The sequence below is a fragment of the Nocardiopsis sp. NPDC049922 genome (assembly GCF_040660275.1).
GTDB lineage: Bacteria > Actinomycetota > Actinomycetes > Streptosporangiales > Streptosporangiaceae > Nocardiopsis.
In genome coordinates this window covers 109,424-165,603 of record NZ_JBFAME010000007.1, presented here as the reverse complement: position 1 = coordinate 165,603, position 56,180 = coordinate 109,424, and the positions used below count along the sequence as shown (strand labels likewise).

Here is a 56,180-nt window from a genome sequence, read left to right as displayed (position 1 = left end):
GCGCCGTCCACCGTGACGACGTGGGCGCCCTCGATGACGATCGTGCGACTCATGCGTTGCTCCCGGAGGCCGCCCGACGCTCGGCGGCCAGGTGCACCGCGTCGATGATCTTCTCGTACCCCGTGCAGCGGCACAGGTTGCCCGCGAGCGCCTCGCGGATCTCGGCGTCGTTCGGGGCGGGCCCGCCCGCGCCCACCGTGCGCTCCAGCAGGTCGTCGGTCTGCACCAGCAGACCCGGCGTGCAGAAACCGCACTGGACGGCGCCCGCCTCGACGAACGCGTCCTGGACCGTGCCGAGCTTCTTGTCCGAACCCTTGCCCGACTCCTCGGCCAGGCCCTCGACGGTCCGGATCTCGCGGCCCTCGGCCTGCCCGGCGGCGATCATGCACGAACACGCCGTGACACCGTCGAAGTAGACCGTGCAGGAACCGCACTCGCCCTGCTCGCAGGCGTTCTTGCTGCCGGGGAGGCCCAGCCGCTCGCGAAGCACGTACAGCAGGCTCTCGCCCGGCCAGACGTTCTCGGCGGTCATGTCCTCGCCGTTGACGTTGAGGTTCACGCGCATCGCGTGGCTCCCTTCCGGTATTCGGTGACCGACCAGCTCAGCGCGCGGCGCGCCATCACCGACATCGCGTGCTTGCGGTAGTCGGCGCTGCCCCGCTGGTCGTCGATGGGGCGGGCGGCCGCGGCGACGAGCTCGCCGAAGCGGCGCACGGTGGCCTCCGACGGCACCGACGCGTTCTCCCAGTCGAACTCGGCGGCCAGGAACTCCTCCGCCGCCTCGGAGCGCATCGGGGTCGGGCCGACCGAGCCCAGGCCCGTGCCCACCGTCCGGTTCTCCGCGTCCAGGGACAGGGAGAAGCCCGCGACCGAGATCACCATCGCGTTGCGGGTGCCGATCTTGAGGAACTGCTGCGGCCCCTTGGGCTCGGGCAGCAGGATCGCGGTGATCAGCTCGTCGGACCGCAGAGCGGTCGTACGGAACGACAGGTAGAAGTCGCGGGCGGCGACCCTGCGCCGACCGCGCACCGACGCGAGTTCGATCACGGCGTCGGTGGCGAGCAGCGGCGGGTGCGCGTCACCGGCGGGGGAGGCGCCCCCGAGGTTGCCGCCGACCGTGCCCCGGTTGCGGATCTGCGGGGAGGCGACCGTCCGGGAGGCCTTGGCCAGGCCCGGGGCCCGCTTCTGCAGGTCCTCGATGATCCGGGTGTAGGGCACGCCCGCCCCGAGGCGGGTGAACTCGCCGTCGGGACCCCACTCGGCCAGCTCGGGGATCCGGGCCAGGTCGATCAGGGCCTCGGGGCGGTGCTTGTCGAAGTTGAGTTCCACCATGACGTCGGTGCCGCCCATGATGGGCACCCCGTCAGGATGGGCGCTCTTGGCCTCGAGCGCCTCCTCCAGTGTGGAGGGACTCAGGAATTCCATACTTGTCCTCGTTGCTCGCCACGGAGTTGGTTGGACGTCGGAAGGTGTGCACAACTCCTGGGTAATCCGGTAGTGATGTGAAGTACACCACCGACGCGAGGCGCCCTACTAGCACGTAAAGACATGAACCGTCAGTGAAACGGGCCACTATCGTTGGGATCTTCCTACAAGTAACGTCTGCGCGAACACCGCGCATCCCTCCAGTGGCCGCCAGACGGCGCCACTGAGCAGGAAGATCACGTACCGTCCACTGGGACCAGCCGCCCCACAAGCAACAGAGGATCGTTCATGCAGATCAGTGAGCTGCTCGCCGTCAAGAGACTGCACCTGCGGTTCCTGACCGGAGCCGAGCACGCCCACCGCACCGTGCGGTGGTTCTACACCACCGATCTGCTCGAACCCGCCCGGTACCTGCGCGGTGGAGAGTTCATACTCACCGGCATGATGTGGCGTACCCGCCCAGAGGACTCCGAGACCTTCGTGTCCTCGATCGCCAGCGCCGGGGCGGTCGCCCTCGGCGCGGGCACGGCCCTGGGCGACATCCCGCCCGACCTGGTCGAGGCCTGCCGCGCCCACGACATCCCCCTCGTCGAGGTGCCCTCCGAGACGTCCTTCGGCGCGGTCACCGAGGAGGTCCTGCGGGCCCTGACCCAGCACCGGTTCACCACCATCTCCGAGACCCGCGACCGGCACCGCCGCGTCATGGCCGAGGTCGCCGCGGGAGCCGACTTCGCCGAGGCCTTCGCTGGGGCCGCCACCCAGGCCGGGATCACCGCCTGGGTGATCTCCTCCACCGGGCGCCGCGTCGCCTCCTCCGGCACACCGCTGTCGCCGGACGCCGGCGAGTGGCTCGCCGCCAAGGCGCTCACCTGGCCGACCTTCCCCCGCACCGTGCGCCTGCCGGGCGGCGACGGCACCGTGGTCACCGTCCTGCCGGTGCAGACCAAGGAGTCCCACCCGCTGGCCACCTGGCTGCTCGTGTGCGCGGGCGACCAGGCCGCCTGGACCGAGGAGGAGCACGAGTCGGTCGCCGAACTGGTCTCCGTCGCCGTCCTGGCGCGCAGCCGCATCGAGGAGCGCGCCCTGACCGACGCCCGCCACCTGGAGGGCCTGCCCCGGCTCCTGGCCGCCCAGCGCTTCGACGAGGCCGCCGCCCTCATGAGCGGACTCGGCCACGAGGAGGACTTCGCCGTACGCGGCCGCGTCGTGGTCAGGGCGGTCATGATGCCCGAACCCCGCGTCCCCGACCTCACCAGGCGCGTGCTGACCGAACTCGTCGCCGACTGGCCCGGCGCCGTCGTCACCGGCGACACCGACTCCCTGGCCGTCGTCCCGGCGCCCGACGGGGTCGACGCCCGCCGCGGCGGCGAGGAGATCCGCGCCCGCCTCGTGCGCAGGGCCCGCGTCCTGGAGGGCGGTCTGCTCGACTACCGGATCGCGATCGGCCTCAGCTCGGCCGCCCACGGCGTGTCCGAACTGCGCGGCGCGGCCGTGGAGGCCCGCCACGCCCGCCGCCTGGCCGAGCTGCGCGGCGGACGGTCCAGGGTGATCGCGGGCGCGGAGATCGACTCCCACGAGCTCCTGCTCGCCTCGGTCCCCGAGGAGGTGCAGTCCTCCTACCGCGAACGCCTGCTGGGCCCGCTCCTGGCCTACGACCGCGACCACCGCTCCGAACTCGTCTCCACCCTGGAACAGTTCCTGGAGCACTCCGGCTCCTGGCAGCGCTGCGCCGCGGCCATGCACGTGCACGTCAACACCCTGCGCTACCGGATCGGCCGGGTCGAGGAGCTCACCGGACGCGATCTGAGCAGCCTGGAGCACCGCGTCGACCTGTTCCTGGCCCTGAAGCTGCGCGACTGAGCGCGTCGGGGCGGGTTCTGTCACCGCCGGCCGCTAGGGTCCGCGCGATGAGTACCGAACCCGCCCACTCCGCCATCGTCGACGCCGACCTGTCCGGGATCGACCGGCACGCCCTGCCCGACGCGCGGACGTTCGTCCGCTGCGACCTCACCGAAGCCGACCTGCGCGACGCCGACCTCGTCGACGCCGTCCTCACCGACTGCCGACTCGACGGCGCCCGCCTGGACCGCGCGCTCCTGGACGGGGCGCGCCTCACCGGCGGCAGCGCCGCCGGAGCCTCGTTCGCCCACGTGGACGGCCCCGACGCCCGCTTCGAGAAGATGGACCTGGCCAACACCCGCTGGCAGGGCGCCCTGCTCACCGACACGGTGTTCACCGGCTGTCGGATGACCGGCGCCGGGCTCGCCCCCCTGCGCGGCGTCGGCTACGCCTTCGCGCACTGCAATCTGATGCTCGCCCGCTGCAAGGGCCTCGACCTGCGCGGCCAGACCCTGGAGGGGCTGCGCCTGGACGAGGCCGACCTCGCCGGCGCCGACCTGCGCCAGACGGTGTGGGTCGAGTCCCGGCTGCGCGGGGCCAACCTCGTGGGCGTGCGGCTCGCCGGGGCCGACCTGCGCGGGGCGGACCTGGGGGAGCTCACCCTGGACCAGGCCGGATACCTGCGCGGGGCCACCATCGGCCCCGCGCAGGCCGGAGCGATCCTGGCCGCCCTGGACATCACCGTGGCCGAACCGGCCGGCTGACGCGGTGACCGCCGCGCGAGGGGGCGACCGCTACCGGCTCAGGGCGTCGGCGATCACGACCGGAACCTCCGGCAGCCCCTCCTCGTCGTCCTCCACCCACCAGACGCACTGCTGGAGCACCCGCACCAGGGTCCACATCCGGGCGCGGGCGCGGTCCAGGCCCGCCACGTCGGTCAGCAGGTCGAACCGGCGACGCGTCTCGCGGCGGACGTCACCGGTGGCCACCGCCTCCTCCCACCGGTCGTGCAGGGCGGGCATCAGCTCGAACCCCGGGTCGCCCGCCAGGGGCTTGGGGTCGATCGCCAACCACGCCCCCCGATCCGATCCGGGCCTCGGCGCCAGCACGTTCTCGTAGTGCAGGTCCCAGTGCAGGAGCCGGTCACCCGGCTCGGTCGCCGCCTCCCGGGCCCGAGCGGCCAGATCGGCCAGCAGCGTGCGACGGTCGCCCGAACGGGCGACCGTCAGCCGGTCCGCGCGTTCGGCCAGATCCAGGGTCACCGGACCCAGGCCGGGCAGACCCGCCGGGGCGGGGTGGGCGGTCAACCGCGCCAGCAGCGTCCCGATGACGGTCAGCGCCTCGGTGAGGCCCACCCCCAGCAGCGAGCGGGAGGGGTCCAGGGCCTCCAACAGCATCGCCCCGGTGACCGGGTCGTGGTCGAGCAGCCGGACGGCGCCGTCACCGGCCCAGGCGCGCAGCGCGACCGGCTCGCCCTCGGTCTCCTCGTCCACCGGCTGCACCTTGAGCACGGCCGGGGACCCGTCGGCGCACCGGACGGGCAGGGCGAGCCCCACCACGCCGTGCATGGCCGGGCCGTCGGGGCGCAGCCCCCACCGGTCGCACTGGCGCGCGGTCAACCCCGGCAGGGCGGCCGCCCACTCCGGCCCGAAGATCTGGGTGGTGCTCTCGGCGAGCGCCGCGGGCACGGGGACGGGCGGTGTGGTCTCGTTCATGTCGGTCGTCTCCTTCGTCGTGGAACGGGCTTCCTGGACGAAGGAGCGCGGCGGAGCACGCGCCTAGGGCATACCGAACACCTCGGGATCGTCGTCGCGGTCTCCCGCCGAGCCTACAGCGTGCCACCGCCGTTCGCCCGGGCCCGGGCGAACGGGGAATCGTGTTCGGTCACCACCGGTCGCTAGGGTGGCCCGACCCCCATCGGAGAACCCCCATCATCGAGGACCCCCATGCCACGAGCGACGTTTCGGGACCAGAGCCCCATGGGCGAGCGTCTGGCCGCCTTCGAACTGCCCGACCTGCCGGACCGGATCACCGTCCGGGAGCTGATCCGACTGCGGGTGCGTGAGGAGGTCGCCCGCCACAACGCCGACCCGACGCCGCCCTGGCGGGGGCTGGTCACACCGACCAGGCAGGAGCAGGAGCTGAACCGGCGGGCGGCCCGCGCAACGCGGCCCCGGATCGACTGGGAGAAGCAGGCCGACCGGGCACTGGAGGCCTTCTCCCGCCAGGGGTTCGTGGTGATCGTGGGCGACCACCAGGCGGAGTCGCTGGACGACACGGTCGACCTCACGGCCGACCCGGAGATCGTGTTCATCAAGCTCGTCCCGCTGGTGGGTGGGTGAGCATGGACACCGTCGACGGCGGCGCCCCGGCGCGGACCGGTGACTGGGCGGCCCGGATGATCCGCGAGCACGCGTTGCCCGAGAAGGCCGAGGAGATCCTCGTCCGACTGCACGCACCCGGGCTCGACGAGGCGGTGCGCGACCTCGACGAGACGGTGCGCCAGAACGCCGAAGCCCTCTACGGCGGCTACCACGACTCCCCCCTGCCCGAGGACCACGGCCCCCGGACGGTCGTCGACCGGCTGTTCCCGGACCTGGGCCGCCGCCTGATCGTGTGGAGTCTGCTGGTCTCCGAGAGGGACCTCCCGCGCGGCGCCGGGCACACGGACGCGTACCAGGCGCGCGCCCTGTACGCGCGCACCGCCCACCACCTGCTGCTGCGCACCCCCTGGAACGGCCCCGCGCTGGAGCTGCTCCTGGACACGGTCCTGCTCGGCCTGGTGGACCCGGACGTTCCGGTCGAGGCCTGCGAGAGGGCCGACGAGGCGGTGGCGGAGCAGTGCCTGGGCCGACTGCGCGAGCTGTGCGCCCAGCTGCGCGAGGAGAGGGCCCGGCAGCAGCGGGAGTGCGAGCATTCGGAGATGGCGGAGTGTCATGTGCGCACGCTGCGGCTCCTGCTGCGCCTGGGCGACACCCGGTCGCTGGAGGACCTGTTCGTCGAGGGCGACCGCTTCGGAGACCTGCTCCGGACCGGTCACCCGGACCTGTTCGCCGATCCGGGTCTGGCCGACCTGTTCGTCCACTGCCTGGTCCCGCCGGGCAGGCGCCCGACCAGGGTCTGGCGCCGCGCCGCCGAGGAACGTCTGGCCGCGATGCCGGACGCTGCGGAGGCGGTCCGCCGCGTCCTGGAGGCGGTCCCCACGGTCCCCCAGGCGACCGGCTGGGGCGGGGAATCCCACTTCCAGCGCAACGCCCACGACATCCTGACCGGCATGGTGTGGTGCGTCGAGATCCTGGGAGAGGAGTCGACCCCCTGGGCGGTACCCGTGCTGGAGCCCCTGGCCCTGTTCACCGGGACGGGGCCGGGCACCTCCAAACAGCTGCGATCGGAGCGGATGGCCTCGGCGGCCGTGCGGATCATGGCCGCGCGCGGCGACGACCAGGCCGTCGCCGCCCTGGGACGGGTCCGCACCAAGGTCAGGAAGAAGACCCTGAGCAGGACCATCGACACCGCGCTGTCGGAGATCGCCGACCGACTGGGCATCACCAACGAGGAACTGCTGGAGCGGACCGTCCCCGCCTTCGGCCTGGACCGGGACGGCACACGCACGGAACTCGTGGGCGAGCACCCCGTCACCCTGACGTTGGCGGCGGACGGCGCCGCCGCGCTCGGATTCGTGTCCGCCAAGGGCAGGCCCGTGGCCTCCCCGCCCAAACCCCTGCGGGAGTCCCACCCCGACAGGGTCAAGGAACTGCGGGCCGAGCTCAAGGAGCTGCGGCAGACCGTGACCACCGAGCGGGCCAGGCTGGAGGCGCACCTGGCCGAGGGGCGGCCCTGGGAGGCCGGACCGTGGACCCGGTACTACCTGGAGCACCCGGTCATCGGGACCCTGGCCAGACGGCTGATCTGGGAGGTCAGCACAGACGCCGGACGGACCTGGGACGCGGGTCTGCCCGAGGCCGACGGCGCTCACTGGCGGCTGACCGACCACGACGGGCGCACCGTCGCCCACACCCGGGACCTGCCCGACACCGCGCGGGTGCGGCTGTGGCACCCCGTCCGGCACGTACCGCGGACCGTGCGCCGGTGGCGCGACCACCTGACCGACCGGGAGATCGCCCAACCCGTCAAACAGGCCTACCGGGAGATCTACCTGCTCACCCCGGCGGAGGAGACCACGGGGGACCACTCCCTGCGGTTCGCCGCGCACGTCCTCAAGTACGCACAGGCCAGGGCACTGCTCACCACGCGGGGATGGTCACAGGACGCCCTGTCCGGGTGGGACGGCTGCGACGAGGGCGCCGCCGAGCGCACCCACACCGACCGGGAGACGGGCACCGCGTGGCACGTCACCTGGGACCTGCGGCTGCTCGAAACGGAGGAACCCGTCCGCGGGCGCACGTGCGGCACCGGCCGGGTCCGCTTCCACCGCGTCGGAGGACGGGGACCGGCCGCGCTGACCGAGGTTCCCGCGCTGGTGCTCTCGGAGGCGATGCGCGACCTGGACCTGGCGGTAGGGGTGACCTCGATCGCCGCCGACCCCGAATGGGACGGGGAGGCGCACCGGTCCTACTGGCGGCGCAACGCCTTCGGCGAACTCAGCGAGAACGCCGTGGTACGCCGTGAGGCCCTGCTCAGACTCCTGCCCAAACTGCGCGGCGCCGACCGCTGGGAGCTCGGCGACCGCTTCCTGCGGGTGCGCGGCGACCTGCGGACCTACCGCATCCACCTGGGCAGCGCGAACATCCTCATGGAACCCGACGACGCCTACCTGTGCGTGGTCGCCTCCGGCAGGGACCAGTCGGCGGTCTTCCTCCCCTTCGAGGACGGCGGCGGACGCCTCTCGGTGATCCTGTCCAAGGCGCTCCTGCTGACCGACGACGCCGCGATCACCGACCCCGGCATCGCCGCGCAGATCCGCAGGGGCCTGGAGGAGTAGCCCCGGCGCTTCGGCCGCCCACGGCCCCGGGACCTCTCACTCCCCGGAAGGGAGAGGTCCCGGGACCCCGTGCCCCGCGGGCCGCGCGATCCCGCCGCCCGCGGCCGGAGCCCGGTACCGCGACACCGGATCGTCCGCGCTCCCGGCCCAACCCGGCAGCGTGACCGGGTCGCCCCCGTAGACCAGCGACCACGGGCGCGCCCCCGCCGCCCCGCCGATCGGTCCCGGCCCACCGACCGGCCCGGCGGACTCGGCCATCACCCGCGCCGCCACCTCCGCGAACACCGACGCCGCCGGATGGGCGCCCCGCGCGGGCCGGACCGCCTCCGTGCGCTGGTGCAGCGGCGACCCCACCAGGGGACGCCAGGCCAGGCGCGGCTCCCGCGCCGCCGACTCCGCCGCCAACGCCACACCCCGGCCCGCCAACACCAGCCCCCACCGCAGCTCCGCGCCCTCGACCTCGTGCACCCTCGGCGGCACCCACCCGTGCTCCCGGCACACCGCCAACACCCGCTCGAACCACTCGGGGGCCTCGGCGCGCGGGGCCGTCACCAGCTCCGCCCCGGCCAGGTCCGCCACGTCCACCCGCGCCGCGCCCGCGAGCGCGGCCCCGCGCGGCACCACCACACCCACCTCCACCCGGTGCACCGGCTCGCTCACCAGACCCGACCCGTCGAAGGGGGCCGTCACCAGGCCCGTGTCCACCGATCCCTCACCCAGCGCCCGCACCAGCTCGGCACCGGTCATCGCCCCCACGTCCACGGTCAGATCCGGTGCCTGGGCGGCCATCCCGTCCAGCAGCCCGCGCAGCGCCACGGCCGACGTCCCCGGCGGCACGCCCACGCGCAGCGTCGCGACCCGCCCGTCGCGCACCCGCCGCATCGTCTCCCGCAGCCGCGCCTCACCGGCGACCACCTCACGCGCCTGGTCGACCAGCAGCCGCCCCGCCGGGGTCAACCGCACCCGGCGGTGCGACCGGTCGAACAGGGCCACCCCCAGCTCCGCCTCCAGCCGCCGCACCGACTGGCTGAGCGCGGGCTGCGCGATCCCCAGCTCCACGGCCGCGTCCCCGAAATGCCCCTCCCGCGCGACCACCAGGAAGTACCGCAGATGACGTCCAAGATCCACGCACGCGACCCTATCCGCACCGATGCCCCGCCCCACTACCGTGAGCCGGTGACCACCACCGACACACCCCGCCTGCACGCCCGGGAGATCGACGGCGCCGCCGAGGCGGAGCACCGGGCCGACGAGCCCGTCGTCCTCGCCTCGGTCGCCAAGATCCTCATCGTCCTGGAGTTCGCCCGCCAGGCCGCCACCGGCCGCCTCGACCCCGCCGAACGCGTCGTCGCCCGCCGCGAGCACCGCCTCGGCGGAACCGGCACCGCCGACTTCGCCGACGACGTCGAGCTCTCCCTGCGCGACTGCGCCGCCCTGGCCATGACCATCAGCGACAACACCGCCGCCGACCTCATCGTCGACCGCGTCGGCGTCGAACCCGTCCAGCTGCTGGCCGACGAACTCGGACTCACCCGCACCCGCTTCACCGGCGGTCCCCGCAGCCTCCTGCACACCCTCCTGGCCGACGACCCCGACTCCCTGCGCGCACCACGCGCCTACGACCCCGCCCGCGCCACCTCCGCCACCCTCCGCGACCTCACCCGCCTGCTGAGCCTGATCTGGACCGACCGCGCGGCCCCGCCCGACGCCTGCGCCTTCGTCCGCGCCCTCATGGCCCGCCAACTCGTCCGCGCCCGCATCGCCTCGGGCTTCCCGCCCTCCGTCCGCGTCAGCGCCAAGTCCGGCACCCTGCCCGGCCTGCGCCAGGAGGCGGGCGTGGTCGAGTACCCCGACGGACGGCGCTACGCGGTGGCCGTGTCCGCCACCGTCACCGACCCCGACCTCCCGCCCCTGGAGACCGACCTGGCGCTCGGCCGGGCCGCGCGCGAGGCGGTCGACCGCCTGCGCACCCGGACCGACTGACCTGGGCCGATAAGCGGACGCCTATCGCCGGGCGGCTCCCGGTTATTGGACGCCCGCTCCGGGCCCGTGCTCGAATGTGCGCCGTTCGACAGCCCCGGCCAGAGACGAGGACACTGACATGACGATCGGACGACGCGGATTCCTGCGCGGTACCGTCGCGGGCGGCACACTGGCGCCCCTGCTCGCCGCCCAGGGCTCCGCCCACGCGACCGCCACGGCGACCGCCCGCCCCGCGTCGGGCTCCGGCCGGGGCCCGACCCTGCGCTGGCTCGGCACCAGCGGATGGCGCGTCGACCTTCCCGAGCGCACGATCCTGGTCGACCCCTACCTCACCCGCTTCGAGACCGGCATCTTCCAGGAGGGCCGCGACTTCGACCCCGCCACCCCGCTCACGGTCGACGCCGCCACCGTGGACGAGCACACCGCCGACATCGGCGGGGACGGGCTCATCCTGGTCACCCACACCCACTGGGACCACTTCTCCGACGTCCCGCACATCGCCACCACCACCGGCGCCCGCGTCCTGGGCACCCTCACCACCCACCACGTCGCCCAGGCGATGGGCGTGCCCGCCGCACAGCTGTCCCCGGTGCGCGGCGGGGAGGTGCTCGACTTCGACGGCGACGTGGTGGAGGTGGTCCGCTCTCTGCACAGCCGCAACGGCCGCCACTCGATCCTCTTCCCCGGCATCCGCGTCGGCGTCCCGGACACCCCGGCCACCATCGCCGACCTGCCCGAGGGCGACACCCTCGCCTTCCAGCTCACCCCCGCCTCGGGCCCCTCGGTCTTCTTCATGGGCGCCAGCGACTTCGACGCCCGGGCGCTCCGCGGTCTGGCCCCGGACGTGGCCACGGTCGCGATGCCCTCCACCTCCAGCACCCACGAGTACGTGCCGCGCCTGCTGGAGGCCCTCGACCGCCCCCGCACGGTGGTCCCGGTCCACTGGGACCACTTCGAGCGTCCGCTGACCAACCCGCCCGTGGACGGCACGGGATCGGGCATGAGCGTCGCGGACTTCACCGCCCTGGTCCGCCGCGTCTCCCCCCGCTCGCGCGTGGTCGTCCCCGAGTACCTGGTCCCCCGCACGTTCGGCTAGGAGGGGACGGGCGCCGGACGGCGGGACAGCGCCTCGACGATCCCCTCCAGGGCGGGCTTGGGCCGGTAGTCCCCGTCGAACGGGGTCGCCGCCGTGTACCCGGGGAACCACTCGGGGATCCACGAATGGGCGTCGGTGACCCCCCACACCGTCACCCCCACGCATCCGGCCACGTCCAGGCAGGCCTCGACCACGCGGCGGTACTCCGCGGCCTGGTCGGCCAACTGGGCGTCGGTGGCCGGCTCGGGCACGCGCACGTCCAGCTCCGTGACGGCCACCTCCAGCCCCAGGTCCGTGAACCGCCGCATGGTCTCGGCCAGGTTCTCGGGCACCTGGCCGTGCACGAAGTGGCCCTGGAAACCGATCCCGTGCAGCGGCACCCCCCGCTCCACCAGGTCCTCGGCCAACGCGTACAGGGCGTCGGCCTTGGGGCCGCCGCCCTCGATCCCGAACTCGTTGACGTACAGCCGCGCCCCGGGGTCCGCCTCGTGCGCGGCCCACAGCGCCTCGGCGACGTAGTCCGGGCCCAGGACCCCGTACCAGAGGTTCTCCCGAAGCTCCGTGCCCTCGTCCACGAACGGCTCGTTGACCACGTCCCAGGCCGCGATCCGACCCTCGTACCGCCCCACCAGCTCCCCGACGTGCTCGCGCATGATCGCGCGCAGTTCCTGCGGGCCGAACGACCCCTGAGCCAGCCACGCGGGCTGCTGGTTGTGCCACAGCAGCGTGTGGCCCCGCACGTCGAGGCCGCCCCGCTCGGCGAAGTCCATCACCGCGTCCGGGCCGCTCCAGTCGAACTCGCCCCGTTCGGGCTGCACGGAGTCCCACTTCATCGTGTTCTCCGCGGTCACCGACGTGTAGTTGGCGGTGACCACGTCCCGGTAGTCGCCGTCCCACAGCAGCGGTTCGACCGCCACGGCCACACCCAGGCCCACACCGTGCTCCGCCGCCAGGCCCGGGACCTCGCCCCCCGGCCCCTCGTCCTCGGGCAGCGCCACGGCCAGGGCCGCCGCCACCACGAGCACCACCGAACAGCCCGCGACCGCCGCCAGCGCCACCGCGCCTCCTCGGGACGGGAACCGCCGGCCGGCGGCCCCGCCCCCCGTGCCCCCGCGCACGGCTACCGCGAACCGGTCGTGACGGGAAAGGCCGACAGCGCCCGCACCGACAGCGTCGGCCGCCGGGTGGGCACGGCGGTGGGTCTGAGACCGGGCGCCCGTGCGGCGAGCGCGCGCAGGGCGACCTGACCCTCCAGGCGGGCCAGCGGCGCGCCCAGGCAGTAGTGGACCCCGCTGGAGAAGGACAGGTGGTCGGCCGCGTCGGACCGGGTGACGTCGAACCGGTCGGGGTCGGCGAACCGGGCCGGGTCGCGGTTGGCCGAGCCGATCAGACACACCACCTGCTCCCCGCGCGCCACCGGCTCCCCGAGGACGTCCGTGTCCTCCCGCGCCCACCGCGAGGTCACCTGCACCGGGGAGTCGAAGCGCAGGATCTCCTCGACGGCGCCCTCGGCCACGCCGGGGTCGGCGACCAGCCGGTCCCACTGCTCCCGGTGGCGCAGCAGGGCCATCACCCCGTTGCCGACGAGGTTCACCGTCGTCTCGAACCCGGCGACCAGCAGCAGACGGCACATCGCGGACAGCTCGGTGGACGAGAGCCCGCCGCCGTCGTGCTCGGCCACGAGCGCCGACAGCACGTCCTCACGCGGGTGGGCGCGCCGGTCCTCCGCCATCCGCGCGAACATCGCGTCGAGCTCCTCGGTGGCCGCGCGGATCTCCCGGAGCTGGCGCGCCGACCGGGCGCCGTCCAGGGCGGTCCCGATCACCGTGCCGATCCGCACGAACGCGTCGTCGTCGGTCTCGGAGACCCCCAGGAGCCGGGAGATGACGGCGATCGGCAGCGGCTGGGCGTAGTCGCGCATGAGGTCGAAGTCGCGCCGCTCCAGCGCCGAGTCCAGCAGCGCCTCGGCGATCTTCTCGACCTCCGCCCGGTACCCGGCCACGCGGCGCGGCGCGAACGCCGGGCGCGCCATCTTCCGCAGACGCGTGTGGTCGGGCGGGTCCCTCTGGAGGAAGGACAGGTCCATCACGTCGTACTCCTCCTTCGGCACGAACCCCTGCGGGGCCTGGACGCCGAAGGCCCGGTCGGTCAGGACGTGCGCCACGGTCGCGTGCGCGTGCGCGACGCGAACGCCCAGACGGCTGGTGGCGAACGGGCCGCCGGCACGCAGCCGGGCGTAGGTGGGGTACGGGTTCTCCCGCCAGGGCCAGTGCAGGAGACGACTGAAGTGGTCGCCGGTCTGCGCGGCCGTCCACGACAGGGCGGTGAGGGCGCGCACACGGGCGTCGAAACGGAGGGAGTCGAGCTTGCGCATGGGGGTGGTTTCCTCTCGTGACGTACTCGACACTAGGCGCGCCCGGCCGCCTCGCTCATCCACCTCCGGAAAATGGCCGAACGCGGACGCGGGGGAACTCCACCGCCCCCTCGGTCGTTGCCGCACCAGCACTGACCGAAACCTGCGGCCGTGTCCGGTTCCCGACCCGGGCCGCATCCGTCCCCGGACTTCGCGGCACACGCCCTAGACTGGGGCCTTCCGCGAGCGGCAGAGTCGGAGGTTGAGGACGTTGGGTGCCTTGGACAGCAACGACCCGGAGCGCATCGGTCGCTACCGGTTGATCAGCCGCCTGGGCGCCGGCGGCATGGGGCAGGTCTACCTGGGCCGCTCCGCCGGCGGCCGGGCCGTCGCGATCAAGCGCATCCACCCCCACATGGCCGCCGACGACTCCTTCCGCCAGCGTTTCGCCCGCGAGGTCACGGCCGCCCGGCAGGTCAGCGGAGCCTTCACCGCCCCCGTCATCGACGCGGGCCCCGAGGACGAGGTGCCCTGGCTGGTCACCTCCTACGTCCCCTCCCTGCCGTTGGACGAGGCCGTCCGCGACCACGGGCCGCTGCCCGAGGCCAGCGTCCGCGTGCTGGCCGCCGGTCTGGCCGAGGCGCTCGCCGAGATCCACCGGGTCGGCCTCATCCACCGCGACCTCAAGCCCGGCAACGTGCTGCTGGCCGAGGACGGCCCCCGGGTCATCGACTTCGGCATCGCGCGCGCCACCGACGGCACCGCCGCCACCCAGTCGGTGATCGGCACCCCGGGCTTCATGAGCCCCGAACAGGTGGAGGGCAAGCCGCTGACGCCCGCCAGCGACCTGTTCGCCTACGGCGCGGTCCTGGCCTTCGCCGCCACCGGAACCGGACCCTTCGGCGAGGGCAGCATGCCGACGATGGTCATGCGGATCATCAGCGCCGAGCCCGACCTGTCGGCGGTCCCCGAACCGCTGCGCCACCTGGTCGCCGCCTGCCTGTCCAAGGACCCGGCCGGTCGGCCCGGACCCGGCGAGATCCTCGACCACCTCGGCGACGTGCACGCCGGATCGACCTGGCTGCCCCCGGCCGTGTCGGCGCGGGTCCGCGAACGCGTCGGCGCCGTGAACCAGGCCCTGGCCGCGCCCGGCGGCGCGGGCCAGGCCGGGGCCACCGGAGGCCACCAGCGCACCGAGGTGCTGGGCGCGGGCGGCGCGGCGCTCGCGGGCGGCGCGGCGGGAGCGGCGGCCGGCGCCGCCACGGGCGCGTTCGGCGACGACCAGGCCACCCGGATCGCTCCGCCCGCGGCGTCCGGGGGCGGGGACGCCACGGCCGTGTACGGACAGCAGGGCTACCAGCCCACCCAGCACCTTCCCTCAGCCGTGCCGCCCGCGAGCCCGCCGACCGCCCAGTACCGACAAGACGCGCACGCCCAGCCGCCCACCGCCCGATACGACCAGCCCGCCGCGCCCGCGCGCGGACGGGGCGGGGCGGGAGACGACGACCCCTACGCCGACCTGTACGGCGGCCACCGCCCCGGCACCGACGCCCGTCAGCTCCAGCAGGCCCACGAGCGGGCCCAGCGCGAGCGCGAGCGCGCCGAGCAGGAGAGTCGGCGCCAGCAGGAGCTGCACCGGCAGCAGGCCGAGTACCAGCAGCGGGAGCAGCGCCGCCAGTACGAGGACCACCAGCGGCAGCAGCAGGAGGCGCGCCGCCGGAGGGAGGCCGAGGAGGCCCACCGCGAGCGGGTGCGCGCCGAACGGCACGCCGCCCAGCGGGCCCAGACCGAGGCGCGCACCGCCAACCAACCGGGGGTGTGGGGGTTCGTCAAGCTCCTGCCGCTGCTGGTGCTGCCGCTCGTGCAGATCCCGGTCGGCTACGGCGCGGCGCTGGCGTGGTCGTGGTTCACCACCGAGACCGACGTCTGGACGGGCGCGCCCTACCTCTTCGAGCCGCTGAGCATGGACGCGTTCTGGCACGCGACCATGCTCGGGTACTTCCTGTTCAACAACCTGATCAGCGCGGAGTACCTGGTCCGGTCGCTGCGGACGTCCTTCGTCACCGGGTCGGTGCTCGCCCTGGCCGCCATCGCGGCCACCAACGGCCTGCTGTACAGCTTCGGCTTCTGGGGCTGACCCGCCCGAGCCGGGCGAGGAGGCAGGACCCGGGCCGGGGAAGAGGCCCGGGTCCTGCGCGGTTCAGCGCGCGCCCGCGCCGACGCGGCCCTCGGTGATCTCCGTGACGCGGTGGCGCACGGGTCTACTGGGGGCGATCGCCGAGCAGGTCGTCGCGCACTCCGGGCCCTCCTCGGCGGTCACCGACACGGTGTACACCCCGCCGCCGTGGCCCAGGGTCACGCGCACGTCGTCGTCGGTGTACTCCTCGTCGAGGTGGGCCACCGCGTCCACGCCCACCGTCCCCAGCCGGGACCGCAGCGCGGCGTCGGCGGCCTGGACGGCGGAGGAGTCGGTGCACCGGCCGCGGTAGTTGTCGGGGACGACGTCGCCGCGCTCGAAGGCGGTCACCGTGCGCACGGCCGACTCCGGGTCCAGGCGGCCGAAGTAGTGGCCCTGGGGGAGCGCCACCAGGTTGGCGGCGAACCGGTCGCCGCCCACGTGGGTGGTCTCCCACACCTCGGCCGGCCCCCCGGCCAGCGCGGCGGCCACGGGACGCCCCAGCACCGCGCAGCACGGGTCCTTCTTGGCGTGGGTGCACACCAGGTACAGCGAGTGCTCGACGGGGACGCCGAAGTCCGGCGGCTCGGGCTTCTCCACGGCGGTGACGTCGTACTCCAGCAGTTCGGCCAGGTCCTCGAACTCGACCATGCGCACCCACGGCGTGGTCCGGCTGGTGTGCGCGTAGTACGCCCGGCGCGGCCCCTGCCCCTCGCCCGGCCGCCTGCCGCCCGGACGCTTGATGAGCTGGGGTTTGACGTCGCGGCCGACGATGCGCTCGGCGAGCTTGGAGACGACGGCCTTGTCCAGGCCGGGGCTGGCGAACGCGGGGTGGCGCCAGGGGCCGGGGTGTTCGACCAGCAGCCAACCACCGGTGGTGCCCGCCGTCGCGGCGATCTGCTCGCCGGTGTAGCGGGCCAGGGCCGAGCAGCCGCGGCTGCCGTCCGGGGCGGTGGGTAGACGCACGCTCTTGGTTCCAATCGGGTGTGGGGCGCCGACAGGCACACGGACACACGGGGGGCGAGTCGTGACGGCACGCCGACCATGCACATGAAGGTTAGGCTAGCCTATCCAATCCGCTACCCCGGTATGCAACGCGGGGTCCTCGAACGTGTCGTTCTGGGAGGTTCGGCGGCGCCTCGGACCGGGGGCTCGATCGGTCTCCGGTCCCGTTTCCTCGCAGGTTGACAGCGTGGTCGCCGGGTCTGAGGATGGGGCACCGGCACGGGGGCGGGTGTGGGCGGTCCGGGGCCCGTCCTGCCCCGGACGGCGGACCCGCCCCCGTGACCCGTCGGCCTCCTCCCATCGATTCCGACCCGTGGGCGCGCCACTCCCGGCGTGTCGGCCGGACTCCCGGTAGACCGGTACGGGGGCGCATCCGCCCGCTCGCCGACGCGCCGAAGGAGTTCCGATGCCACGCCTGACCCTCGTCGCCCTGCTGGCGGCCGCGGCCCTGGGCGTGACGGCCTGTGCCGCCGACGAGCCCGCCGCGCCCACCCGGGAGCAGACCGTGACGGAGGCGCCGGAGGGGACCGAGGGGGAGGAGGAGGGGGGCGACGGCGGCGTCACCGCGGAGACGATCGTCGTCACCGCCGAGGACTTCTCCCTCGACGGGATCCCGGCGACCCTGCCCCGGGGCTCGGTCCGGATCGACTTCGAGAACGCCGGCCGGGCCCCGCACGACCTCGTGATCGAGGAGCTCGGCGACCGGCGGGTCATCCCCGTGACCGAACCCGGGCGGACCGCCAGCGGCACGGTCACGCTGGGACCGGGCACGTACACCTTCTACTGCTCGGTGGGCGACCATCGGGACAGGGGCATGGAGGCCACCGTCACGGTCGACTGACGGTGAGGACGTGTGGTGGCTTCTCCGGCGGGTCCGACCCACTGACCGACCGACGCCGACCGACTGTCCTCCAGGGGATTCGTCGGCCCGCTCGGGGAGGCCGGAAAGCGTCGAAGACAAGGAATCTACGTCGTAAAGGTGGCGCTGTCGCCGCCCTCGCCACACGAGCTCCGCCCCCGAAGCCCACGCGGTGTGTCCGCACATGTGCGAGAAGTCATGTCCCGCCCCCCCTTTCCGGGGAGTCCCGTGTGTGTCAGGTTGAGGCGCGCCGGACGCGCTCGCGTGCGTGCCGGGGGGTCTCCTCCCGGTCCCACGGGCCCACCCGCACCGTGGGTGTCCGACCGCCCGGCGCCCCGGGCCGTGACCCCGCCCGGATCCCGCACGTGACCTTTCCCCGGCACGATCGCCCCCGCGAGGAGACAGCGCCATGCCACGTCCGAGCCTCCTCGCCGCCCCCGACCTCGCGCTCGCCGCCCGCTCCGACGCCGACACCGCCGCCTCCGAGGGCGCCGGGGCCGAGGACCGGGCCGCGTCCGACGGCACGCACGCCGGACACCGCCGATGCGGCCCACTCCCGTACCGTGACGTCGCGGACGCGTGTGCGGCACGGCACTTGACCTGGTGAGCCGCATCACCTAAATTCGTGTTCGCTAAATGAACTTATGTTCGCCAATCGCACACGACGTTCGGCGGAGCCACCCACCCCTGAACTCTGAACCCCCTGGAGCCCCCATGCGTCACCGCCTGCTCGCCCTGGCCGCCGGTACCGCCCTCCTGGCCACCACCGCCTGCGCTGGCCAGGACCCCTCGTCCCAGGAGGACGGTGAGCTCGCCCAGCTGACCGCCGGCGTCATCCCGATCGTCGACGTCGCCCCCGTCTACCTCGGCGTCGAGCAGGGCATCTTCGAAGCGCACGGCATCGACCTGACCCTGGAGTCCAGCTCCGGTGGCGCCGCGATCGTCCCCGGCGTGGTCAGCGGCGAATTCGACCTGGGCTTCTCCAACATGGTCTCGCTCATCATCGCCCGCGAGCGGGGCCTGCCCCTGACCACCCTCACCAACGGCGTCACCAGCACCGGCGAACAGGGCGCCGACCTCGGCGGCGTCTTCGTCCCCGGCGACAGCGACGTCGAGAGCGCGGCCGACCTGGAGAGCGCCAGGATCGCCATCAACACCCTCAGCAACATCGGCGACACCACCGTCCGCCAGGCCGTCCGCGTGGCCGGCGGCGACCCCACCGACATCGAGTTCGTCGAACTGCCCTTCCCCGACATGCCCGCCGCCCTGGAGACCGGGCAGGTCGACGCGGTCTGGGCCGTGGAGCCCTTCGGCACGGTGATCCGCCAGGCCGGCGGCCGCGAGGTCGCCTCCAACTTCGTCGACACCGACCCCGACCTGACCGTGGCCGCCTACTTCACCTCCGAGCAGCGCCTGGCCGAGGACCCCGAACTCTTCGCCTCCGTCACCGCCGCGCTGGAGGAGTCCCTGGCCTACGCCCAGGACCACCCCGACGCGGTCCGCGCGGTCATGACCAGCTACACCGAGATCGACCAGAGCGTCGTCGACGCGCTCATCCTGCCGCGCTTCCCCTCCGAGATCGACCGCGACTCCGTTCGGACGCTCGCCGACCTCATGCTCCAGGACGGCGTGATCGACGCCGAGGCCGACCTGGAGGGCCTCTACCGCTGAAGGACCCCATCCGCCACCGGGACGCGCCCGCCCCGTGCCCACCCCCACCCGACCTGGACGCACTGATCAGATGACCAAGACAGACACCGCCGACGCGGGGCGCACACCCGGCACGCCCGACCGGGCCGCCCGCCCGCGCGGCCCCGCCCGCACCGGACCCGACCGCGCCCTCTTGGGAGCCGTGGGCATCGCCTCCCTCCTCCTGCTGTGGGAGGCCGTACCGCGACTGGGCCTGGTCTCCGACCGCTACCTGCCGCCCGCCTCCGAGGTCCTGACCGTCCTCGCCCAGCGCGCGACCACACCCGGATTCTGGACCGCGGTCGGCGACACCCTCCACGGGTGGGCCCTGGGCCTGGCCATCGCCTTCGCCGCCGCGACGGTGCTCGGCCTCGCCCTGGGCTCCCTGCCCCGCGTGCGCGCCTTCACCACCTCCACGGTCGACTTCCTGCGCCCCATCCCCTCGGTGGCCCTGATCCCGCTGGCCGTCCTGCTCTACGGCACCGACATCCGGTCCACACTGCTCCTGGTCGTCTACGCCTGCTTCTGGCTCATCTACATCCAGGTGCTCTACGGCGTCGCCGACGTCGACCCCGTCGCCGAACAGACCGCCCGCTGCTACGGGCTGGGCCGCCTGGCCCGCATCAGGCACGTCGTGTGGCCCACCACGCTGCCCTACCTCATGACCGGCCTGCGCCTGGCGGCGTCCGTCGCCCTCATCCTGTCCATCACCGCCCAGCTGATCATCGGCTCTCCCGGCATCGGCCAGGAGATCGCCGTCGCCCAGTCCAGCAACGCCGTCGCCTACGTCTACGCCCTCATCGTCGCCACCGGCGTCCTGGGCGTGGCCATCAACACGGGCGTGCGCGTCCTGGAACGGCGCGTGCTGCGCTGGCACACCTCCGTCCGCGGGGAGGCCACCCCATGAACCGCCCCACCCGGGCCGCCGCGCCCGGCCACCCCGCGCGGCCCCGCCCCGCCACCGCCGCCGCTCGGACCCTCCTGCGCACGGCGCACATCCTGCTGCTGCCCGCGCTGCTCATCGGCCTCTACGCCTACTCCACCGCCACCTCCGGCGGCTTCTACACGCCCCCGCCCGACCTCATCGCGGGCGCCTTCGTCGACCTGTGGTTCTCCGAGCGCCTGCTCGTCGACGTCGTCCCCAGCCTCGTCCGACTGCTGACCGGCTTCACCGTCGCCGTCGTCCTGGGCGTGTCCCTGGGCGTGGTCCTGGGCCTGTCCACCCGCGTGCGCGCCGTCCTCGAACCCGTCCTGGAGTTCCTGCGCGCCATCCCGCCGCCGGTCCTGATCCCGCTGATGATCCTGCTCGTGGGCATCGACGACACCATGAAGGTCCTGGTCATCGTCTCCGGCTGCGTGTGGCCCATCCTGCTCAACACCGTCGAGGGCGTCCGCGCCGTCGACCCCGTCCTGGCCGACACCGCCCGCTGCTACGGGCTGCGCACCGGCACCCGCCTGCGCGTGCTCGTCCTGCGCTCGGCCAGTCCCCAGATCATGGCGGGACTGCGCCTGGCCCTGGCCCTGGCCGTCATCCTCATGGTCATCAGCGAGATGTTCGCCAGCTCCAGCGGCCTGGGCTTCGCCATCGTGCAGTTCCAGCGCACCTTCGCCATCCCCGAGATGTGGGCCGGCATGGTCCTGCTCGGACTCATCGGCTTCGCCCTGTCCGCCGCCTTCGAACTCGTCGAGGGACGCGTCCTTCGCTGGCACCGCGGCCTGCGCGCCGCCCACCGCGGCGAGTAGACCCACCACCAAGGAGAACACGCCACCATGCTCAAGGTCACGGGACTGCGCAAGACCTACCACGGGGGAGGGAACGCCGTCGAGGCCGTCCGCGACCTCACCTTCGAACTCGGCGAGGGCGAACTCGTCTGCCTGGTCGGCCCCTCCGGCTGCGGCAAGACCACCCTGCTCAAGTGCATCGCCGGACTCATGCCGCCCACCAGCGGCACCGTCGAACTCGCCGGCGCGCACGTCACCGCCCCGCCGCCCGACATGGCCGTGGTCTTCCAGGAGTACGGGCGCAGCCTCTTCGCCTGGATGACCGTGCGCGCCAACGTCGAACTTCCCCTGAAGGAGAAGAAGCTGCCCAAGCGGCGCCGCCAGGAGCTCGTCGCCGAGTCCCTGGAGGCGGTCGGACTCACCGCGTTCGCCGACTCCTACCCCTGGCAGCTCTCCGGCGGCATGCAGCAGCGCGTGGCCATCGCCCGCGCCGTCGCCTACGAGCCCAAGGTCCTGCTCATGGACGAGCCCTTCGCCGCCGTCGACGCCCAGACCCGCGCCGACCTGGAGGACCTCATCCGCGACCTCTGGCAGCGCCTGGGCGTGACGGTCCTGTTCGTCACCCACGACATCGACGAGGCCGTCTACCTCGGCGAACGCGTCCTGGTGCTGTCCTCCTCGCCCACCGTCGTGCAGGACGACATCACCGTCGACCTGCCCGTGGAACGCGACCAGCTGACCACTCGCCAGGACGAGCGGTTCACCGAACTGCGCGCCCGCGTCTACGCCGAGATCCAGCAGGCCAAGAACGGCGTCGGCACCGCCACCGCCGCCGTCCGCTAGCCGACGTCGAACGGGGTGCACCCGGCGCACACGGCGACGGGCCGCGGCGGGTGCGGCGCCAGAGCCGAGCACCGTCTGCGTCGTCCGGGAGAAGGTCACGTCCCCTGGCGTGGTGCAACTTTCCTACGGCCGCGTCCTTGCGGGTCCTCCCGGTGGGCTGCCGTAGCCGGACGGCCACCGTGCGGCCTCGACGCCCCTGGCCGGGGAGCACAGACGCGCATCCGGGGGACAGGGCCGGAAGAGTTCCACCACGTGGTGGGACGTCATCCGGGAGAACGTACGCCTCCACCGCGTGCGGGGTCTCGCGTCCCAGGGACGGGAACCCCGCGCACGTGGCGCCGGTCCGGGCGGGTCCGGGTCCGGTCGGCGTCGAGGGAGCGGGGCCGAGCCTCAGCCCGTCAGATCGGGGATGAGGCTCGGCCCCACCCGCCGCACGTGCGCACGGAACAGCGCCACCGCCGGGGGTTCGTACCCGCCCCCGGACCCCTCCTCCGGCCAGACCACCCCGATCGGCCGCGTGGTGTCGGCCCCGCGGATCGCCAGCTCCACCGTCCCGCCCAACGGCCCCCGGGGACGCGCGGGCAGCACCGCCACCCCGAGCCCCGCCGCGACCAGCCCGCGCGCCGTCGCGATGTCGTCGGCCTCGAACGCCACCCGGGGCGTGAACCCCGCGCGGTCGGACAACCGGTCGGTCAGGTGGCGCACCCCGCGCCCCGGCTTGAGCAGGATGAACTCGTCCCCGGCCGCCTCCGCCACCCGCACCCCGCCCGTCACGGACGCCAACGGGTGATCCTCGGGCACCACGAGCCGCAGCGCCTGCGTGTGCAGGGTCGCCGACGCCAGCCCCGGCCCGGACGGCAGCGGCGAGGTCAGCGCCAGATCCGCGCCACCCGAGGAGACCCGCCGCAGCGACTCCGCCCACGCCTCCTGGGTCAGCGTGAACCGCACCCCCGGATGCCGCGCCCGGAACCCGCGCAGCAGCGCCGGAACCACCTCCACGCCCAGCGTCGGCAGGAAGGTCAGCGCCACCCGCCCCTCCTCGGCGTCGGTCAGCTCCGCCAACCCCGCCCGCAGGTCCTCCAGGGCACGCCGCACGTGCGGCAGCAACAGCCGACCGGCGCGGGTCAGCCGCACCCCGCGCCCCGTGCGCTCCACCAGCGCCATCCCCAGCTCCTCCTGGAGCCGGGCCAACGCGCGGCTCAGCGTCGGCTGGGGCATGTCCAGCACCTCGGCGGCCTGGGTGACGTGCTCGGTCTCGGCCACCGCCGCGACCATGCGCAGCCGCGGCGCCAGGACGCTGACCAGGGCATCAGGAGTACTCATACCTTTCAGTATGGAACAACCACAACACATGCATTGGACGTATGAAACGGGTCTTCCTAGCGTGGAACCATGTCCGCGACCAGCAGTTCCGTGCCCGTCCACGACACCCGTCCGCGCGCGGGCACCCGCGCCTACCGGCGCACGGTCGTCGCCATGGTCGCCGCCGCCGTGGCCACCTTCGCCCAACTGTGGTCGGTCCAGCCGATCCTGCCCGCCATCGCCACCGGCTTCGACGCCTCCGCCGCCGAGGCGGCGCTGGCCGCGTCCCTGGCCACCGGCGGCCTGGCCGGGTTCACGCTCGTCTGGAGCGGGGCCGCCGACCGGATCGGCCGAGCCCGCGTCATCGCCCTCTCCCTGCTGGCGGCCACCCTCCTCGGTTGCCTGGCGCCCCTCGCCGCCGACCTGCCGGTCCTGCTGACCGTCCGCGCCCTCCAGGGGGCGGCCCTGGGCGGCGTGCCCGCGGCCGCCGTGGCCTACCTCGCCGAGGAGATCCACCCCGTCGACGCCCCGCGCGCCACCGGGCTGTACATCGCGGGCAACCCGCTGGGCGGCATGGGCGGGCGCCTGCTGGCCGGGTTCGCGGCGGACCTGGGCGGCTGGCAGTGGGGGATCGCGGCCAACACCCTGCTCGGCGTGGTCGCGCTGGCCGTGTTCGTGCTGGTCCTGCCGCGTCGGCGCGCCCGCGAGAGTCCCGCGCCCGACCGCGTCGCCGGGCCCCGCCCGCGCGGACGGCTGCGCGCCGCCCTCACCACACGGGGGCTGCCCGCCCTCTACGCCCAGGCGCTGCTGCTCATGGGCGCGTTCATGACCGTCTACAACCTGCTCGGGTTCCGGCTGGTCCAGGAGCCCTTCGGGCTGTCCCAGTCGACGGCCTCCCTGCTGTTCCTCGCCTACACGGCCGGGATGCTCGGGTCGGCCGTGGCGGGGGCGGCCACGGTTCGCTGGGGCGGGTACGCGGTCCTGCTGGCCGCCACCGCGCTCATGGCGGTCGGACTGTCCGGCCTGGTCACCACGTCGCTGGCGGCTCTGGCCGGCGCCCTGCTGGTGATGACCTTCGCGTTCTTCGCCGCCCACGCCACCGCCTCGGCGTGGGTGGGCCGCCGCGCGACGGCCGGGCGGGCGCAGGCCATGGCCGTGTACACGCTCGCCTACTACCTGGGGGCGAGCCTGTTCAGCTGGTGCGGCGGACTGGTCTACGACGCCGTGGGCTGGCGTGGCGCGGTGGTCTACGCGCTGGCCCTGTGCGCGCTCGCGGCGCTGGTGGGCCTGCGCCTGCGCCGACCGCCGGACCATTCCTGAACCCGGTTCCCCGGAGGTTTGCCGCCACCGGCGGAGGGCAGGTCCTCCCACGGCGTTCTGTTCAAACTTCAACTACGTGTCGGAAGGCGACGGAATGGACGTGCGCCCCACGGGCCTGCACCACGTGACCGCGATCGCGACCGATCCCCGCGCCAACGCGGACTTCTACCGCGACGTGCTCGGCCTGCGCCTGGTCAAGCGCACGGTGAACTTCGACCTCCCCGACACCTACCACCTGTACTACGGCGACCGCGCGGGCAACCCCGGCACCGTCCTGACCTTCTTCCCCTGGCCCGACGCCCCGCCCGGCCGCTCGGGCACGGGGCAGGCCACCACCACGACGCTGTCCGTGCCCGAGGGGTCGCTGGGGTGGTGGGCCGACCACCTGGCCGCACTGAACGTGGCCGCCACCCGCCCCACCGAGCGCGCCGAGGAGGACGTCCTGGCGCTGCGCGACCCCGACGGCCTGCTCATCGAACTCGCCGCCAACGCCGACCCCCACGACACCGACCCCTGGGACGGGGGAGCGGTGCCGGTCGAGCGCGCCGTCCGGGGCATCCGGTCGGTCACGCTGACCGAGCGGGACGCGGAGGAGACCGCGCGCATGCTCGGCGACCGGCTCGGCTTCCGGCTCGTGGACGAGTTCGGGGACCGCCTGCGCTTCCGCACCGGCGCGGCCACCCCCGGAGTGGGCACCATCGTCGACGTCATGGCCGATCCCGGAGCCGAGCGCGGCCTGGTCGCGGCCGGGAGCGTCCACCACGTGGCCTACCGGGCGCCCGACCGCACCGCCCAGGACGCCTGGCGGCTGGCCCTGACGCGTGAGGGAGTGGACGTCACCGAGGTCCGCGACCGCTGCTACTTCACGTCGATCTACTTCAACGAGCCCGGCGGCGCGCTGCTGGAGATCGCCACCGACGGCCCCGGCTTCGACGTCGACGAACCGCTGCTCGAACTGGGCCGCGCCCTGCGGCTGCCGCCGTGGCTGGAGCCGGACCGCGAGAGCATCGAGCGGCGCCTGCCGGGCATGGGGGAGACGGGGTGAGAGGACGCGCGCGCCCGGCCTGACCGGGCCCGCGGACCGCGGTGGCGTCCCGTGTCCCCGGGTGTCACCGCCCCTTTCGGGCCGAGCGCTCAGCGGGCGGCGCCGGGCCGGTCGATCTCGGCCCACACGTGCAGGCCCGCGCCGTCGTGGTGGCACACGCCCCAGCGGTCGCTGCACGCCTCGACCAGCATCAGGCCCCGGCCGCCCTCGGCCTCGGCGTCACCGACCCGGGTGCTCGGCCCGAGGAGGACCGGCGTCCCGCGGTCGAGGACCTCCACGAGCAGCCCGGGGCGGCGCGCGCGGTCGTCCCACCAGGTCAGGGTCAGGTCCACGGGCGGTCGCCCGTGCCTGACGGCATTGGCCACCAGTTCGGAGACGACCAGGTGCGCGGCGTCACCGACGATCTCCTGACCCAGGTCGCGCAGGAAGTCCAGGACGACTCCGCGCGCGTTGCGGGCGGCGTGCAGCGTGTGGGGAAGTCGGCGGGACAGGCGCGCGGGGTGGGCGGTCCTGCTGTCGGCGGGCGCGGACCCGGTTCCGGGCCGGTCGGCGCTCCTGGGAGCGATGACCGTGCTGGCGACCGTGCACATGAGGGCTTCCTTGGCAGAAACGGGACAGGAGCGGTGTCCGGAGCCGGTCCAGCGGTCGTGGTGACCCCGACGCCTGTGTCGGGGGAGTGGGACGCGGCGTCCCGCGCTCCTGGTTTCTTCCACTGTGACGAAGTCCACCGCACTTGACAAGGGATTCATTGGTAAAACATGGTGTTCGCAACGGATTCAGTGTGGTAATGCCCGACAGGCAACACATTCAGCCGTTGCGGTGGAAGGAGTTCGTCGTCGGGACGCCCGGTCGCGCGGGGTTTCCGTGCTGCGGCGATAGTGAATCTACGTCGTAAAGGCGGCGGTCTCGTCCACTCACCGACACCACGGTCACCTCGCTCTTCGCGTTCGCGCCGACACCACCCGTGTAACCCTCCGCCCTCCCGGGAAGATCAGACATCGAATGCTCTCCTGACAACCCCTCAGAAACGGGGACGATCCCCTCCACAACCCCCACAGTGCGAGGTCCCATGGACACCCATCCCCAGCACCCCGACCCCGCGCGGGCCACGCACAACCACGCCGACGTCGCCGCACCCGCCAACCTCGTCCAGAGCGGCGCCATCCACGGAGGCGTCCACTTCCACGCGCCCCGCACCGACACCGGCGTCCCCCGCCAACTCCCGCCCCCGCCCACCGAGTTCACCGACCGCCAGCGCGAGCTCCGCGAACTCGCCTCCGCACCGCACCACGACACCGACCTGGCCGTCCTCGTCGGCACCGGGGGAGTGGGCAAGACCGCCCTCGCCGCGCACTTCCTCGCCCACCACGCCGACCAGTACCCCGACGGCCAGCTCTACGCCGACCTCGCGGGCTTCACCGGCGGAGCCGATCCGGCCGACCCCGCCGCCGTCCTCGACGGATTCCTCCGCGCCCTGGGCGTCCCGGCCCGCCAGATCCCCCAGGGCCTCGAACCGCGCGCCGCCGAGTTCCGCACCCGCACCCACGGAAAGCGGCTGGCCCTCCTGCTCGACAACGCCGTCTCGCCCGCACAGGTCCGCACCCTCCTCCCCGGCGAGGGCGCACACCGGGTCATCGTCACGACCCGCCTGCACCTGCTCGGCCTCGTCCCCCACGGCGCCCGCTTCGTACACGTGCGCCCCCTCGACCACCAGGCCGCCGTCGAGCTCCTCAACGCCCTCCTCAGCGGCCACCGCGACGACCTCCCCGGAGCCACCTCCCGCAGACTCGCCGACCTGTGCGGCCGCCTCCCGCTCGCCCTGCGGGCCGTCGCCGGACGCCTGCGCCTGCGCCCCGGCCGCCCCGCCCAACGCGTCGTCGACGAACTCTCCGACGAGCACCGCCGCCTGTCCGCCCTGAGCCGAGACCGCGACAGCTCCGTGACCGCCGTCTTCGACGCCTCCTACACCGCCCTCCCCGACGACGTCGCCCGCCTCTACCGCCTCCTCGGCCTCCACCCGGGACCCAGCATCGCCCTCGACGCCGCGATCGCCCTGGACGGCGGCGACCCCTACGACACCGAGGACCGCATCGAAGCCCTCCTCGACGCCAACCTCCTCCAGGAGGACGCCGACGGCCGCCACCGCTTCCACGACCTCATCCGCGACCACGCCCGCGCCAGGGCCCACACCGACGAACCCGAACCCGAGCGCGCGGCGGCCCTCGACCGGCTCGTCGACCGCCACCTGCGCACGGCGGTCGCGGCGGACCTGAGGCTCAACCCCCGACGCTGGCACCTGGGCCCGCTCTTCGCCGAGGCCGCGAACGCCCCCTCGCCCTTCCCCGACCACGACACCGCGCTGGCCTGGCTGGAAGCCGAACTCCCGGTCCTGCGCTCCCTGGTCCGGCTGTGCCACGACACCGGCCGACACCAGGCCGCCTGGCAACTGTGCGAAGCCCTGTGGGCCCTGTTCACCCTCCGACAGCACTTCGAGGCCTGGACCGAGACGCACACCCTGGCCCTGGCCTCGGCCGAGGCCATCGGGGACCCGGCGCCGATCGCCCGGACACTGCTCGCCCTCGCCAACGCCCACCTCAAACTCCACCGCACCGACCAGGCCCTCGACGAGTACTCGCGGGCGCTCGAACTGTGGGAGGCGATCGACCACAGGCTCGGCCAGGGCACCTCCCTGGAGAACCTGGGCACCCTCGCGCTCATCGCCGGCGAACACGAACGGGCGGTCGCCCACTACGACCGGGCCCGGCGGATCTTCGCCGAGGAGGGGGTGGAGCGGGGCGTCGCGCTGATGGACCGCCACCTGGGCGACGCCCATCGCGAACTCGGCGCCCACGACACCGCCCTGGACCACTTCGCCCGCGCCCACCGGTACTTCACCGGCATCGCCGACGACTACATGACCCTGCGCACCCTCATCGGCCAGGGCATGACGCACCTGCGCGAGGAACGCGAACCGCGGGCACGCGCGTCGCTCGTCGAGGCGCTGGCGATCGCGCGGCGCTGCGGCGCGCGCCTGGAGGAGGCGCGCGCCCACACGCTGCTCGCCGACCTCGCCCGGCTCAGGCGGCGTGCCCCGGACGAGCGCGACCATCTGACGCGCGCACTCGCCATCTATACCGAACTGGGCGCCCCCCAAGCCGCAGAGACACAGCTCCGTCTGAGCCAGGCGGGCGACCCAACGCCCTGACCACCGCACCCGCCACCGCGGCCGGGTCCTCTCCGACCCCGCCGAGCACGCCCACCGTGTGCAGCAGGCACAGCACGAGGGCCACGTGTTCCTCGGGGATCGCCGCCGACAGAGCGACCGCACCCCCGTCCGCCACGGCGACCCTCCAGAACCGCTCGCCGCGCACCGCCGCCGCACGGCATCCGGGGAAACGGTCCAGCAGGGCGGTCGCCCCGCCGGACCCGTCGGTGATGACGTCCGCCAGCCCCCGCGCGTGGTCGCAGGCTCCCGTCACGGCCCACACGAGGTCGTCCGTGGCCACCGTGGCCGGACGTCCCGGCGTGGACAGCCGTGCGCGCACGAACCGGACGCCTACCACCGCTGCTCCTGGCCGAGCAGGGACGGCGACAGGACCGGAGGCGGCACCGGCAGCGCGACGGCGGGCCGGTCCGGTTCGGGCAGCCCCATGAGCCGGTAGACCGCCTCGCGCAGCAGTCGGGCCGCGTCGCCGGGAGCGGACGTGAGCATCGAGGTGAACCACTCCGCGCGTTCGGGAACGTGCTCCCGCGCGCAGGCGCGCACCTGCGGCAGGAACGGGCGTTCGGCGTCCAGTCGGGGCACGGCCCTGCCGAGCAGGTCGGTGTGCGACGCCGGTACGACGTCCTCGTGCGGGAACTGCGCGAGCAGGACCGGTCGCCCGGCCGCCGCCGCGTAGTAGGTCACGCTGCCGTGGTCCCCGACGACGACGTCGCACGCCGCGATCGCCGCCTGCCAGCCGCCCTCCGGGGGCAGGAGCCCGACGGCGTCGCCCATCCACGCCCGCACCTGCCGGTGCCCGTGCACGGCGTGCACCCCCGGGTGCACGGCCGTGACCACGCGCACGCCGTGCGGGGCGAGTTCGGCCGCGAGTCGGCCCGGCAGATCGGGCATGCGGCCCAGGAGCGAGTGCGACCACCAGGTGGAGGAGACGAACACGAGCGTCTGCCCCTCCGACACGCCCAGCGCGCGCCGGTAGGTGTCGCGTTCGGGCAGACTCGCCAGGACACGGTCGAAGGTGGGGTCTCCGACCACGTGGGCGACCTCCACGGCCTGGGGCACGTGCCGGGCCAGGACCGACCGCTGCCGGTGGTGGGGGATGCCGATCATCGCGGGCACGATCCTGCCCTGGAAGACCAGCCCGGACAGGGAGGACCCGATGATCTCCCGCGGCGCCTCGGGGCCCTCGCCGGAGTGTCGTGCGCGGAGCTTGCCCGGTCCGGAGCCGTGTTCGATGGTCAGGACCGGGGCGTCGAGCTGTTCGAGGCCGCCGAGGCTCGCGGCGACGGCCAGGTCGAAGCGGCGCGAGGTGGCCTGCTCCCAGTCGAGCACGGCCGCGCCCAGCCGGTCGACGTAGGCGGCCCCGCTCCGCGCCGCGCGGGAGAACGGCGGCACGGTGAAGACGACCTGCACCCGGGGGTCGGACTCGAACAGGGGCAGCACGTCGGCCAGGCGGGTCGCGGCGGTCAGGTGGTGGACGACGGCCAGGACGGTGCGGTCGGTGCGCCAGGTGGCCTGGAAGTTGACTCCCGGGCCGCCGCGCTGACGGATGTCGTTCATCCGTGCTCCTCTCTAGAGATCGGAGCACGAGCGTCGCCCGGAGGACGTGACGAACCGCCTGCACGGGACCTGACATCGGCCTGCGATCCACATGACGATTCGCCTGCACCCGAGAGGGCCCTGGTCGGGTCAGCCGACGAGGAGGCCGCGCGCGATCAATGTCCTGGAGAGAGCATGGGGGCAGTACTCCTCGCAGGCTCAACCGTCCTCGTTCTCAGGGAGCCGCGGTGAGCTCGCGAGCGGCCTCACGCAGACTCGGCCGCCCGCGAGCCCCGTCCAGCAGGCGGGCCGCGCGGGCGAGCGTGCGCTCGGTGCGCACCGACGCCACCTCGCCCCGGTGGGGCAGCACGTCACGCACCAGCACCGTCTCGGCCTCGGCCCACGCCTGGGCGTGGGCCAGCGCCCACAGCAGGCTCGCCTGGTAAATGGACGCCGCCCAGGCGTACCCCTCGGGCTGGTGGCAGGCGGCGGCGAAACGCTCGACAGCCTGGCCCCACTGGCCGGTGTCGGCGCAGATCATGCCGTGGTGCCAGTCGATCTCGGCTTCGCTCAGCCACCACGCCCACGCCGGATCCCGGTCTCGGAGCCCGTCCAGGTAGCTGCTGCGGGTCGCCTCGATCAGGTCGCGTGCGCGGGTGTGCTCGCCCATCTGGGCGGCGGCCCGCGCGGCCCGCAGGGTGAACAGCGTGCGCACGCTGCCCTTGGCTCCGTCGGACAGGACAGTGTCGCAGATCCGGGCGGCTTCGACGGGTTGGCGCAGGTGGGTGTCGGCCATGGCGAGCTGGCCGAGCACGAAGTACTCCATGGACCGATCCCCGGCGATGCGCGCGCTCAGCAGGGCCTCCAGACTCATGCGCCGGGACAGGTCCTGACGTTCGGCGTCGTAGGCGACCCATCCGGCGATCTGTTGGGCCTCGGCCGCGGCGGCGAGCACGTCCCGGGCGTCGCCGAACCGCGTCATGGCGGTGCGGTGGGCATGAGCGGCGGCCCGCACCGCCGCGTCCACCATGTCGCGGGCCCCGAACCGGGTGTCCAGGGCGACGATGTGAGCGCTGGTAGCGCGCACCGCCGCTGCCACCTCGGCGGCCCTGCCGCGCCCCGGCAGTTCCAGGAGACCGGGAGTGAACGCGCCTTCCTGGTCGAGGTCGAGGCCCAGCACGCGGGCCAGCAGCAGCCGGTAGCGTTCGCGGGGCCGGTAGGTGCCCTTCTCCCAGTCGCGGATCATCCGCACCAGGCTTTCGGCCGTCGCGGTCACATCCTCCCCGCCAGCGCGGCGCAGCTCGCGTGCCAGGCGGGCCAGGTCCCAACCGCGACCTCGACGCGCGTCGCGCAGGCGCTGGGCCCAGTCGGGGCGGGGGTGTTCGAGGGGCATGGTCGCATTCTCGCCACCGATGGGCTCCTCTAACCGCCGGTGTCTCCGTGAGCCTCCGCCTCTCTCCGCCTTCCTCACCCTGACACCGCGCCAGCATGCGGTCACCGTGGAATGCGGGATCGCCCAGGGGTCTTCTCGTGCCTGCGCCGCACTCTCGACCGTCCCATCCGCCGCTCGGGCGCACTGCCGTGCGACCCGCATGGGACGCCCTGCTCGGTGGCCGAGTTGGAGCCGTCCTCGACCGCGCGGTGCCCCCTGGCAGGACCTCGCGGACCTGGTGCCGCACCTGGTCATGGCCGGACACACCCCCGCCGCCGAGTGCTTTCTGTCTGGGGCGCGCGTGGCGTGAGGCCGACGGGGAGGTGCTCACCAGCTACGCCGTCGCCTACGCCGGGTACTGGAGGCGGATGAGCCGCAAGCCATCGCCGATGGGCGTTCCGCATCTGCGCCGCTACCAGCGTCGGGCGGCGGCCGCGGCCCTGGACTGGGTCCGCCACCGCACTGGCGCCGTCTAGAAGACTTCTCCGCGCTCGTCGGCTCCCGATGTCGGGGAGGCGAGGACGCCGCGTGGCTGGCCGCTGTGGAGTTCTCCGGCGTTGACTTTCGCGACGGCGTCGGCGACGAGACCGTCGTAGAGGAACTTGCAGCGGAGTAGATCCCGGGTTTTCTCCAGTGTCAGGTTCCCTTCGTGGCCGTGCTGGCGAGCGTGGTGGCCGTTCCCGGCACCAGGCGGAAGCGCAACCGGGAACGGCCCCAGGGGTGCCTTCCGAGGGTGGCAGACCGCTCGTGGTTCCGGTGCCTGTCCCCAACCAGGAACCTCACGGGCGAGTGTGCCCGGCCCTCAGTGCCACAGCGGGGTCAACGTGGTCTCCTCACCATCGAGGATCAGCTCGAAGGTCACGTCCGCGTGGCGGTCCCAGTCACGGATCTCGGAGCCCATGCGCTCAGCGAGCTGGTGCCCGGCCTCGCCGTGGCCGATCACTCCCAGCTCCCACACGTTCTTCTGGTCGGGAACCTTTCGGGCGGTGAGGTAGGAGAGCCCACGCCCCGTGGCGGGGACACTTGCCATGTCCCCCCACGGCAGGCCAGGGGTGACGAGTCCGGAGTCGATGACGGCGCGCGACACGTTCATGCGGGACAGGGAGTTGTCGAGGGTGAGCGCCAGGCGCAGCCACAGCCCGTCACGCGGTTCCCTACCGCCGATCGTCACCCCGGTCCACACCGTGACCGCGGCCTCCTCCAGGACCCCGGTGACCTGTTCGGGAGTGATGTGCTGTTCCTTGTTGGCCTGGATCGTGACCGTCCCGCCTTCGGCGACGGGCACGTAGGTGCGGGTGTCGTCGCCGATGCTGTCTCGCAGCGGCATGAAGGTGGCCAGTTCGCTGTCCACGCTCACCCAGCGGTCGCCGTCACGCTCGAAGACGATGGACCGGTTCACGTCCCCGGCGATCCGCACCGGCGCGATCAACCGCCCGTCGTCGGCCAACTGGTGCACCCAGGCGGCGGGGATCTGATGGGACCCGACGGTGGCGATGATCCGATCATAGGGAGCACCGTCCGCATGTCCGAGCGCCCCGTCGCCGAGGACGACCCGCACGTTGTCGACCCCGTTGTCCTTGAGCCGGTCGGTGGCGTGGTCGGTGACGTCGGAGTCGACGTCGATCGTCACCACCCGCCCGGTCGGGCCGACCAGGTGCGCCAGGAGTCCGGCGTTGTACCCGGTCCCCGTCCCCAGCTCCAACACCCGCATCCCCGGCTCCAGCGCGGCTTGTTCCAGCATCATCGCGACGATCCTGGGCGCGGACGCGCAGCTGATCGATCGGCCGTCGTCGTTGTCCTTGATGGACACGGTCATGCGGGGTGCGTAGGCGTCTTCCAGAGGGGCGTTGGGCACGAACGCGTGCCTGGGCACTGTTCGGAACGCCTCGGCCACACGGGCGGTGCGAACGTGTCCCCCATGGCGGAGTTGGTCGACCAACGCCTGACGCGCGGCGGCGTCGTCGGTCGGGGTGGTCGTGCCGGTCATGATGACCTCTCTGGCGATGTTCGACAGGATGGCTGCTCCCGGTGCGGCAGTCTCCACCAGTGGAACGACCCGCACCCACCCAGCCTCCAGTGGGAGCGGCCCGTTCTCGACGAGCGGCGGGTTCGGGTGGTCATGAGGGTGCGCACCTGTTGGGCGAGCGTCGTGCCGAGGTGGAAGGGTTCGGGTCGGTGACGCAGGTCCGTGACGCGTGCCCACACGTTTCCTTGTTCGTACCAGTCCAGGTCGGAGCCGACCCCTCCCCTGAAAAGTGACAGAAGGACTTTTCTTCCTTTATGGGACTGAGTCACCCTGATCGTCATGAGCGAGAACAGGAACATCTCCTGGCACGGGTTCTTCAACATCCGCGACCTCGGGGGTCTGCCCACCCGCGACGCGCGCAGCACCCGACGGGGTGCCTTCATCCGGGCCGCCGATCCGCGCTTCGTCACCGCACGGGGCTGGAAGGCAGCCTACGACGCCGGTGTGCGCACCGTTGTGGATCTGCGCAATCCGGACGAGGTTCGGCCATCCCCGGACTCGGGAGCGAACTCCCGAGGAGGGTCCGCGGTGTTCCCACGAACACCGGCCCCGGCACCCTTGCCGGTGGGGATGACGCGCCTGGAGATACCCCTGGACGACGTCGAGGACACCGCATTCTGGGCCGACATCGAACGTCGCCGGTTGCATGGGACGCCCCTCTATTACCGCCCCTTCCTCCAGCGCAAGGGCGACCGGTGCGCCATGGTGATCAGCGCCCTGGCCCAGGCCGGTCCAGGCGGCGTCCTGTTCCACTGTGGAGGCGGTCGTGACCGCACCGGTCTGATCGCCCTGCTGCTGCTCGCCCTGGCCGATGTCGAGGCCGCTACGATCGCCGACGATTACGAGCTCTCCACGACCGAACTCGCCCCCCTCTTCGCCGCGATGGGCTACCAGGACCAGGGGCCGGTGATCGCGGCCATGTTGTCCGAGCGTGGACTCACGCTCCGTGACACCGTCCTCGACGTGCTCCGTGGGCTGGACGCCTACGCCTATCTTCTGGAGGCGGGAGTCCGCGAGAAGGATCTGTCCACCCTCCGGGAGCGACTTCTGGGCTGATCGCCCCCGGGCAAACCCCGAAGCCGACCCCTGCAGCGCGCACGGCGGCCGGTGCTCACCGGTGCCAGTCGAAGACGACGATGTCCTCGCCCATGCCCACCGCGATGCGGGAGCCGTCGAAGGCGACCGGGTGGCTGAGACCGGGGAGATCGATCTCGTCCACCCGGCGGTTCGACTCCAGATCCCACACCCGAACCCTGCCGTCCTCGCAGACGAAGACCGCATGGGGACGGCCGTTCACCTGCGCGCAGGCCACCCCGATCACGGAATCGCCGGTGTCATCGGGCGTGAGCACGATCCGCTCGCTGCCGCTGTGCAGGTCCCACACCCGCACGTCCCAGGAATTGGTGACGGCGTGCGGGCGACCGTCCAGCTCCACGAGCCCCACTTCGAGGACGTCGTCGCCGTGGCGCCTGGCCGTGCTCGCACACAGGCGCTCCCCGCGCTCCTGAAGGTCCCACAGCCGCACGGTCGCGTCGTAGCTCGACGAGAGGGCGTGGGGGCGACCGTCCAGTACCGCGCACGCCACGTCGAGCGTCCAGTCCTCGTGTCCGGACAGCAGCGTGCAGTCGTCACCGTTCCCGAGGTCCCACACCCACACTTCGTCCGCGTGGTTCGTCACCGCGTGGGGGCGACCGTCCAGTACCGCGCATCCGATCGACTTCGCCGCGCCCGCCAGATCATGGGTCAGAACCGTGCGTTCGGCACCATCGGCCAGGTCCCAGGTTCGCACCGACCCGTCCCAGCTACAGGAGACGGCGTGCGGGCGCTCCTCCAGGTCGACGAAGGCCACCCCCGACACCCCGTCCGTGTGACCGGTGAGCACCGTCCCGGTGACAGTTCGCGCGTCCACACCATCTCCTCGAGGAAGGACGGATTCAGCCAGGGCCGCACTCTAGCGGGGCGGTCCGACAGCACGCTCAGACGCAGCCGCCGATCTCGCGCGGGTCGAGCTTTTGACCGGAGCATCCGGGAAGGGCGTCGCCGGTGGGTGGCCGGCACGGAGTCCGGGGTCAGCCGACGAGGATTCCGCGCGGGTCGGTGCCGCGCAGTTCACCGGCGTCGACGCCCTGCTTGAAGGCGTCCCACTCGGCCTTGGTGAAGACGAGCACGGGGGAGCGGGGGACGGCCGTGTCGGTGAGGGTGAAGCCGCCGTGGGAGAGGAAGGCGGCACACAGGCGTCTGCAGTCGGTTCCGCCAGTAGCCACTTGGGTGAGGAAGTGGTCCCAGTCGGTGTCGGGGACGGTGAGGGTGGGGCCGTCGGGGTTCTTGGTGTCCCCGATCTCGATCATGCCTGCGCGCGGAACCCGCACCTGGACACAGCCCTGGGCGCTGGTGCTCGCGCTCGACTTCACCCATCGTGTCGCTGTTTGCTCGCGGGACCGGTGGGCGGGGGCTTCGTCTTCAGGATGCACGGGTGTCCTCCAGAGCGGCCTCGATGAGCCGAATCGACTCCCTCTTCGAGAGCGCGTCGGCGACGAGATTGTCGTAGAGGAGCTTACAGCGGCGTAGATCCCGGGTTTTCTCCAGCGTCAGGTTGCCTCCGTGGCTGTCCACGTAGATCACTTCGGGGGAGGAGGGTTCGAACTCCAGGATGCTGAACGAGCCCGCGAGCCCCGCGTGGGCTCCCACGGCGGTCGGGATGATCTGGACGGTGACGTTGGGCAGGTCCGTGGCGACCGTGAGCAGGTGGCGCAGCTGTTCGGTGAGTACCTGAGCGCCGCCCACGGGCCGGTACAGGACGACCTCCTCAAGAACGACCCAGAACCGCAGCGGATCGTGTTCCCGACTGAGGAGCTCCTGGCGGCGCATCCGCAGGTCGACGAGGAGTCCGATGTCATCGGGGTGCTCGGCCGGGTTCCCCGCGGTCAGGACGGCGTGGGCGTAGTCCCGTGTCTGGAGGAGTCCGTGGACGAGGCTGGGCTCGTACGCCCGCAGGGCCGTGGCGTCGGACTCCAGGCCCACGTAGGTCTCGAACTTGGGCGGTAGGACGCTCTCGTAGGACTCGTACCACCCCTTGCGCCGTGCCTCGTCCGCGAGCTGGAGGAGCACCTCCCGGTGCTCGTCGCTCACCTGGTAGAGGTCCATGAGCATCGTCAGCTCCGGGTGGGTGGGAACGACCTTGCCGCCCTCCACCCGGTAGATCTTCGGCGAGCGCACACGAAGCTGCTTGGCGACCTGCTCACCGGTGAGGTCACAGCCCTCCCGGAGTTGGCGGAGCAGTATCCCCAGCTTGCGGCGGCTGGCCGCCGGGGCGTGGCGTTCGGGCATGGGCGCCCCCATCCTCATCGACTCGGGCCTGGCTCAGGTCGGCGTTCATTGTCTCGCACACCTCAAGTATCTTCTCAAAAATATTTCAGAGAGAAGGTTGCACAAAATATTCTTCGGTCTCATCATGGTGGCAACCGCGATCGTGCTCACTCCTTGACCCAGAGTCACGATTCCGCGAGCTGTCTGTGCCTGCCGCGACGTGGGAGCATCCGCGCGTTCGCGGCCCGAGTGGGCCCTCGGCTGGCGGTCGGTGCGTTCGCGGGTAGCCGGGCGAAGTCCAACCCCTGTTCGGAGGTACCTGATGCGCAGCTTTGACATCCCGCCACAGAGGCGGTCGCGAGACGAGCGGCCGACCACCCCCGTCGCCCTGCCTCGCAGGGTTCCCGAGTCGCGTCCGGGCGTGCGTACCGCCTACTTCGGCGGGACGTGGGACCAGGTGGCCCAGGTGCGCAGCTGGTGTCGGTGCGGCATGCGCATGCCCGCGCACCGTGCGTTCCCCGTCCTGCTGGTGGTCAGCGAACTGGTCACCAACGCGGTCGTGCACACCGCCTCGGGCAGCCGATGCGGACGGGTCAGGATCTCCATGGAGATCCTGCCGGGCCAGGTCGTCCTGGTCGGCGTGACCGACGACGGCCCTCGCACTCAGCGCCCGATCACGGTTCCCGCCCTCACCGACCCGGTCGAGGACGCGGACCCGAACGGGCGCGGGCTGCGTCTGGTGGCCGCGCTGGCGGAGAAGTGGTGGTGGACCGGATGCCCGGGCGGCCCGCTGACCGTGTGGGCGCTGGTGGACCCCGACCGCGACCTGGACGCCTGAGAGCGGCGGACACGACGACGCCCCGATCGGTGCTCGGACCCACGGAGCCGGGGCGGGATCAACCACCTGAGAACAGCAGGAGGATGACCGTGGAACACACGACCGGCCGCCACCGCAGGCCGCACCGAACTCTGGCGGGACGGCTCCGGGCCCGCCTCGCCACGACCCTGGCCACGGCGCTGGCGTTCGTGTTCCTCCCGGACCCGCCCAGGCGCGCACCGGTCGGGACCGCCCCGCCGCCCGACCCTCCCCGGGCCCCGGCCCCGCCCGTCACGACGGACGAGCTGGCGGCCCTGGACACGGGCGACCCCGACGAGGTCGGCGGCGCACTCGTCCGCCCCTACCTGTCACGGTCGCCGGTGCCCCGGCCCCGGCTCCCCGAGGGCGACCTCGTGGCACAGCCCACGAGCGGGGCCACCGACGACCTGGGCGACCTGGCCGCGGCCATCCGCGTCTACCTCGATACCGTCCGCTGAGAGGTGGGCGGCTCTGGTTCCCCTTGCCGCCCGCGTCCGCGTACCTCGACTGGAGCGGGCGCGCCTCACACGGAAAGCCCGGACAGGGCATGGGCCGATGTCGACGCCACCTCCGCCGCGTAAGCCAGGATGCGGTACCAACCCTCGATGCCGAGGGATGCGAGGTGTGCGGCGATGGGGATCGACATCGTTGGGGGCTTTCCGTGTCGGGGTATCTGAGGACTGGTGGTTGGTGTCCGAGCCCTCTGCGGGCTGCGAACAGGGAAGCGGCCGAAGCCCGATCAGGCTTTCGACCGCTCCGAATACTAGGGGCACCAGTCCCCGTTCGTTAGAGATTGCGTGAAATATGTAGAGAGTCGAGCTCTGAGCAGATCTCCTCGATCTCCTGCGGATTGAGCAGCGGGAGAGCCTGCCCGAGGGCACGGGCGTCCCGCTTCTCAGCCACCTGGGCACGAGGGCCTCGCGACAGCCACTCGGCGGCCAACAGCGCCTGGGCCTCCCCTCGTACGGTCCCCGTCTCCCGTGCCGCGTTCAGCGATCGTGCGTACAACCGTGCCGCCTGCTCGGCCGAGCCCAGGGCGAGGTGCGCGTGGCCGAGATCGAGGAGCACCTCGTACAGGTAGGCCGATCGCTTCCGCGTGGCCTTATGCCGTGCCTCCTCCAGGTAGGACAGCGCCTCGGCGGCGCGCCCGAGGCACACCAGGGCGTGACCCATCTGGTTCAGGGCGACGATCTCGCCCGCCACTTCTCCCGCTTCTCGCAGGGCCACCAACGCGGCGTGCGAGTTCCGTAGCGACCCCTCATGATCGTTCATCGCTCGGCAGAGTTCACCCAGGTTGAGTGTGGCCGCCGCCGCCCGCCGACGGTCCCCGGCCGTTTCGAAGTGCTCGCTCGCCTCGCGGACGAGCCGGGCGGCCTCCTCCAGGTAGCCGAGGAACCGGTAGGCCCCAGCCAGATCGCTCTTCGTCCGGGCCAGCCCGAGCAGGTTGCCGATCTGCCCGAAGTACTCCAACGCCTCCAGAAGGTCGACCGCAGCCCGGTCCTGGTCACCCATCTCGCGAGCACAGTTACCGAGACCGTTGAGGGCGTCGGCCATGCCCGCACGATTGTCGGCCGTCCTGGCCATCTCCAGCGCCCGCCGGTGCAGCCCCTCGGACTCGGCGTACCGTCCGTCCAGGTAGAGGACGGTCCCCAGCTCGTTGAGCGTGATCGAACTGCCCAGGGAGTCCCCGACCAGAGTCCACAACCGATGCGCCTCGGCCACCGACGCGTAGGCCTCCTCCGTCCGACCCAGCCGCCACTGTGCCTGCCCCAGGTCGTAGAGCGCGTGGGCCGCGCCGTGGGGGTCGCGAGGGCCGCGGACCAGGATGGCGCGCTCATGGGCTGCCGCGGCCTCCTCCCATCGCGTGGAGGCGTCCAGCAGGGCGGCACAGGCGTGGGCGATGTCGGCCTCGAACGCCTCGAATCCTCCGTGTGCACGCGCCCACGCCAACAGGTCGAGGACCGTCTGCTGCTCGCCGTCCCACCATTGGTAGGCGTTCCACAGGGACTCGAACGCAGGCATGTCACAACCCGGCTCTGTGGGCAGCGGCCGTCGGAACCGGTCTGGCGCGTAGTGTCGGTCCGCCTGATCGCACGCGTGCAGGTAATAGGTGAAGAGGCGGTGCAGGGCGCTGTGCCGTTCGGCGGCTGACAGCGAGGGTTCGTGTTTGCCGAACGTGGACACCAGCCGATGCATGGTGAAGTGGTGCGGGCGCGGCTCCTCCACCATGGACGCGTCCAGCAGCCGCTCCAGGAGGACCCCCGCGCGCTGGGTGGACTCGCCCACGAGCGCGGCGGCGGCGTGGATGTCGAACATCTCTCCGGGATGTAGGGCGAACCGCACGAAACAGGCACGCAATTCCGGGTTCAAGCCCTGGACGCTGAGCTCGAACACCGACTCCAGACTGCGGTCGCCGGACCGGATGTGCCCGAGACCGTTGCGGACGTCACCCAGCCTCGCGAGCACGGTCTCCGGTGTCCATGAGGGTCGCCCACGGAGCTGGCCGCTCACCAGTCGCATGGCCAGGGGGTGGCCGCCGCAGTACTTCGCGATCTCGGTGACAGCGTTCGGCGGGAGGTGCCGTCCCAACACCGCAGTCAGCAGCGCGACGGCCTCATCGTCGCGCATCCAGGACAGACGTAGCCAATGCGCGCCGTCCAGCTCCGACAACCGCCATCGACTGGTGATCAGCACGGTACAGTCCGGGCCGCCGGGAATGAGAGGGCGGACCTGCTCCACGTCGGCGGCGTTGTCCAGCACCACCAGGAGCCGGGACCCAGAGGTGCGATCCCGCCACAGTGCCGCCAGCCCCGACTCGGAGGTGGGCTGGTCCGTCTCGTGCACGTCGACCATCGTCAGTAGTTCGCGCAGTGCCTCGGCAGGCGCCTTGCGCGGGCGCGGCTCGCCCCCACCCTGGAGGTCGATGTGCAACCGTCCGTCGGGGAAGTGCTCGCCCAGCAGGACGGCCGCGCGCAACGCCAACGTGGACTTGCCAATGCCGGTCAGCCCGTGGATGACATGGACGCCCGTCGCGCCTGGCGGATGGTCGAGCACCGAGGAGACCAGTTCCTCGATCTCCTCGCTCCGGCCGGTGAAGTCGAGCAGGTCACGGGGCAGAGTGTTGCGCGGGAGGCGGGGGAGGGGGGAGGGGCGTTCGAGATCGCGCTTGTGGGGACCTGCGGATTCGGCCCCCAGGACCAGTCGAAGCGTCTGTTCGGTGGAGGGACGCGGCACTCCACCGTGTTCCGCCAGATGGTCCCGTAACCGTTCATACGTCACCAGGGCCTCACCCGGTCGCCCGGCGGCATGCAGGAAGCGCATCAGCAGCTCGGCCAGGTGTTCGTTGGCCGGGTAGGCGTGGACGTGGTCGGCCAGTTCGTCCACGACGTCGGGGACACCGGTGGCCAGGGCGGTCTGCGCCCACAGCTCCACGACGCTCTGGTGCCGCGTCTGCATCCGGTGCCGAAGACCCGACGCCCACCGGCCCGTCAGACCGGCCAGGGGCGGGCCCCGCCACAGGTCGAGGGCGGCGCGGGCGCGGGCGTGCGCCTCGGGGTCGTCACCGTTGCGGCGGGCCCGCCCCGCCTCGGAGTGCAGGCGGCCGAACCGCTGCCAGTCGACCGCCTCGGGCAGGATCTGGAAGCGGTAGATCCCGGCCCTGGACCGGAGCGCCGCCGGAGCCGCGCCGACCCCGCGCAGCCGGTTGCGCAGGCGCGTCAGCGTCGCGTCGATCGTGGAACGTTCGACCAGCTCGCCGTCCCAGACCCGTTCGATGAGGGTGTCCCGGTCGACCGGGCGGCCGGGTTCGACTCCGAGCGCCACCGCCAGGGCCAGTGCCCTTCCGGGAAGTTCCAGGGGACGGCCGCCGACGCGTAGTTCGACGGTCCCCAGTACGTCAAGCTCCACCAGTCCACTCCCGCTGCCCCCGGGACCGCGATCATTCCCCCGTTCGCGCGCGGGCTATCCGGGGCGGTCCGGCCGAAACCGGCGGGCACGTGCATCATGCGGTGCATGCCGGGTGGGTGGCGCCTGACGTGCGCGGATCATGGTTCGGGGGGCGAATCGCCGGGCTGGTGACATTTCCTTGTCCTGGAGGATAGGTGGGCAAGGGGATCGTGGGCTGGGGGATCTGTGCTGCGAGTGCATACCGCCCGTAAGGAACAAACCCCCACTCGTCTAGACTCGGCGAACATGAACCCCCAAGGCCCCATCACCCCCGCCTCCCCCCACGGCACGGCCTGACCGTGGACCCCGAGATCCTCGGCCTCCTCCTGCTGGTGGCCCTCGGCGCGGGCTGGGTCGACGCCGTCGTCGGCGGGGGAGGCCTCGTCCTGCTGCCCGCGCTGCTGGTCGCCTCGCCCACCTCGCCCCTGGCCACCCTGCTGGGCACCAACAAGCTCGGCGCGGTCTTCGGCACCGCCTCGGCCGCCGTCGCCTACGCCCGCCGCATCAAGCTCGAACCCCGGATCGTGTGGCCCACGGCGGGCCTGGCCCTGGTCGGCTCCGGGCTGGGCGCGCTCCTGGCCACCGTGCTCACGGCCAACGTCCTCAAGCCCGTCATCATGCTCGTCCTGGCGGGCGTGGCGCTGACGGTCTACCTCCGGCCCGCCATGGGCGCCGCACCCGACCCGCGACTGCGCACCCGCAACCGGGCCCTGGCCGCGATCGCCCTGGCCGGGCTCGGCGTCAGCTTCTACGACGGCCTCATCGGCCCCGGCACCGGCGTCTTCCTCATCATCGCCTTCACCGCCGTGCTGGGGATGGACTTCGTCGCTGCCTCCGCCTCGGCCAAGATCGTCAACACCGCCACCAACGTGGGCGCCCTGGTCGTCTTCGCCGCGGGCGGCCACGTCCTGTGGGGGCTCGGCCTGGCCCTGGGCGCGTGCACGATCGTCGGCGCCCAGATCGGCTCGCGCATGGCCCTGAACCGCGGCGCGGGGTTCGTGCGCACGGTCCTGCTCGTGGTCGTCCTGGCGCTGCTGGTGCGCATGGGGTGGGACATCGCCGCGCCCTGACCCGCACCCACCCGCCGTGCGCGGGCACCGCGGCGTTTGGCACCGCCGCGTCCACGGGTAGGGTCCCGGCGGACCGACACCGAGGGGGCGCACATGTCCACGCTGATCGAGCTGCACGCCACGGCGCTGGGGGAGTTCGACCGCCGGGTGCGCGACGTGGGCCCGAACGACTGGGCGCGGCCCACCCCGTGCACCGAGTGGACCGTGCGCGACCTGGTCGACCACCTGGTCACCGAACAGCTGTGGGTGCCCCACCTGCTCGGCGGCGCCCGCGTCAAGGACGTGGGGGACCGCTTCGACGGCGACCAGCTCGGCGACGACCCCGTGGCGGCGTGGTCCACCGCGGCGCACGCGGCCCGGGAGGCGTGGCTGGCCCCCGCGGCCCTGGCCCGCACCGTGCACCTGTCCTACGGCGACGTACCCGGCGAGACCTACCTGTGGGAGATGACCTTCGACCTGGCCGTGCACGCCTGGGACCTGGCCACGGCCCTGGGCGGCCACACCAGGCTGGACCCCGTCCTGGCGGCCGCGCTGCGGGCCTGGGTCAAGGACCAGCCGCTGGGCCCCGGAGCGATGTTCGACGCCCCCGTCCAGGTCGGCGCCGACGCCGACGACACCGACCGACTCATCGCGCTGGCCGGCCGGCGCCCGTCGGGACGCTGACCGGCCGGCGGGGGAGCGGTCAGACCTCGCTGGCGGTGCGCTCCTCCAGGAGCCTGTCGTCGAAGGTCATCCGCGGGGGCTCCTGGCGGAACCCGCGGGTGACGTAGGCCAGCTGGACGAGGCCGACCGCGGCCCACACCCCGCCGATGACGAAGGCCAGACCGCTGAGGTTGGTCCACAGGTACACGGTCAGGCTCAGGCCGATGCCCGGGACCAGCCCGTACTTGAGCAGGTCGGCGCCGGTGCGCATGCGCTCGCGGACCACGAAGTGGATGATCACCGACAGGTTCACGGCCGCGAAGGCGACCAGCGCGCCGAAGGAGATGAACGAGGCGACGGTCTCGATGTCGAGGAAGATCGCGCCGACGGCCACGCCGCCGACCAGCAGGATGTTCGCGGCGGGGGTGTTGTACCGCTTGCTGAGGCGGCCGAAGACGCCCCTGGGCAGGCTGCCGTCGCGGCCCATGGCGTACAGCACGCGCGAGACGCTGGCCTGGGAGCTGAGCGCGGAGCCGAAGGAGCCGATGATCAGCGCGGTGGTCAGCAGGGCGGCCAGGACGTCGCCGCCCACGGCGCGCATGATGTCCAGCGCGGCGGAGTCGACGTCGGTGAAGCGGGTGTGGTCGGGGAAGACCATGTGGCCGAACCAGGAGGCGGCCAGGAAGATGAGGCCGCCGCACAGGGTGACCAGGATGATCGCGCGGGGGACGTCGCGCCTGGGGTTCTCGGCCTCCTCCGACAGGGTGGTGACCGCGTCGAAGCCCAGGAAGGACTCGGTGAGGATGGCGGCGGCGCTCAGGACCGGCAGCAGTTCCAGGCCGCTGCCGACGAACGGCGCCAGCGGGTGGATGTCGGTCATGCCGACCAGGTGGCGGGCGCTCATCGCGAAGAACAGCAGCAGGAACGCCACCTGCGCGCCGACGATGACGGTGTTGGCCTTGGCGACCAGGGCGATGCCGCGCACGTTGAGCGCGGTGATGACGACGAGGAAGCCGACGATCCACACCCAGTCGGGCACCGCGGGGAACTGGGCGTTGAGGTACAGCCCGATGGTGATGTAGTTGATCAGCGGCAGGAACAGGTAGTCCAGCATCATCGTCCAGCCGACCATGAACCCGGTGCGCGGGCCCAGGGACCTCTGGGCGTAGACGTAGGCCGATCCGGTCGAGGTGTAGACCCGCGAGAGGCGCCCGTAGGAGTAGGCGGTGAAGAGCATCGCGACCATGGCCACGAGCACCGCGGTCGGCAGGTGCCCGTTCGACATCGCCGTGGCGACCCCGTAGACGGTGAGGATCGTGGTCGGGACCAGGTAGGCCAGACCGAACAGCACCAGGTGGGGCAGCTTGAGGACGCGCGCAAGCTTCGGGGTCGTCTCGGACAACAGACCGACCTTCTTCCTGAGGGGTGTGCCGACTCTTCGTATGCTCCGGGTCATGTGTGAGCAAACCCACCATGACAGGCGTCACTCTACGATGCAAGCGAATCCATCGTAAAAACTGACCAGATCAACTGATTTGTGACATCGGGCGTCTCTGGGCAATGAAATCCGTGGGAAATCGTGCCTCGTGCTACCCGCGTCACCACCGCCCGAGCACCCCACCGGCCCACGACCCCCCGGCAGGGGCCATCCGGCCCCGCACACGACGACGCCGCCGACCCCGCGGGACCGACGGCGTCACCACCACACCCTCAGGCGCCGGACAACTCCCACCGCAGCACCAACTCGACCAACTCCACCACCACCTCCTTGGCCGACTGCCGACTCCGCGCGTCGCACAGCAGCAACGGCACCGGATCCTCCAGATCCAACGCCACCCGCACGTCCTCCGCCCGGTGCGTGCGCTGCCCGTCGAAACAGTTGACCGCCACCACGAACGGCACCCGCCGCTCCTCGAAGAAGTCGATCACGTCGAAGGAGTCCGTCAGGCGGCGCGTGTCCGCCAGCACCACCGCCCCCAGAGCGCCCCGCGCCAACTCCTCCCACATGTACGAGAACCGACGCTGCCCCGGCGTCCCGAACAGGTACACCACCGTCGACTCGTCCAACGTGATCCGGCCGAAGTCCAACGCCACCGTCGTCGTGGTCTTGTCCTCGACCCCCACCAGGTCGTCCGTCCCCACGCTCTCGGCCGTCATCACCTCCTCGGTGTGCAGCGACTCCACCTCGCTCAGGGCCGACACCAACGTCGTCTTGCCCGCCCCGAAACCACCGGCCACCACGATCTTCAACGTGTCCGGCACCGGTCCCGCCACCTCAGCGGTCATCCACTCCACCTCTACAACTCCCGGATCCGCTCCAGAACCGAACGCAACGTGGTCGCGTCGGGGCGGGCGCGCTCCCAGTCCGAGGTCCGCACCACCACACGCCCCTGATCCGCCAGATCCGCCACCAGGATCCGCACCACACCGAGCGCGAAACCCGACCGCGACGCCACCTCCGCCACCGACAGCGGTCGCGCGCACAGCGACAGGATCAACTCCACCTCCGGGTCGACGTCCGGACCGCCCACCACCGGAACCGCCACCACCTGCGTCGTCACCGTCAGATCCGTCCGCGACGGACGGGTACGGCCCCCCGTCAACGCGTACGGACGGATCAGATTCGACTCCCCGCCGTCCTCCCCGGACGGCCCCACACTCACGTCCCGCCCCGGCGACCCCGCGGCAACGCCGACAGATGCGGTCCCACCTGCCGGACCAACCGGTTCAGCTCGAACGCCGCCTGACCCATGTCGCACGAGGCCTCCGCGACCAACGCCAGCGACGCCCCACGACCGGCCGCCAACACGAAGAGGAACACGTTGTCCATCTCCACGACCGTCTGACGCACCTCACTGGCCCCCAGTTCCCTCCTGGCCCCCCGCGCCAGACTCGCGAACCCCGACGCGATCGCCGCCAACCGCTCGGCCTCCTCCCGCACCACCCCCGGCGACGCCGACAACAGCAGCCCGTCGGCCGACAGCAGCAGCGCGTGCCGCGCCCCCGCCACCCGCTCCACCAGGTCACCCAGCAGCCAGTCCAACGACCTGACCGCCGACCCGCCGTTGAGCCCACGACCGACCAACCCGCCACCACCAGCCACGTCCGCCGACATCCCCATCACCCTTCCGTCTCCTCACCAGGACGCACACCACGCACGCCCTCCGCGCCCCCGCCGCCGGGCTCCGCGCGTCCGCGCGTCGTTCCCGACTGGAAGGCGCTCATCATCGACCGAATCTCGGACAGCGACCGCTGATCGCCGCTCCCGCCGTCCCCCTCGCCCCCACCGGATCCGGCGCCCTCCGACACCACCTCGCCCACGGCCACGGCGCCCGGCGCCCCCGCCGCGCGCGACCGCCGACGCCGGCGCGGCAGCCCCATGTAGGTGTCCTCCTCCGGGGCGACCTCCGGCTCACCCGGCGCGCCGGGCGGCACACCGGACGGCTCCGACGGCGCCTCCCGCGCCACCGGGCGCGTGGACGGCTCCGCGTCCTCGACCGCGCGCCCCTCCTCCCGCGGCTCGGTCAGCACACCGACGGGGATCTCCACCACCGCCCGCGTCCCCCCGCCCTCACCGGCCCGCAACGTCACCCCGAACCCGTGCCGCGCCGCGATCGTGGCCGCCACGAACAGCCCCAGGTGCGAGTCCTCCCGCATCCGCGCCAGATCGAAGCGCGGCGGATCGGCCAGCAGGGCGTTGGCCGCCACCCGTTGGACCTGCGTCATTCCGAGCCCGCGGTCCGCCACCTCCACCACGCACCCGCCGCCGTCACCGCCACGGCCCCGCACGGTCACCAGCGTCTCCGGCGACGAGAACGTCGCGGCGTTCTCCAACAGCTCGGCCAGCAACCGGACCGTGTCCCCGCCCACGTCACCGCGCAGCCACACCCGGGGAACCTCCAGCACCCGCACCCGCGTGTAGTCCTCGATCTCGCTGGCCGCCGCCCGCACCGCCTCGTGCAGACCCACCGGACCCAACCCCGCGCGCACCGGCGCGTCACCGCTGAGCAGCACGAGGTTCTCCGCGTTGCGCCGCATCTGGGTGCTGAAGTGGTCGATCCGAAACAGCGACGCCAGCGTCTCGGGGTCGGTCTCACCGCGCTCCAACGAGTCCAGCAACCGCAGCTGGCGGTGCACCAGCGACTGCGTGCGCCGCGCCAGGTTGCGGAACATCGCCCGCACGCCCGCACGGACCTGCGCCTCCTCCACGGCCGCCGCCACCGCCGCGCGCTGGGCGTCGTTGAACGCCTCGGCCACCTCACCGATCTCGTCCCGCCGCTCCACCCGCAGCCGCGGCGCCTCGGCGTCCACGTCCACGCTCTCGCCCGCGCGCAACCGCGCCGTCACCTCCGGCAGGCGCACCCGGGCGTGCTCCAGCGTGAGCGTGCGCAGCTCCTGGAGCCGGCGCCCCAGACGCTGGGTCCCGCTCACCGCCACCACGGTCGAGGCCAGGGCCGCGATGAGGACGAGCACGCTGCTCACCGCCACGACCCGCGTCAACTCGGCGGACTGCTCGTTGCTCAGGGCCACGACGCGTTCCATCTGCGCCTGCTCGGCCTCGCGCATCCGCAGGTCGACGGCCTCGGCCGCGCCGCGCCAGGCGGAGGCGTTGACGGGGACGGTGTCGTCATCGCCCGGCGGCCTGCCGACGATGTTGTCCTGGAGCAGGTGCAGGGTGGCCAGTCCCGTGAAGGAGCTGACGCGGGCGTACTCCCGCAGATCGGCGTCGCTGAGCTCGACGCCGGCCCTGTCCCAGGTGTACCGCTGGGCCCCGGCCGCCGCGGAGAAGCGGGCGTGGTCGTTCGCGGTGAAGGAGTCGCTGGCCACGGCGTGCGCCACCACGGCGTCCTGCTGGTTGAGCAGCTCCCGGGTGAGCATGAGCGAGGTCAGCGAGCGCAGGTGGGGGACCTGTTCGGGATCGGCCCGGGTCACCTGGCCGTCCCAGAACCGCAGGCCCGTCTCGATGGCCTGGTCGTAGAAGGTCCCCGCCGCCAGGGGGGTGCGCCCGGAGCGGGGGAGCCCGTCGACCATGTCCCGGTGGCCGTCGAGCCCGTCGAGAAGGTCGTCGAAGCCCTGCGCCTGACGGGAGAGGTCCGCGGAGTCGAATCCGGCCATCCGGCGGCGGAGGAGTGCCAGGGCCTCGTCGGTGTCCTCCCTGGCCCTCTCCAGGCGGAGCAGGCTCGCCTGGGAGGGGCTGGCGGTGTCCATGGTGGCGCGGCGCTCGCGCTGGAGCTGCCCCACGACGCTGACGACGGGGCCGCCGAGTTCCTCGGTCAGGGCGGCGGTCGTACGCAGGTCGTGGATGTCCAGCAGCATGACGGTGGTCATCACCGCCCACAGTGCGAGCAGGGCGGTGCTGGGCACCAGGACCAGCGTGATCATGCGTGCGCGAAGCGAGCGGCGCTTCTCATGGGGCATGGGTTCGCTTCCAGGGGGAGGGGAGCGTGGACGTCGAAGCCCGCGGGCTGGGGGAGAGGCCGGACTCAGAGTGAACCGGTTCACAGGGGATCGCGCAAGGTGCGGCACCCGCCCACGGCGTCGGGGAATCCGTGTGTCCGCTGGTCAGTGCCGGTGTTGCCGAATCCGGCCAAGATCAAAATCTACGCTGTAAAGGTGGCGGACTCATTTCCTCAAGACACAACAACCACAATCGCGCGGCTCCGCCGCACCGACCACCCCAACCCCGCCCCACTCCTCGCGGGGTGCGTGAAACCGGCCCACCGCCGGGGTACGGTTCCCCTGCACCGGCCCATGCCGTCACGACGCCGCGCCGTAGGGTCACCACACAGGGGAGAGGACACCATGAAGCTCACCGACGACCAGATCAGGGAGGGCCTGGAGCGACTCACCGACTGGGAGTGGGACCCCGAGACCCCCGACATCCACCGCACCGTCCGCCTGCCCGACTTCCTCGCCGCCATGGCCCTGGTCAACGAGATCGCCCAGGCCGCCGAACAGGCCGGACACCACCCCGACATCGACATCCGCTACAACAGGGTGCGCCTGTCCCTGTGCACCCACGCCGTCGGCGCCCTCACCGAGAACGACATGGCCCTGGCCGCCCGCATCGACGAACTCGTCCCGGCGCCACCCCGCCCCTGAGGGGCCGAGCGCGCCCTCGAACACCCCACCGGCCCCCAGACGTCCCCTCGTGTACACCGGCGGCTCTCGCACGGCACTTCCCGCGCGAGAGCCGCCGCCGCGCCGCGCCCCGACGACCACCGGGCCCCCGCCACACCCCATGCACCGAGAACCTCCCGCCCCACTCCAGCATCGCAGTGCATGCCCCCCCACAACCCCCCGGGAGACACCGTGACGAACAGGTCGACCACCGCAGTGACCGTCCTCGCCTGCGCCGCCGCACTCGCCGGATGCGCCGCGGACACCTCCGGATTCCGCCAGGGTCCGATCCCCGAGAACGATCCCAGCTCCTACGGCCTCACCGACCAAGCCCAGCTCGACCTGCCGCCCGAACCCGGATCGAACGCCCCGTTCGGCGAGAGCATCGCGTGGGAGGCACTGGTGGCGGTCTCGGAGTTCGCGGGAACGACCGACCCCGACGCCGCCTACGCCTGCCCCGCGATCACCGGCCAGGAGAGGGAGGTGACCTGCACGGTCACGTTCCTCGGAGACGACTACGACTACGTCGTCACCATCGACGACGCGTGGGAGCTCATGCCCGACGTGCTCGACCAGACGTGGATCCAGTACACCGCGGAACTGCCCGCGGGGCCGGTGGTGCGCGACGTCGTCGAGGACCACCTGCGCTGGTCGAAGCGGACCGAATACGTCCTGTGCGACCTGCCCGAGGTCGCGAGCGCCGAGGTCGGGGAGGAGCTGGGCACCTGCGAGACCGTCGACGAGGACGGATTCGGCACCACGGAGATGATCGTGACCGTCGGGGAGTACGGCTTCATGACCCAGCACGCGTGACGCGCACCGGACCCCGCTCCCGGCCGCCCCGAGGGGTGGACACGATCATCGACGCCGTGGCCGCCCCCCGGGGCCGTCACCGCTCTGCGGCCGGGATCAGCGCAGCCGCGCCCGCCGCATCTTGCCCGAGGCCGTGCGCGGCAGCTCCGCCACGAAGTCCACCGCTCTCGGCGCCGCGTGCGTCGCGTACCGCGTCCGCACCCACTCCTTGAGCTCCTCGGCCAGCTCCTCACCGGCCTCGAACCCCGGCGACAGGACCACCCGGGCGCCGATCACCTGCCCCGCCAACTCGTCGGGGATCGAGTACACCCCGCACTCCTCCACCGCCGCGTGCTCGTTCAGCACCGCCTCCACCTCGGTGGGGCCGATCCGGTACCCGTGCGACTGGATCGCGCCGTCGTCGCGCGTGGAGAAGAACAGCAGCCCCCTGCGGTCGACGATCCCCGTGTCACCCGTCAGGTAGTACGACCGGTCCGGCGTGAACCGGACCTGCGAGGCGCCCTCGTTCTCCAGGTACCCCCCGAACCACGCCAACGGGCTGTTGGCCAGATCGACCGCCACCCGACCGTAGGCGCCCACCGGCGCCGGCTCGTCGGAGATCGCCTCCAGGACACGCACGTCCCACCCGGGCAGCGCCGGGCCGATCGCTCCCGGAACGATCTCCTGCACCGGCTCGCCCGTGTCCCCGTTGGGCACGCCCACGCACCACCCCAGCTCGGTCTGCCCGTAGTGGTCGCGCACCGGCACCCCGAACGCGTCGGTCACCCACTCGATCACGTCGGGCGAGAGCGGTTCGCCGGCACTCGACAGCCGCTGGACCACCACGTCGGGCGGCAGCGTCTTGGTCGCCGCGCGCAGCGTGCGGTACGTGGTGGGGTCGGCGGCCAGGTTGGTCACCCCGAACACGCCCAGCACGTCGAGCGTGAGTTCGGGATCGAAGAACCCCGCGCGCAGGGCGAGCGAGTTGTGCCCGGCCAGCAGCGGCGAGATCACCCCGTGGTAGAGGCCGTAGGCGGTGCCGGGGGCGGCGGTGTTCCAGTACACGTCCTCGTCGTCCACCCCGAGGCCGTAGTGGTGGTGGGCGTGCATGGCCGACAGCGCGCGGACGGGCACCGGCACTCCCCGGGGCGGGCCGACCGGGCCGGAGACGAACAGCAGCGCGAGGGCGCCGTCGCCGCCGACGGCGGCGTCCGCGACGGGGGTGTGGGCGCGCTCGGTGAGGGAGTCGAGGGTGTGGTCGCCCTCGCGCAGGGGGTGGGCGCCGGTGGTGGCGACGCCCCAGCGGGGGGCGGCGGAGTCGGGGAGGGGGTCGAGTTTGGTGCGGTACTCGGCGTCGCACAGGACCAGGCGGGCCTGGGAGTGGGTGAGGCGTTCGGCGATGGCGGAGGGGGCGAAGGAGGGCAGGAGGGGGACGAGGACGGCGCCCAGGCGCCAGACGGCCAGTGCGGTGACGGTGAGGTCGATGCCCTTGGGGATGAGGGTGGCGACGTGGTCGCCGGTGGTGACGCCGAGGTCGGCGAGGCCCGCGGCGAGGGCGCGGGAGCGGTCGGCGAGTTCGCCGAAGGTGAGGGTGGTGGCTTCGAGGGTGGGTCCGATCTCGGTGGTGGCCACGGTGTCGGGGTGGTGGCGGTCGCAGAGCAGGTGGGCCACGGAGGTGGTGGGTGTGTCGTGGGTGGCGATCCAGTCCTGTATGCGGTGCGCCGGGTCGGACATCGGTGGTCGTCCTCGTTTTCGGTGGTTTCGCTGAGTTCGTGGTCGTACGTCAACACTATGCCCCACTGTGAGCCCGGCCTCACTCGCGTCGGTTGTGGGAGGGCTTGGGGGGTGGGCGTTCCGGCAAGATGTGCGCATGGATAGCGCTGCTGTGGTGGAACGGTTCGGTCTGGGTTCGGACGTGCGGGTGTGGTTGGCGGAGGCCGAGCGGCTTCCCGACCCGGCGCGGGCGCTGGACGTGCCGGTGGGGGAGCGGGCCGCGCGGGTGTTGGACCTGTTCGCGTTGGATCCGGTGGATCGGGCCGAGGTGGCGGCGGTGTGGCCGGACGCGGGGTGGCCGCCGGAGTTGTGGCACCTGGTGGGGTGTATGTACCGGCGGTTGTGCGCGGATGTGGACCTGCCGCTGGACGGGTGGCGTGCGTGGCCGACGCTGGTCGGGGCGCGGGACGTCCGGGTGCGGATGGCGTCGCTGTGGGCGTTCGCGGCGATGGTGGAGGACCAGTTCGAGCGGCACGGGGCGCGGGGGATCGACCGTGCGGTGACGGCGCGGACGCTGGCGGACGTGGGTGTGCAGGTGGCGCGGTCGCGGCGGATGTTCGGCCGGTTGGGTCTGGAGACGTCGGCGTGGGTGGCGGCGCAGTTCCGGGGCCGGTTGTTCTGGGTGGGTGGGTTGCAGTTGGAGCCCGCGTTGTTGGGGGGTCAGGGCGCGGTGGAGTGGTATCCGGCGGGGGAGGCGGCCGCGTGGGGTGCGGGGATGGGTGTGGGGGATCCGGTGCTGCGGTTGCACATTCCCACGGGTGGGTTGGATCCGGTGGCGGTGGATGCGGCGTTGGCGGGGGCGCGGGCGTTCGCGCGGGCGCATCTGGGGATGGATCCGGTGGTGGCGACGTGTACGTCGTGGTTGTTGGATCCGTGGTGGGCCGAGGTGTTGGGGGAGGGGTCCAACATCGTGCGGTTCCAGCGGCGGTTCTCGTTGGTGGGTGGGGGGGTTCCGGGGGAGGGGGACGTGTTCCGGTTCGTGTTCGGGATGCCTGAGGTGGATGTGGCGGCGGCTCCGCGGGGGACGCGGTTGGAGCGTGCGGTGGTGGAGCGGTTGGAGTCGGGTGGGGCGTTGTGGGTGCGTACGGGGTGGGTGCGGTTGGTGTGAGTCGGTGTGGGTTGGGTGTCGTGGGGGTCTGCCGGTGGGTGGGCCCCTTCGTCGTGTGGGGCGGGGGTGGTTGTTGGGTGGGTCAGATGGCCATGAGGGCGTGGGCGTCGTCGCTGGTGAGGTCGGCGCGGTCGCCGGTGTGGACGATGTGGCCGGCGTCGAGGACGGTGACGGTGTCGGCGAGGCGGAGGGCGACGTCGAGGTACTGCTCGACGAGCAGGACGGTGGTTCCTTCGGCGGCGATGTCGGTGATGGCGGTTTCGATCTCCTCGACGATGTTGGGCTGGATGCCTTCGGTGGGTTCGTCGAGGAGGAGCAGGGTGGGGTTGGTGACGAGGGCGCGGGCGATGGCGAGTTGTTGGGCCTGGCCTCCGGAGAGGTTGCCGGCGCGGCGGTGGAGGAGGGGTTTGAGGCGGGGGAAGCGGTCGAGGGCGGCGTCGATGAGTTCGGGGCCGCCGCGTCGGGTGGCGGTGTGGGCGACGTGGAGGTTCTCGGCGACGGTGAGGGGTGCGAAGGTGTCGTGGCCTTGGGGTGCGTAGGCCATGCCGTTGTGGACGCGGGTGTGTGGGGGGTGGTGGGTGATGGGGGTGCTGTTGTGGGTGATGGTGCCGTGGGTGGGGGTGATGAGTCCGGCGATGGTGTTGAGGAGGGTGGTTTTGCCGACGCCGTTGCGGCCCATGACGCAGGCGATGGTGCCGGTGGTGATGGTGAGGTTGATGTCGAAGAGGACGCGGGCGCGGCCGTAGCCGGCGTGGAGTTGGTGGATGTGCAGGTGGGGGGTGGTCATGTGTGGGCTTTCTGTGGGGTGCGGCCGAGGTAGACCTGTTGGACCTGGGGGTCGTTCTGGACGGTGGTGAGGTCGCCGTGGGTGAGGACGCGGCCTTCGTGGAGGACGGTGACCTGGTGGGCGTGGCGGCGTAGGAAGTCCATGTCGTGTTCGATGACGACGATGGTGTGGTCGGCGGCGATCTCGGTGAGGAGGTGGCCGGTGCGGGTGCGTTCGTCGGTGCTCATTCCGGCGACGGGTTCGTCGAGGAGGAGTAGGCGGGGTTGTTGGGCCAGGAGCATGGCGATTTCGAGCCATTGGCGTTGGCCGTGGGAGAGGGTGGCGGCTTTGGCGTGGGGGGTGAGGCCGACGCGGTCGAGGATGCGGGTGACGTGGTCGGGGTGGGTGCGTGGGGCGCGGAGGAGTTGCCAGGGGCGTAGGCGGTGGGAGGCGGCGAGGTCGACGTTGTCGGCGACGGTGAGTTCCTCGAAGACGACGCTGGTCTGGAAGGTGCGGCCGATGCCGGTGCGGGCGATGTGGTGTTCGCTGCGTTTGTTGAGGGTGTGGCCGTTGAAGGTGATGGTGCCGTGGGTGGGGCGGGTGCGGCCGGTGATGGTGTCGATGAGGGTGGTTTTGCCTGCGCCGTTGGGGCCGATGAGGAAGCGGAGTTCGCCTTCCTCGATGGTGAGGTTGATGTCGTCGAGGGCGGTGAAGTCGCCGAAGGTGACGGTGAGGTCGGTGATGGTGAGCAGGCTCATGTGGGGCTCCCGGTGGTGGTGGGCTCCGGTGTGGGGGTGCGGGGTCGGGTGAGGGCGCCCCTGGCGTGGTGGGTGAGTCCGGCCAGGCCTTGGGGGGCGAGGGCGATGACGAGGACGAACAGGGCGCCTTGGAGGTAGGTCCAGCCGCCCGCGAAGGTTTCGGCGAAGGTGGTCTGGGCGGCGTTGACGAGGACGGCGCCGGTGGCGGCTCCGGCGAGGGAGTGGCGGCCGCCGAGGGCGACGGCGAGGACCATCATGATCGAGGGGATGACGCCGACGAGGGTGGGGGAGATGATGCCGAGGATGGGGACGAAGAGGGCTCCGGCGATGCCGGCGGTCATGGCGGACAGGGCGTAGGCGAGGGTTTTGGCCCAGGTGGGGTCGTAGCCGAGGTAGCGGACGCGGTCTTCGCCGTCGCGGATGGCGAGGAGGAGTTTGCCGTAGCGGCTGCGGGTGATGTGGCGGAGGAGTAGGTAGAGGGCGGCGAGGGTGAGGACGGTGAGGGTGTAGAGGGTGGTTTGGGCGGTGGGGGAGTAGAGGCTGTGTCCGGCGAAGACGGGGAAGTCGGTGAGGCCGTTGGAGCCGCCGGTGAGGTGTTGTTGTCCGATGAGGAGGATGACGAAGGCGGCGGCCAGGGCCTGGTTGAGGATGGCGAAGTAGGCGCCGCGGACGCGTTGGCGGAAGACGGACCATCCCAGGAGGGTGGCCAGGGCTCCGGGGACGAGGACGGCGGCGGCGATGGCCGCGGCGGGGTGGGTCAGGGCGGTCCAGAACCAGGGGAGTTCGGTGCGGCCGGACCAGACCATGAACTGGGGGAGTCGGTCGGGGGTGAGGGGGTCGGTGGCGGTGCGGGCGAGGGTGAGGTGGATGGCGATGGCGTAGCCGCCGAGGCCGAAGTAGACGCCGTGGCCGAGGGTGAGCATGCCGCCGCGGCCCCAGGCCAGGGCGATGCCGAGGGCGACGATGGCGTAGCACAGGTATTGGGCGAGGAGGTTGAGGCGGAAGGGTTCGAGGAGGTGGGGGAGGACGAGGATGGCGGCGGCGATGAGGGCGGTGAAGGTGAGGGGGCCGCGTAGGCGGGTGAGGGTGGTGGTCACGCGAGTGCCCTTGTCTTGGTGGTGAGGAGTCCTTGGGGGCGGGCTTGGAGGAGGGCGACGATGGTGGCGAAGACGATGAGTTTGGCCAGGGAGGCGTCGGTCCAGGCTTCGACGGTGGCGTTGAGCAGGCC

At 72.5% G+C, this 56,180-nt stretch carries 52 protein-coding genes (2 of these 52 running past the window's edge); 25 read left to right on the top strand and 27 right to left on the bottom strand.

The window, feature by feature from the left end; all coding sequences use genetic code 11:
• The 3 genes in view from AB0I72_RS15380 to AB0I72_RS15370 are tightly spaced (each overlapping or abutting the next) and all read right to left on the bottom strand, a layout consistent with a single transcriptional unit that may run on beyond the window.
• Window positions 1-53 carry the start of an 8-oxoguanine deaminase gene (locus AB0I72_RS15380; protein WP_358568083.1) on the bottom strand. 1,303 nt of this gene lie to the left of the window's left edge, so the window shows 53 of its 1,356 coding nt (coding positions 1-53); the start codon lies at window positions 51-53; its stop codon lies off the left edge, out of view.
• On the bottom strand, window positions 50-565 hold the full coding sequence (locus AB0I72_RS15375; protein WP_358568080.1) for a (2Fe-2S)-binding protein: 516 nt from the start codon (window positions 563-565) through the stop codon (window positions 50-52). Before AB0I72_RS15375 ends, AB0I72_RS15380 begins: the two co-directional genes overlap by 4 nt.
• Entirely contained in the window at window positions 556-1,425 is an 870-nt protein-coding gene (locus AB0I72_RS15370) for an FAD binding domain-containing protein (RefSeq protein ID WP_358568077.1), read from the bottom strand. Before AB0I72_RS15370 ends, AB0I72_RS15375 begins: the two co-directional genes overlap by 10 nt.
• A gap of 288 nt (window positions 1,426-1,713) precedes the next feature.
• Between AB0I72_RS15370 and AB0I72_RS15365 the strand changes: the two genes are divergently transcribed.
• Together AB0I72_RS15365 and AB0I72_RS15360 are read left to right on the top strand one after the other, a co-directional pair.
• Window positions 1,714-3,285, top strand: coding sequence for a PucR family transcriptional regulator ligand-binding domain-containing protein (locus tag AB0I72_RS15365; protein WP_358568075.1), 1,572 nt, complete (start codon window positions 1,714-1,716; stop codon window positions 3,283-3,285).
• A gap of 47 nt (window positions 3,286-3,332) precedes the next feature.
• A complete protein-coding gene (locus AB0I72_RS15360) occupies window positions 3,333-4,028 on the top strand; it encodes a pentapeptide repeat-containing protein (protein ID WP_358568072.1) in 696 nt (231 codons plus the stop codon).
• Window positions 4,029-4,058: 30 nt separating this feature from the next.
• On the opposite strand, the gene AB0I72_RS15355 is transcribed toward AB0I72_RS15360, so the two are convergent.
• Entirely contained in the window at window positions 4,059-4,979 is a 921-nt protein-coding gene (locus AB0I72_RS15355) for an aminoglycoside phosphotransferase family protein (protein WP_358568069.1), read from the bottom strand.
• 231 nt (window positions 4,980-5,210) lie between these two features.
• Here AB0I72_RS15355 and AB0I72_RS15350 point away from each other — a divergent pair, with 231 nt between their 5' ends.
• Both AB0I72_RS15350 and AB0I72_RS15345 read left to right on the top strand, forming a co-directional pair.
• On the top strand, window positions 5,211-5,606 hold the full coding sequence (locus AB0I72_RS15350; RefSeq protein ID WP_358568066.1) for a hypothetical protein: 396 nt from the start codon (window positions 5,211-5,213) through the stop codon (window positions 5,604-5,606).
• 2 nt (window positions 5,607-5,608) lie between these two features.
• Window positions 5,609-8,206 carry a DUF4132 domain-containing protein gene (locus tag AB0I72_RS15345; RefSeq protein WP_358568063.1) on the top strand — a complete coding sequence of 866 codons (2,598 nt, stop codon included), beginning with the start codon at window positions 5,609-5,611 and terminating at the stop codon, window positions 8,204-8,206.
• A gap of 36 nt (window positions 8,207-8,242) precedes the next feature.
• On the opposite strand, the gene AB0I72_RS15340 is transcribed toward AB0I72_RS15345, so the two are convergent.
• Window positions 8,243-9,334 carry a LysR family transcriptional regulator gene (locus AB0I72_RS15340; RefSeq protein WP_358568060.1) on the bottom strand — a complete coding sequence of 364 codons (1,092 nt, stop codon included), beginning with the start codon at window positions 9,332-9,334 and terminating at the stop codon, window positions 8,243-8,245.
• Window positions 9,335-9,382: 48 nt separating this feature from the next.
• Between AB0I72_RS15340 and AB0I72_RS15335 the strand changes: the two genes are divergently transcribed.
• Window positions 9,383-10,189, top strand: a complete 807-nt coding sequence (locus AB0I72_RS15335; RefSeq protein ID WP_358568057.1) for a serine hydrolase — start codon at window positions 9,383-9,385, stop codon at window positions 10,187-10,189.
• Window positions 10,190-10,307: 118 nt separating this feature from the next.
• Window positions 10,308-11,285, top strand: a complete 978-nt coding sequence (locus AB0I72_RS15330) for an MBL fold metallo-hydrolase (protein ID WP_358568054.1) — start codon at window positions 10,308-10,310, stop codon at window positions 11,283-11,285.
• Here the strand turns inward: AB0I72_RS15330 and AB0I72_RS15325 are convergent.
• Together AB0I72_RS15325 and AB0I72_RS15320 are read right to left on the bottom strand one after the other, a co-directional pair.
• The gene (locus AB0I72_RS15325) at window positions 11,282-12,343 is read right to left on the bottom strand and encodes an endo-1,4-beta-xylanase (protein ID WP_358568051.1); all 1,062 of its coding nucleotides are present in this window, start codon (window positions 12,341-12,343) and stop codon (window positions 11,282-11,284) included. The genes AB0I72_RS15330 and AB0I72_RS15325 overlap by 4 nt on opposite strands.
• A 62-nt stretch (window positions 12,344-12,405) precedes the next feature.
• A complete protein-coding gene (locus AB0I72_RS15320) occupies window positions 12,406-13,659 on the bottom strand; it encodes a cytochrome P450 (RefSeq protein WP_358568049.1) in 1,254 nt (417 codons plus the stop codon).
• A 259-nt stretch (window positions 13,660-13,918) separates the two neighbouring features.
• Between AB0I72_RS15320 and AB0I72_RS15315 the strand changes: the two genes are divergently transcribed.
• The gene (locus tag AB0I72_RS15315) at window positions 13,919-15,775 is read left to right on the top strand and encodes a protein kinase (protein WP_358568046.1); all 1,857 of its coding nucleotides are present in this window, start codon (window positions 13,919-13,921) and stop codon (window positions 15,773-15,775) included.
• A 63-nt stretch (window positions 15,776-15,838) separates the two neighbouring features.
• On the opposite strand, the gene AB0I72_RS15310 is transcribed toward AB0I72_RS15315, so the two are convergent.
• Window positions 15,839-16,780, bottom strand: a complete 942-nt coding sequence (locus tag AB0I72_RS15310; RefSeq protein ID WP_358568043.1) for a sucrase ferredoxin — start codon at window positions 16,778-16,780, stop codon at window positions 15,839-15,841.
• Between the two features lie 445 nt (window positions 16,781-17,225).
• On the opposite strand from AB0I72_RS15310, the gene AB0I72_RS15305 reads away from it, so the two are divergent.
• The 6 genes from AB0I72_RS15305 to AB0I72_RS15280 all read left to right on the top strand — a co-directional run bounded on the left by AB0I72_RS15305 (window position 17,226) and on the right by AB0I72_RS15280 (window position 21,932).
• Window positions 17,226-17,660, top strand: a complete 435-nt coding sequence (locus AB0I72_RS15305; protein ID WP_358568041.1) for a cupredoxin domain-containing protein — start codon at window positions 17,226-17,228, stop codon at window positions 17,658-17,660.
• 427 nt (window positions 17,661-18,087) lie between these two features.
• On the top strand, window positions 18,088-18,285 hold the full coding sequence (locus tag AB0I72_RS15300) for a hypothetical protein (protein ID WP_358568038.1): 198 nt from the start codon (window positions 18,088-18,090) through the stop codon (window positions 18,283-18,285).
• Between the two features lie 107 nt (window positions 18,286-18,392).
• On the top strand, window positions 18,393-19,349 hold the full coding sequence (locus tag AB0I72_RS15295; RefSeq protein WP_358568035.1) for an ABC transporter substrate-binding protein: 957 nt from the start codon (window positions 18,393-18,395) through the stop codon (window positions 19,347-19,349).
• A gap of 70 nt (window positions 19,350-19,419) precedes the next feature.
• Complete coding sequence (locus AB0I72_RS15290) at window positions 19,420-20,274, top strand: ABC transporter permease (RefSeq protein WP_358568032.1); 855 nt, start codon at window positions 19,420-19,422, stop codon at window positions 20,272-20,274.
• Window positions 20,271-21,110 (top strand): ABC transporter permease, encoded by an 840-nt coding sequence (locus AB0I72_RS15285; protein ID WP_358568029.1) that lies wholly within the window; start codon window positions 20,271-20,273, stop codon window positions 21,108-21,110. Before AB0I72_RS15290 ends, AB0I72_RS15285 begins: the two co-directional genes overlap by 4 nt.
• 27 nt (window positions 21,111-21,137) lie before the next feature.
• Window positions 21,138-21,932: an ABC transporter ATP-binding protein gene (locus AB0I72_RS15280; RefSeq protein ID WP_358568026.1), complete on the top strand. Its 795-nt coding sequence runs from the start codon at window positions 21,138-21,140 to the stop codon at window positions 21,930-21,932.
• 390 nt (window positions 21,933-22,322) lie between these two features.
• Here AB0I72_RS15280 and AB0I72_RS15275 read toward each other — a convergent pair whose 3' ends face one another.
• Entirely contained in the window at window positions 22,323-23,255 is a 933-nt protein-coding gene (locus AB0I72_RS15275; RefSeq protein WP_358568023.1) for a LysR family transcriptional regulator, read from the bottom strand.
• Between the two features lie 69 nt (window positions 23,256-23,324).
• Between AB0I72_RS15275 and AB0I72_RS15270 the strand changes: the two genes are divergently transcribed.
• Entirely contained in the window at window positions 23,325-24,554 is a 1,230-nt protein-coding gene (locus AB0I72_RS15270) for an MFS transporter (RefSeq protein ID WP_358568020.1), read from the top strand.
• Window positions 24,555-24,648: 94 nt separating this feature from the next.
• Entirely contained in the window at window positions 24,649-25,599 is a 951-nt protein-coding gene (locus AB0I72_RS15265; protein WP_358568017.1) for a ring-cleaving dioxygenase, read from the top strand.
• Between the two features lie 89 nt (window positions 25,600-25,688).
• Here AB0I72_RS15265 and AB0I72_RS15260 read toward each other — a convergent pair whose 3' ends face one another.
• The gene (locus AB0I72_RS15260) at window positions 25,689-26,189 is read right to left on the bottom strand and encodes an ATP-binding protein (RefSeq protein WP_358568014.1); all 501 of its coding nucleotides are present in this window, start codon (window positions 26,187-26,189) and stop codon (window positions 25,689-25,691) included.
• Between the two features lie 479 nt (window positions 26,190-26,668).
• Here AB0I72_RS15260 and AB0I72_RS15255 point away from each other — a divergent pair, with 479 nt between their 5' ends.
• Entirely contained in the window at window positions 26,669-28,804 is a 2,136-nt protein-coding gene (locus AB0I72_RS15255) for a tetratricopeptide repeat protein (protein ID WP_358568011.1), read from the top strand.
• Between the two features lie 351 nt (window positions 28,805-29,155).
• Here AB0I72_RS15255 and AB0I72_RS15250 read toward each other — a convergent pair whose 3' ends face one another.
• Together AB0I72_RS15250 and AB0I72_RS15245 are read right to left on the bottom strand one after the other, a co-directional pair.
• A complete protein-coding gene (locus AB0I72_RS15250; RefSeq protein ID WP_358568008.1) occupies window positions 29,156-30,379 on the bottom strand; it encodes a hypothetical protein in 1,224 nt (407 codons plus the stop codon).
• Window positions 30,380-30,593: 214 nt separating this feature from the next.
• Window positions 30,594-31,751 (bottom strand): DNA-binding protein, encoded by a 1,158-nt coding sequence (locus AB0I72_RS15245; RefSeq protein WP_358568005.1) that lies wholly within the window; start codon window positions 31,749-31,751, stop codon window positions 30,594-30,596.
• A gap of 362 nt (window positions 31,752-32,113) precedes the next feature.
• Between AB0I72_RS15245 and AB0I72_RS15240 the strand changes: the two genes are divergently transcribed.
• Window positions 32,114-32,266, top strand: coding sequence for a hypothetical protein (locus AB0I72_RS15240; RefSeq protein WP_358568002.1), 153 nt, complete (start codon window positions 32,114-32,116; stop codon window positions 32,264-32,266).
• Window positions 32,267-32,592: 326 nt separating this feature from the next.
• Here AB0I72_RS15240 and fxlM read toward each other — a convergent pair whose 3' ends face one another.
• Window positions 32,593-33,777, bottom strand: a complete 1,185-nt coding sequence (gene fxlM / locus AB0I72_RS15235; protein WP_358567999.1) for a methyltransferase, FxLD system — start codon at window positions 33,775-33,777, stop codon at window positions 32,593-32,595.
• 318 nt (window positions 33,778-34,095) lie between these two features.
• Between fxlM and AB0I72_RS15230 the strand changes: the two genes are divergently transcribed.
• Entirely contained in the window at window positions 34,096-34,872 is a 777-nt protein-coding gene (locus AB0I72_RS15230) for a tyrosine-protein phosphatase (RefSeq protein WP_358567996.1), read from the top strand.
• 55 nt (window positions 34,873-34,927) lie between these two features.
• Here AB0I72_RS15230 and AB0I72_RS15225 read toward each other — a convergent pair whose 3' ends face one another.
• The 3 genes from AB0I72_RS15225 to AB0I72_RS15215 all read right to left on the bottom strand — a co-directional run bounded on the left by AB0I72_RS15225 (window position 34,928) and on the right by AB0I72_RS15215 (window position 37,143).
• On the bottom strand, window positions 34,928-35,725 hold the full coding sequence (locus AB0I72_RS15225) for a hypothetical protein (RefSeq protein WP_358567993.1): 798 nt from the start codon (window positions 35,723-35,725) through the stop codon (window positions 34,928-34,930).
• Between the two features lie 160 nt (window positions 35,726-35,885).
• Window positions 35,886-36,227, bottom strand: coding sequence for a DUF397 domain-containing protein (locus tag AB0I72_RS15220; RefSeq protein WP_358567990.1), 342 nt, complete (start codon window positions 36,225-36,227; stop codon window positions 35,886-35,888).
• Between the two features lie 49 nt (window positions 36,228-36,276).
• Entirely contained in the window at window positions 36,277-37,143 is an 867-nt protein-coding gene (locus AB0I72_RS15215) for a helix-turn-helix transcriptional regulator (protein ID WP_358567987.1), read from the bottom strand.
• Window positions 37,144-37,543: 400 nt separating this feature from the next.
• Between AB0I72_RS15215 and AB0I72_RS15210 the strand changes: the two genes are divergently transcribed.
• Together AB0I72_RS15210 and AB0I72_RS15205 are read left to right on the top strand one after the other, a co-directional pair.
• Window positions 37,544-37,960 (top strand): ATP-binding protein, encoded by a 417-nt coding sequence (locus AB0I72_RS15210; RefSeq protein ID WP_358567984.1) that lies wholly within the window; start codon window positions 37,544-37,546, stop codon window positions 37,958-37,960.
• An 89-nt stretch (window positions 37,961-38,049) separates the two neighbouring features.
• A complete protein-coding gene (locus AB0I72_RS15205) occupies window positions 38,050-38,436 on the top strand; it encodes a hypothetical protein (RefSeq protein ID WP_358567981.1) in 387 nt (128 codons plus the stop codon).
• A gap of 328 nt (window positions 38,437-38,764) precedes the next feature.
• Here AB0I72_RS15205 and AB0I72_RS15200 read toward each other — a convergent pair whose 3' ends face one another.
• Window positions 38,765-41,884, bottom strand: coding sequence for a tetratricopeptide repeat protein (locus AB0I72_RS15200; RefSeq protein ID WP_358567978.1), 3,120 nt, complete (start codon window positions 41,882-41,884; stop codon window positions 38,765-38,767).
• A 338-nt stretch (window positions 41,885-42,222) separates the two neighbouring features.
• On the opposite strand from AB0I72_RS15200, the gene AB0I72_RS15195 reads away from it, so the two are divergent.
• The gene (locus tag AB0I72_RS15195) at window positions 42,223-42,993 is read left to right on the top strand and encodes a TSUP family transporter (protein WP_358567975.1); all 771 of its coding nucleotides are present in this window, start codon (window positions 42,223-42,225) and stop codon (window positions 42,991-42,993) included.
• A 93-nt stretch (window positions 42,994-43,086) separates the two neighbouring features.
• A complete protein-coding gene (locus AB0I72_RS15190) occupies window positions 43,087-43,656 on the top strand; it encodes a TIGR03086 family metal-binding protein (protein WP_358567972.1) in 570 nt (189 codons plus the stop codon).
• A gap of 19 nt (window positions 43,657-43,675) precedes the next feature.
• Here AB0I72_RS15190 and AB0I72_RS15185 read toward each other — a convergent pair whose 3' ends face one another.
• The 5 genes from AB0I72_RS15185 to AB0I72_RS15165 form a co-directional block, all read right to left on the bottom strand.
• Window positions 43,676-45,037 (bottom strand): APC family permease, encoded by a 1,362-nt coding sequence (locus AB0I72_RS15185; RefSeq protein ID WP_358567970.1) that lies wholly within the window; start codon window positions 45,035-45,037, stop codon window positions 43,676-43,678.
• Between the two features lie 308 nt (window positions 45,038-45,345).
• Window positions 45,346-45,921 carry an ATP/GTP-binding protein gene (locus AB0I72_RS15180; protein ID WP_358567967.1) on the bottom strand — a complete coding sequence of 192 codons (576 nt, stop codon included), beginning with the start codon at window positions 45,919-45,921 and terminating at the stop codon, window positions 45,346-45,348.
• An 11-nt stretch (window positions 45,922-45,932) separates the two neighbouring features.
• Window positions 45,933-46,298 carry a DUF742 domain-containing protein gene (locus AB0I72_RS15175; protein ID WP_358567964.1) on the bottom strand — a complete coding sequence of 122 codons (366 nt, stop codon included), beginning with the start codon at window positions 46,296-46,298 and terminating at the stop codon, window positions 45,933-45,935.
• Window positions 46,295-46,756, bottom strand: a complete 462-nt coding sequence (locus AB0I72_RS15170) for a roadblock/LC7 domain-containing protein (protein WP_358567961.1) — start codon at window positions 46,754-46,756, stop codon at window positions 46,295-46,297. The genes AB0I72_RS15175 and AB0I72_RS15170 overlap by 4 nt, the downstream gene beginning before the upstream one ends.
• Window positions 46,756-49,053 (bottom strand): nitrate- and nitrite sensing domain-containing protein, encoded by a 2,298-nt coding sequence (locus AB0I72_RS15165; protein ID WP_358567958.1) that lies wholly within the window; start codon window positions 49,051-49,053, stop codon window positions 46,756-46,758. Before AB0I72_RS15165 ends, AB0I72_RS15170 begins: the two co-directional genes overlap by 1 nt.
• Window positions 49,054-49,437: 384 nt before the next feature.
• On the opposite strand from AB0I72_RS15165, the gene AB0I72_RS15160 reads away from it, so the two are divergent.
• A complete protein-coding gene (locus AB0I72_RS15160) occupies window positions 49,438-49,737 on the top strand; it encodes a 4a-hydroxytetrahydrobiopterin dehydratase (RefSeq protein ID WP_358567955.1) in 300 nt (99 codons plus the stop codon).
• Window positions 49,738-49,947: 210 nt separating this feature from the next.
• Entirely contained in the window at window positions 49,948-50,568 is a 621-nt protein-coding gene (locus AB0I72_RS15155; RefSeq protein ID WP_358567952.1) for a hypothetical protein, read from the top strand.
• A 96-nt stretch (window positions 50,569-50,664) separates the two neighbouring features.
• Here AB0I72_RS15155 and AB0I72_RS15150 read toward each other — a convergent pair whose 3' ends face one another.
• A complete protein-coding gene (locus tag AB0I72_RS15150; RefSeq protein ID WP_358567949.1) occupies window positions 50,665-52,281 on the bottom strand; it encodes an AMP-binding protein in 1,617 nt (538 codons plus the stop codon).
• A 136-nt stretch (window positions 52,282-52,417) separates the two neighbouring features.
• Here AB0I72_RS15150 and AB0I72_RS15145 point away from each other — a divergent pair, with 136 nt between their 5' ends.
• Window positions 52,418-53,428 (top strand): acyltransferase domain-containing protein, encoded by a 1,011-nt coding sequence (locus AB0I72_RS15145; protein ID WP_358567946.1) that lies wholly within the window; start codon window positions 52,418-52,420, stop codon window positions 53,426-53,428.
• Between the two features lie 82 nt (window positions 53,429-53,510).
• Here AB0I72_RS15145 and AB0I72_RS15140 read toward each other — a convergent pair whose 3' ends face one another.
• The 4 genes in view from AB0I72_RS15140 to urtB are tightly spaced (each overlapping or abutting the next) and all read right to left on the bottom strand, a layout consistent with a single transcriptional unit that may run on beyond the window.
• The gene (locus tag AB0I72_RS15140; protein ID WP_358567943.1) at window positions 53,511-54,215 is read right to left on the bottom strand and encodes an ATP-binding cassette domain-containing protein; all 705 of its coding nucleotides are present in this window, start codon (window positions 54,213-54,215) and stop codon (window positions 53,511-53,513) included.
• Window positions 54,212-54,952, bottom strand: a complete 741-nt coding sequence (gene urtD, locus AB0I72_RS15135) for an urea ABC transporter ATP-binding protein UrtD (protein ID WP_358567940.1) — start codon at window positions 54,950-54,952, stop codon at window positions 54,212-54,214. Before urtD ends, AB0I72_RS15140 begins: the two co-directional genes overlap by 4 nt.
• A complete protein-coding gene (gene urtC / locus AB0I72_RS15130) occupies window positions 54,949-56,049 on the bottom strand; it encodes an urea ABC transporter permease subunit UrtC (protein ID WP_358567937.1) in 1,101 nt (366 codons plus the stop codon). Before urtC ends, urtD begins: the two co-directional genes overlap by 4 nt.
• Window positions 56,046-56,180, bottom strand: partial view of an urea ABC transporter permease subunit UrtB gene (gene urtB, locus AB0I72_RS15125; RefSeq protein ID WP_358567934.1) — the final stretch only. It continues 750 nt past the right edge of the window; 135 of the gene's 885 nt are visible here — the last part of the coding sequence; its start codon lies beyond the right edge, outside the window; it ends in the stop codon at window positions 56,046-56,048. Before urtB ends, urtC begins: the two co-directional genes overlap by 4 nt.

Bases quoted from the DNA above. Each gene is read 5' to 3' on its own strand.
- AB0I72_RS15375 (WP_358568080.1), bottom strand. From the start codon at position 565: ATGCGCGTGAACCTCAACGTCAACGGCGAGGACATGACCGCCGAGAAC.
- AB0I72_RS15370 (WP_358568077.1), bottom strand. From the start codon at position 1,425: ATGGAATTCCTGAGTCCCTCCACACTGGAGGAGGCGCTCGAGGCCAAG.
- AB0I72_RS15365 (WP_358568075.1), top strand. From the start codon at position 1,714: ATGCAGATCAGTGAGCTGCTCGCCGTCAAGAGACTGCACCTGCGGTTC.
- AB0I72_RS15360 (WP_358568072.1), top strand. From the start codon at position 3,333: ATGAGTACCGAACCCGCCCACTCCGCCATCGTCGACGCCGACCTGTCC.
- AB0I72_RS15355 (WP_358568069.1), bottom strand. From the start codon at position 4,979: ATGAACGAGACCACACCGCCCGTCCCCGTGCCCGCGGCGCTCGCCGAG.
- AB0I72_RS15350 (WP_358568066.1), top strand. From the start codon at position 5,211: ATGCCACGAGCGACGTTTCGGGACCAGAGCCCCATGGGCGAGCGTCTG.
- AB0I72_RS15345 (WP_358568063.1), top strand. From the start codon at position 5,609: ATGGACACCGTCGACGGCGGCGCCCCGGCGCGGACCGGTGACTGGGCG.
- AB0I72_RS15330 (WP_358568054.1), top strand. From the start codon at position 10,308: ATGACGATCGGACGACGCGGATTCCTGCGCGGTACCGTCGCGGGCGGC.
- AB0I72_RS15320 (WP_358568049.1), bottom strand. From the start codon at position 13,659: ATGCGCAAGCTCGACTCCCTCCGTTTCGACGCCCGTGTGCGCGCCCTC.
- AB0I72_RS15305 (WP_358568041.1), top strand. From the start codon at position 17,226: ATGCCACGCCTGACCCTCGTCGCCCTGCTGGCGGCCGCGGCCCTGGGC.
- AB0I72_RS15300 (WP_358568038.1), top strand. From the start codon at position 18,088: ATGCCACGTCCGAGCCTCCTCGCCGCCCCCGACCTCGCGCTCGCCGCC.
- AB0I72_RS15295 (WP_358568035.1), top strand. From the start codon at position 18,393: ATGCGTCACCGCCTGCTCGCCCTGGCCGCCGGTACCGCCCTCCTGGCC.
- AB0I72_RS15290 (WP_358568032.1), top strand. From the start codon at position 19,420: ATGACCAAGACAGACACCGCCGACGCGGGGCGCACACCCGGCACGCCC.
- AB0I72_RS15285 (WP_358568029.1), top strand. From the start codon at position 20,271: ATGAACCGCCCCACCCGGGCCGCCGCGCCCGGCCACCCCGCGCGGCCC.
- AB0I72_RS15280 (WP_358568026.1), top strand. From the start codon at position 21,138: ATGCTCAAGGTCACGGGACTGCGCAAGACCTACCACGGGGGAGGGAAC.
- AB0I72_RS15275 (WP_358568023.1), bottom strand. From the start codon at position 23,255: ATGAGTACTCCTGATGCCCTGGTCAGCGTCCTGGCGCCGCGGCTGCGC.
- AB0I72_RS15270 (WP_358568020.1), top strand. From the start codon at position 23,325: ATGTCCGCGACCAGCAGTTCCGTGCCCGTCCACGACACCCGTCCGCGC.
- AB0I72_RS15265 (WP_358568017.1), top strand. From the start codon at position 24,649: ATGGACGTGCGCCCCACGGGCCTGCACCACGTGACCGCGATCGCGACC.
- AB0I72_RS15260 (WP_358568014.1), bottom strand. From the start codon at position 26,189: ATGTGCACGGTCGCCAGCACGGTCATCGCTCCCAGGAGCGCCGACCGG.
- AB0I72_RS15255 (WP_358568011.1), top strand. From the start codon at position 26,669: ATGGACACCCATCCCCAGCACCCCGACCCCGCGCGGGCCACGCACAAC.
- AB0I72_RS15250 (WP_358568008.1), bottom strand. From the start codon at position 30,379: ATGAACGACATCCGTCAGCGCGGCGGCCCGGGAGTCAACTTCCAGGCC.
- AB0I72_RS15245 (WP_358568005.1), bottom strand. From the start codon at position 31,751: ATGCCCCTCGAACACCCCCGCCCCGACTGGGCCCAGCGCCTGCGCGAC.
- fxlM (WP_358567999.1), bottom strand. From the start codon at position 33,777: ATGACCGGCACGACCACCCCGACCGACGACGCCGCCGCGCGTCAGGCG.
- AB0I72_RS15230 (WP_358567996.1), top strand. From the start codon at position 34,096: ATGAGCGAGAACAGGAACATCTCCTGGCACGGGTTCTTCAACATCCGC.
- AB0I72_RS15215 (WP_358567987.1), bottom strand. From the start codon at position 37,143: ATGCCCGAACGCCACGCCCCGGCGGCCAGCCGCCGCAAGCTGGGGATA.
- AB0I72_RS15190 (WP_358567972.1), top strand. From the start codon at position 43,087: ATGTCCACGCTGATCGAGCTGCACGCCACGGCGCTGGGGGAGTTCGAC.
- AB0I72_RS15180 (WP_358567967.1), bottom strand. From the start codon at position 45,921: ATGACCGCTGAGGTGGCGGGACCGGTGCCGGACACGTTGAAGATCGTG.
- AB0I72_RS15170 (WP_358567961.1), bottom strand. From the start codon at position 46,756: ATGGGGATGTCGGCGGACGTGGCTGGTGGTGGCGGGTTGGTCGGTCGT.
- AB0I72_RS15165 (WP_358567958.1), bottom strand. From the start codon at position 49,053: ATGCCCCATGAGAAGCGCCGCTCGCTTCGCGCACGCATGATCACGCTG.
- AB0I72_RS15160 (WP_358567955.1), top strand. From the start codon at position 49,438: ATGAAGCTCACCGACGACCAGATCAGGGAGGGCCTGGAGCGACTCACC.
- AB0I72_RS15150 (WP_358567949.1), bottom strand. From the start codon at position 52,281: ATGTCCGACCCGGCGCACCGCATACAGGACTGGATCGCCACCCACGAC.
- AB0I72_RS15145 (WP_358567946.1), top strand. From the start codon at position 52,418: ATGGATAGCGCTGCTGTGGTGGAACGGTTCGGTCTGGGTTCGGACGTG.
- AB0I72_RS15140 (WP_358567943.1), bottom strand. From the start codon at position 54,215: ATGACCACCCCCCACCTGCACATCCACCAACTCCACGCCGGCTACGGC.
- urtD (WP_358567940.1), bottom strand. From the start codon at position 54,952: ATGAGCCTGCTCACCATCACCGACCTCACCGTCACCTTCGGCGACTTC.